Source organism: Chitinophagales bacterium, assembly GCA_040877935.1.
Lineage (GTDB): Bacteria > Bacteroidota > Bacteroidia > Chitinophagales > CAIOSU01 > JBBDNB01.
Map to the genome: position 1 here is coordinate 1 of JBBDNB010000060.1, position 48,050 is coordinate 48,050.

The 48,050-nt window shown below is 38.6% G+C and carries 40 protein-coding genes; 20 read left to right on the forward strand and 20 right to left on the reverse strand.

The annotated features are described in order from the left end of the window. Window positions 1-116 precede the first annotated feature (116 nt). The gene (locus WD048_16725) at window positions 117-482 is read left to right on the forward strand and encodes a Rieske 2Fe-2S domain-containing protein (GenBank protein MEX0813865.1); all 366 of its coding nucleotides are present in this window, start codon (window positions 117-119) and stop codon (window positions 480-482) included. Further along, window positions 479-2,998, forward strand: a complete 2,520-nt coding sequence (locus tag WD048_16730; GenBank protein MEX0813866.1) for a bifunctional UDP-N-acetylmuramoyl-tripeptide:D-alanyl-D-alanine ligase/alanine racemase — start codon at window positions 479-481, stop codon at window positions 2,996-2,998. The genes WD048_16725 and WD048_16730 overlap by 4 nt, the downstream gene beginning before the upstream one ends. 49 nt (window positions 2,999-3,047) lie before the next feature. Here WD048_16730 and WD048_16735 read toward each other — a convergent pair whose 3' ends face one another. Together WD048_16735 and WD048_16740 are read right to left on the reverse strand one after the other, a co-directional pair. Beyond that, window positions 3,048-3,449, reverse strand: a complete 402-nt coding sequence (locus tag WD048_16735) for a group 1 truncated hemoglobin (protein ID MEX0813867.1) — start codon at window positions 3,447-3,449, stop codon at window positions 3,048-3,050. A 121-nt stretch (window positions 3,450-3,570) separates the two neighbouring features. Continuing rightward, window positions 3,571-4,689, reverse strand: a complete 1,119-nt coding sequence (locus tag WD048_16740; GenBank protein ID MEX0813868.1) for a nickel-binding protein — start codon at window positions 4,687-4,689, stop codon at window positions 3,571-3,573. Window positions 4,690-4,908: 219 nt separating this feature from the next. On the opposite strand from WD048_16740, the gene WD048_16745 reads away from it, so the two are divergent. Then, window positions 4,909-5,979: a PA0069 family radical SAM protein gene (locus tag WD048_16745; protein ID MEX0813869.1), complete on the forward strand. Its 1,071-nt coding sequence runs from the start codon at window positions 4,909-4,911 to the stop codon at window positions 5,977-5,979. Between the two features lie 28 nt (window positions 5,980-6,007). Here the strand turns inward: WD048_16745 and WD048_16750 are convergent, their stop codons facing one another. After that, a complete protein-coding gene (locus tag WD048_16750; GenBank protein MEX0813870.1) occupies window positions 6,008-6,229 on the reverse strand; it encodes a hypothetical protein in 222 nt (73 codons plus the stop codon). A gap of 184 nt (window positions 6,230-6,413) precedes the next feature. On the opposite strand from WD048_16750, the gene WD048_16755 reads away from it, so the two are divergent. Continuing rightward, the gene (locus WD048_16755; protein MEX0813871.1) at window positions 6,414-8,132 is read left to right on the forward strand and encodes an NAD(P)/FAD-dependent oxidoreductase; all 1,719 of its coding nucleotides are present in this window, start codon (window positions 6,414-6,416) and stop codon (window positions 8,130-8,132) included. A 38-nt stretch (window positions 8,133-8,170) separates the two neighbouring features. On the opposite strand, the gene WD048_16760 is transcribed toward WD048_16755, so the two are convergent. The 6 genes from WD048_16760 to WD048_16785 form a co-directional block, all read right to left on the reverse strand. Next, on the reverse strand, window positions 8,171-8,404 hold the full coding sequence (locus WD048_16760; protein MEX0813872.1) for a hypothetical protein: 234 nt from the start codon (window positions 8,402-8,404) through the stop codon (window positions 8,171-8,173). A 120-nt stretch (window positions 8,405-8,524) separates the two neighbouring features. Then, window positions 8,525-11,539, reverse strand: coding sequence for an AAA family ATPase (locus tag WD048_16765; protein MEX0813873.1), 3,015 nt, complete (start codon window positions 11,537-11,539; stop codon window positions 8,525-8,527). Next, complete coding sequence (gene sbcD, locus WD048_16770; GenBank protein MEX0813874.1) at window positions 11,536-12,753, reverse strand: exonuclease subunit SbcD; 1,218 nt, start codon at window positions 12,751-12,753, stop codon at window positions 11,536-11,538. Before sbcD ends, WD048_16765 begins: the two co-directional genes overlap by 4 nt. A 267-nt stretch (window positions 12,754-13,020) precedes the next feature. Continuing rightward, window positions 13,021-13,326: a HigA family addiction module antitoxin gene (locus tag WD048_16775; GenBank protein ID MEX0813875.1), complete on the reverse strand. Its 306-nt coding sequence runs from the start codon at window positions 13,324-13,326 to the stop codon at window positions 13,021-13,023. A gap of 11 nt (window positions 13,327-13,337) precedes the next feature. Continuing rightward, window positions 13,338-13,580: a type II toxin-antitoxin system RelE/ParE family toxin gene (locus tag WD048_16780; protein MEX0813876.1), complete on the reverse strand. Its 243-nt coding sequence runs from the start codon at window positions 13,578-13,580 to the stop codon at window positions 13,338-13,340. Window positions 13,581-13,713: 133 nt separating this feature from the next. Then, on the reverse strand, window positions 13,714-15,255 hold the full coding sequence (locus tag WD048_16785) for a glycine--tRNA ligase (protein MEX0813877.1): 1,542 nt from the start codon (window positions 15,253-15,255) through the stop codon (window positions 13,714-13,716). A 295-nt stretch (window positions 15,256-15,550) separates the two neighbouring features. On the opposite strand from WD048_16785, the gene WD048_16790 reads away from it, so the two are divergent. The 3 genes from WD048_16790 to WD048_16800 all read left to right on the forward strand — a co-directional run bounded on the left by WD048_16790 (window position 15,551) and on the right by WD048_16800 (window position 16,707). After that, window positions 15,551-16,039 carry a PH domain-containing protein gene (locus WD048_16790; protein MEX0813878.1) on the forward strand — a complete coding sequence of 163 codons (489 nt, stop codon included), beginning with the start codon at window positions 15,551-15,553 and terminating at the stop codon, window positions 16,037-16,039. A 58-nt stretch (window positions 16,040-16,097) separates the two neighbouring features. Beyond that, window positions 16,098-16,403 carry a nucleotidyltransferase domain-containing protein gene (locus tag WD048_16795; GenBank protein MEX0813879.1) on the forward strand — a complete coding sequence of 102 codons (306 nt, stop codon included), beginning with the start codon at window positions 16,098-16,100 and terminating at the stop codon, window positions 16,401-16,403. 61 nt (window positions 16,404-16,464) lie between these two features. Then, window positions 16,465-16,707 carry a hypothetical protein gene (locus tag WD048_16800; protein ID MEX0813880.1) on the forward strand — a complete coding sequence of 81 codons (243 nt, stop codon included), beginning with the start codon at window positions 16,465-16,467 and terminating at the stop codon, window positions 16,705-16,707. Window positions 16,708-16,755: 48 nt separating this feature from the next. Here the strand turns inward: WD048_16800 and WD048_16805 are convergent, their stop codons facing one another. From WD048_16805 to rlmD, 3 genes are all read right to left on the reverse strand, one after another. Further along, the gene (locus WD048_16805) at window positions 16,756-17,364 is read right to left on the reverse strand and encodes a hypothetical protein (protein MEX0813881.1); all 609 of its coding nucleotides are present in this window, start codon (window positions 17,362-17,364) and stop codon (window positions 16,756-16,758) included. Beyond that, window positions 17,351-17,539 carry a hypothetical protein gene (locus tag WD048_16810; GenBank protein ID MEX0813882.1) on the reverse strand — a complete coding sequence of 63 codons (189 nt, stop codon included), beginning with the start codon at window positions 17,537-17,539 and terminating at the stop codon, window positions 17,351-17,353. Before WD048_16810 ends, WD048_16805 begins: the two co-directional genes overlap by 14 nt. 89 nt (window positions 17,540-17,628) lie before the next feature. Then, window positions 17,629-19,026 (reverse strand): 23S rRNA (uracil(1939)-C(5))-methyltransferase RlmD, encoded by a 1,398-nt coding sequence (rlmD, locus tag WD048_16815; GenBank protein MEX0813883.1) that lies wholly within the window; start codon window positions 19,024-19,026, stop codon window positions 17,629-17,631. A 119-nt stretch (window positions 19,027-19,145) separates the two neighbouring features. On the opposite strand from rlmD, the gene WD048_16820 reads away from it, so the two are divergent. The 11 genes from WD048_16820 to WD048_16870 all read left to right on the forward strand — a co-directional run bounded on the left by WD048_16820 (window position 19,146) and on the right by WD048_16870 (window position 34,437). After that, on the forward strand, window positions 19,146-21,185 hold the full coding sequence (locus WD048_16820; protein ID MEX0813884.1) for a PP2C family protein-serine/threonine phosphatase: 2,040 nt from the start codon (window positions 19,146-19,148) through the stop codon (window positions 21,183-21,185). 38 nt (window positions 21,186-21,223) lie between these two features. Then, window positions 21,224-21,565 (forward strand): STAS domain-containing protein, encoded by a 342-nt coding sequence (locus tag WD048_16825; protein MEX0813885.1) that lies wholly within the window; start codon window positions 21,224-21,226, stop codon window positions 21,563-21,565. After that, complete coding sequence (locus WD048_16830) at window positions 21,555-21,980, forward strand: ATP-binding protein (GenBank protein ID MEX0813886.1); 426 nt, start codon at window positions 21,555-21,557, stop codon at window positions 21,978-21,980. Before WD048_16825 ends, WD048_16830 begins: the two co-directional genes overlap by 11 nt. A gap of 216 nt (window positions 21,981-22,196) precedes the next feature. Then, window positions 22,197-25,031: a TonB-dependent receptor gene (locus WD048_16835; protein MEX0813887.1), complete on the forward strand. Its 2,835-nt coding sequence runs from the start codon at window positions 22,197-22,199 to the stop codon at window positions 25,029-25,031. 97 nt (window positions 25,032-25,128) lie between these two features. Then, a complete protein-coding gene (locus WD048_16840; protein MEX0813888.1) occupies window positions 25,129-26,607 on the forward strand; it encodes a T9SS type A sorting domain-containing protein in 1,479 nt (492 codons plus the stop codon). 175 nt (window positions 26,608-26,782) lie between these two features. After that, window positions 26,783-28,753, forward strand: coding sequence for a peptidylprolyl isomerase (locus WD048_16845; GenBank protein MEX0813889.1), 1,971 nt, complete (start codon window positions 26,783-26,785; stop codon window positions 28,751-28,753). 35 nt (window positions 28,754-28,788) lie between these two features. Next, window positions 28,789-29,730 (forward strand): hypothetical protein, encoded by a 942-nt coding sequence (locus tag WD048_16850; protein ID MEX0813890.1) that lies wholly within the window; start codon window positions 28,789-28,791, stop codon window positions 29,728-29,730. Window positions 29,731-29,818: 88 nt separating this feature from the next. Then, complete coding sequence (locus WD048_16855; GenBank protein ID MEX0813891.1) at window positions 29,819-31,099, forward strand: peptidylprolyl isomerase; 1,281 nt, start codon at window positions 29,819-29,821, stop codon at window positions 31,097-31,099. Further along, on the forward strand, window positions 31,092-32,060 hold the full coding sequence (locus tag WD048_16860) for a MoxR family ATPase (protein ID MEX0813892.1): 969 nt from the start codon (window positions 31,092-31,094) through the stop codon (window positions 32,058-32,060). The genes WD048_16855 and WD048_16860 overlap by 8 nt, the downstream gene beginning before the upstream one ends. An 81-nt stretch (window positions 32,061-32,141) precedes the next feature. Next, on the forward strand, window positions 32,142-34,040 hold the full coding sequence (locus tag WD048_16865; GenBank protein ID MEX0813893.1) for an amidophosphoribosyltransferase: 1,899 nt from the start codon (window positions 32,142-32,144) through the stop codon (window positions 34,038-34,040). Between the two features lie 58 nt (window positions 34,041-34,098). Next, window positions 34,099-34,437: a hypothetical protein gene (locus tag WD048_16870; protein ID MEX0813894.1), complete on the forward strand. Its 339-nt coding sequence runs from the start codon at window positions 34,099-34,101 to the stop codon at window positions 34,435-34,437. A gap of 222 nt (window positions 34,438-34,659) precedes the next feature. Here WD048_16870 and WD048_16875 read toward each other — a convergent pair whose 3' ends face one another. Genes WD048_16875 through WD048_16885 form a run of 3 tightly spaced genes read right to left on the reverse strand, consistent with a single transcriptional unit; the run spans window position 34,660 to window position 37,330 of the window. Continuing rightward, window positions 34,660-36,075, reverse strand: coding sequence for an HD domain-containing protein (locus WD048_16875; protein MEX0813895.1), 1,416 nt, complete (start codon window positions 36,073-36,075; stop codon window positions 34,660-34,662). A 20-nt stretch (window positions 36,076-36,095) separates the two neighbouring features. Then, window positions 36,096-36,461, reverse strand: coding sequence for a hypothetical protein (locus WD048_16880; GenBank protein ID MEX0813896.1), 366 nt, complete (start codon window positions 36,459-36,461; stop codon window positions 36,096-36,098). A gap of 50 nt (window positions 36,462-36,511) precedes the next feature. Continuing rightward, a complete protein-coding gene (locus WD048_16885; protein MEX0813897.1) occupies window positions 36,512-37,330 on the reverse strand; it encodes a 2,3,4,5-tetrahydropyridine-2,6-dicarboxylate N-succinyltransferase in 819 nt (272 codons plus the stop codon). 163 nt (window positions 37,331-37,493) lie between these two features. Here WD048_16885 and WD048_16890 point away from each other — a divergent pair, with 163 nt between their 5' ends. After that, entirely contained in the window at window positions 37,494-38,249 is a 756-nt protein-coding gene (locus WD048_16890; GenBank protein ID MEX0813898.1) for a toxin-antitoxin system YwqK family antitoxin, read from the forward strand. A 23-nt stretch (window positions 38,250-38,272) separates the two neighbouring features. Here the strand turns inward: WD048_16890 and WD048_16895 are convergent, their stop codons facing one another. Together WD048_16895 and WD048_16900 are read right to left on the reverse strand one after the other, a co-directional pair. Continuing rightward, on the reverse strand, window positions 38,273-39,892 hold the full coding sequence (locus WD048_16895) for an ATP-binding cassette domain-containing protein (GenBank protein MEX0813899.1): 1,620 nt from the start codon (window positions 39,890-39,892) through the stop codon (window positions 38,273-38,275). Window positions 39,893-40,007: 115 nt separating this feature from the next. Next, entirely contained in the window at window positions 40,008-42,272 is a 2,265-nt protein-coding gene (locus tag WD048_16900; protein MEX0813900.1) for a T9SS type A sorting domain-containing protein, read from the reverse strand. A gap of 118 nt (window positions 42,273-42,390) precedes the next feature. Here WD048_16900 and WD048_16905 point away from each other — a divergent pair, with 118 nt between their 5' ends. After that, window positions 42,391-44,322: a Na+/H+ antiporter NhaC family protein gene (locus tag WD048_16905; protein MEX0813901.1), complete on the forward strand. Its 1,932-nt coding sequence runs from the start codon at window positions 42,391-42,393 to the stop codon at window positions 44,320-44,322. Between the two features lie 175 nt (window positions 44,323-44,497). On the opposite strand, the gene WD048_16910 is transcribed toward WD048_16905, so the two are convergent. From WD048_16910 to WD048_16920, 3 genes are read right to left on the reverse strand one after another with little or no spacing between them, the layout of a single operon-like run. Then, on the reverse strand, window positions 44,498-44,920 hold the full coding sequence (locus tag WD048_16910; GenBank protein MEX0813902.1) for a response regulator: 423 nt from the start codon (window positions 44,918-44,920) through the stop codon (window positions 44,498-44,500). Further along, window positions 44,917-46,002 carry a hybrid sensor histidine kinase/response regulator gene (locus WD048_16915; protein MEX0813903.1) on the reverse strand — a complete coding sequence of 362 codons (1,086 nt, stop codon included), beginning with the start codon at window positions 46,000-46,002 and terminating at the stop codon, window positions 44,917-44,919. The genes WD048_16910 and WD048_16915 overlap by 4 nt, the downstream gene beginning before the upstream one ends. 28 nt (window positions 46,003-46,030) lie before the next feature. Beyond that, complete coding sequence (locus WD048_16920) at window positions 46,031-47,971, reverse strand: 7TM diverse intracellular signaling domain-containing protein (protein MEX0813904.1); 1,941 nt, start codon at window positions 47,969-47,971, stop codon at window positions 46,031-46,033. Window positions 47,972-48,050: the final 79 nt, after the last annotated feature.

The window sequence follows — 48,050 nt, forward strand, 5'->3', positions numbered from 1 at the left end:
GAATCTCACTATTTTCTGGCATTCTGAGCAATAAATAATTTCCGAACTCAGGTTTTTAATAATTATTTTGGTTTTTAGGCCATGACGGGTAAATATTGTTGTTAAATTAACAGCCTATGAGTGAAAATGATTTGAAATGGGAAAAACTCCATTTGCCGGAACTGATGTCGCCCGCAGAAATAGAAAACGGACAACTGGTTCAGGCAGAATGTGAAAGTAAGAAATATTGCCTGAGCAAGGTCAATGACAATTGGTATGCCATTCGCGATACCTGTCCACATGCAAGTGCCTCTCTCAGCAAGGGTTTTATGGTAAAAGGTCAGGTAGTGGTTTGTCCTTTGCACCGCGCTAAATTTGATATTTGCAGCGGTAAAAATATCAGTGGCGAAGGTTATGGCATGCGTTCATATCCTGTGAAGCAGGAAGACGATCAGCTTTACCTTGGCCTCACTGATAAAAATTGGTACGAATTCTGGAAATGAGTCAAAAGAACTATACCCTTCAGGAAATTGCCCGTACTGTTGAAGCAACTTTCTTATGCTGCGCTGATGAGAATGAAAGCATTTCCCATATTTTGTTGGACAGTAGGCAGGTGCATACAGGCAGTGGGACTTTGTTTTTTGCCATTGAAGGAATTCAGCATGACGGCCACGATTTTATTCCCACATTGATTGAAAGTGGCATTCGCAATTTCGTGGTTTCTAAAAATCTGAAAATCAATAAAAATCTTGGCTCAGTACTCAATGTCCTAAAGGTAGATGATAGTATAAAAGCTCTCCAAAAACTTGCTGCTTTTCATCGCAGTCAATTTACATTTCCGCTAATCGGCATTACGGGCTCCAATGGAAAAACCATTGTGAAAGAGTGGCTTTTTCAATTGCTCGACAAGCGCTATAATATTGTCAGAAGTCCGAAAAGCTACAATTCGCAAATAGGGGTTCCGCTATCTGTATGGCAAATAAAAGCCGAACACAGCCTGGGGATTATTGAAGCAGGTATTTCAAAGCCCGGGGAAATGGAGCGGCTCGAAAAAGTGATTCGTCCCGATATCGGGATATTGACCAATATTGGCTATGCCCATGCCGAAGGGTTTCAAAATTCTAAACAAAAACTTAGGGAAAAACTCCACTTGTTTGCAAATTCAGAAGTTTTGATTTGTCCTGCTGATGATCCCTTGATTCAGGATGTTGTTGAGGAATTCAAACAGGAACGGAAAAAGTCCTTGAAAAAACCACTGTTAATTTTCAACTGGGGAAAATCCGCAAAGGCAAGCGTTAAAATTGAGCAGATAAAAACAGAAAATACCCGAACAGCAATTGCACTGAAACACAATGGGAATAACTATCAATTCAATATTCCCTTTAGCGATAAAGCATCTATAGAAAATGCCATTAGCTGTGCTACTTGTGGCATTTATTTGCAAGCAGCAGATGAGGTTTTTCTCAAATCATTTGAACAATTGAGCACTGTGGCCATGCGCCTGGAGCTAAAAGATGCGGTGAACCAATGTTCGTTGATCAATGACAGTTACAACTCTGATTTGGGCTCATTAAAAATCGCCCTGGATTTTTTAAAACAACAACAGCAACACAGCAAAAGAACACTCATTCTTTCAGATATTTTGCAAAGTGGGATGTCTGACAAAACACTGCTCAATGAAGTAGTGCGTTTGGTGAAAGACAGCGATTTGCAAAAGTTTATAGGAATTGGCCCGGTGCTTTATAAAAACCGCGATTTGTTTAAAGAGTTAAAAGCAGCGCAGTTTTTTTACAAAGACACTGAAGCTTTTTTAAATGCCATTCAGCAGCTCAGTTTTTACGATGAAAGTATTTTGTTGAAAGGGGCGCGCAATTTTCATTTTGAAAAGATCAGCCGTCTGCTGGAACGGAAATTTCACGAAACTGTATTTGAGATCAACCTGAATGCGGTGAGCCATAACCTGGCGGCCGTACGCAATCACCTGGGCGATAAAACTAAAATCATGGCTATGGTGAAAGCATTTTCCTATGGCAGCGGTGCTTTCGAAATTGCCAGTATGCTGCAATTCCAGCATGTGGATTATTTGTCGGTAGCTTTTGTAGATGAAGGTATTGCACTGCGAAATGCGGGAATAACACTACCTGTGATGGTAATGAATCCTGAAGAAAACAGTTTTGAAAGTTTATTGCACTATAAGCTGGAACCCGAGATTTATAGCTTCAGGCTTTTAAGAAAGTTTTCTGCATTACTGGATGAAAAACTGCCTGCACAAAAACTGCCCATTCATATAAAGATAGACACCGGGATGCACCGGCTTGGATTTTTGCCGCATGAAATCGATGTGCTTGCCCGGGAAATTAAAAATCAAAAAAGCTGGAAGGTGGCCAGTGTTTTTTCACATCTCAGCTCCAGTGAAGATCCAAAAGACGATGCCTTTACTGAACAGCAAATAGAAAAATTCAAAAATGCTGCTGGTCAATTAGAATCCCTTTTGGGGTATTCCACACTGAAACATTTGCTCAATTCTGCCGGAACTCTGCGTTTTCCCCAGGGGAAATTTGATATGGTTAGAGTGGGTTTGGTGCTTTATGGGATTGATATTACAGGAGTTTTGGCCAATCAACTGGAACCGGTGGGGCAACTCAAAACAAGTATTTCGCAGATAAAAACACTGGAAAAAGGGGCGAGCATTGGGTACAACAGAAAAGCCAGGGCGGATAAAAAACTCCGCGTAGCCACTATTGCAATTGGCTATGCCGATGGTTACAGGCGCGCTTTTGGAAACAAAAAAGCCTATGTGCTTGTCAGGGATAAAAAGGCAGCAGTAATCGGAAATGTGTGCATGGATATGTGTATGATAGACGTGACAAATATACCGGAAGCAAGTGAAGGCGATGAGGTCTTGCTTTTTGGTAAGTCACTTCCGGTAGAACATCTGGCCAAATGGGCAGAAACTATACCCTATGAAATTTTAACGGGTATTGGCGAAAGGGTAAAAAGGGTTTATTTTAAGGAGTAGAGTGGCTCCAAAGTGGAGATGACTTTGGTTCCACTCAAACTCAAACAGCCTATTTAGCCATTATCATTCCCTTCAATGACCAAAGAATTGCCAATACCTCATTCCTGGAATTTTCATCAATATTGTGCTTTTCCAAAACCGACATTATATCATCAATGGCAGCCATATACTCTTCAGCATTGATGTTCATGCCCCTGTGCGCATCTGGCATCTCCTTTCCGTGGTATTCAACCTGGGCACCGCTTCCTGCGCTGAAAAATTGAACCAGGTGTTCTTTGATCTTTTTTAGGTTTTCAGGATCTTCTTTGTAGGGCAGAAACCGCACTTTTATCACTGGGTTGTTCATGTGCGCTTCTACTGCATCTTTTACAATTTCGGAAACTCCACTATGACCTCCAAGGCGCTCAAAAAGTGTTGTTTTTTCTTTGATTGTTTCTTGTGCATTTGTCATAACATGGTTTTTAATTAGTGAATAAATAAGCTTTTAGCCTTTTGCTAATGATGCAAAAATATAGCTCATCAAATAGAGATTTTAGCATATTTGGTTCTAAGAAAAGCACATTTGGTTCAAATTATACTGTTGCACTTGTCAGTGCGGATTGATAGTGGGAGGGGAGAAGGCCAAATCGTTTCTGAAAACATTTGGAAAAATAAGAAGGACTGTTAAAACCGGTATTATAAGCGATTTCAGAAATAGTATTTTTCTTTGTGTTTATTGATGTCAAAGCATGGTTTAAGCGATATTCTCTTAAAAATTCATTGGGGGATTTGCCTGTGAGTTCCGTTAATTTCCGATAGGTATTTGATTTGCTCATGCCCAGGTTTTTATTAAAATCTTCAACTTTTAAATCCGGGTTTGTCCAATTTTTTTCAATGAAATCCATCAATTCTATGAGCAATGCCTCTTCAGAGGGATTTAAGACAAGTATTGTTTTGTTGTCAAATGAAGCATTTATGTTTTCCCGCTCATACAGATTTTTGACTTCCGTTGTACTTATAATTTCTGATTTTTCAATGGTACACAGATAATTTACCAGTTTTATACTGCTTTCAAAAAGTGTTTTTTTCTCTGTTACCGGTGAACCTGTGCACATGCCCAATATTAAGCCAATGTCTGAAATATGCTCTCCCCTGGAAAATTCACTGAATAGTGCCTGTGCTTCTTTGGCGAAGTTCACAGCATTGCTTACGGATTTAAATGAGAGCAGAAAACTTTGTTCACCTTGTTTTACAGTGCCGGCTTCAAAGCGCTTGAACAATTTGGCAACAGCATTTATGTACTTGTTGAAAAAAGATGCCAATGCTTTTGGCGTCTGTTTTTCCAATGAAAGTATTCGCAAATTGCCCTGCATTATTGTTCTGAAGGCTGGTTCATTGATGATATTTAATGCGTTGTTTTCAGAACTTACGGGATCTTCCATTCTTCCCAGAAATGATTCCACTAATTGTGGATCCACTTCAATGATTTCATTGGGCACTTCTCCGTGAGCTCGATTGTGCATTTTTTGAATGCTTTCTTTATCAGGTGCTTCAATCAAGCAAAAAGCAGTATTTCTATCTCCATCAAACCAATAAGTCAACCCCCGGCAATTGAATTTGTGCTGAATTTTCAAATCCTGTTGATGCAATTCGGCAACATTTTCAGCAGTTACAGAAGCTGATACATCGTGGCGGTCCATATATAGTGGCATACTTCTTCGTTTTATAAAAAATTACTTGTTTGCACGTAGTATGCGAAAACCCAACTATTTGCTGGGTTTTTCTCAATATAACAAGAATAGAAAACTTTGCCAATAAGCATAAGAAATGTAAAGTATGTACTATTTCATTTTAATTCGTGAATTCTTTCGCTTTACTGACTAAAGCTGTTTAAATTTATTAGAGCGGAAAAATTAAAATCAATAGGAATTTTGAACAAAGACAACTACATAAAAGGCCGTGGGGCACAATTCAATCCGCACAACCGATTTGAGCAATTGGAGCTGTGCAGGGAGCATGAAGAAGGTATAGACCTCGACCCTGAATATGATACCTATGCTACCCAGGTTTATGTAGAGCATCCCAAAAAAATAGTAAACAAAGTCCCGTCAAAGGATATCTCCCTGGATTATTCCATGAATCCCTACCAGGGCTGTGAACACGGTTGCATTTATTGTTATGCAAGAAACACCCATGAATACTGGGGCTTTAGCGCAGGAAAGGATTTTGAATCAAAAATAATTGTAAAGGAAAATGCGGTTGAACTGTTGAGAAAATTCCTGTCCAGAAAAAAACACATCCCCAAACCCATTATGCTTTCAGGAAATACGGATTGCTACCAGCCCTTAGAGAAAAAGTACAAACTTACCCGCGGCTTGCTCCAATGCCTGGATGAATTCAGGCATCCGGTTGGCATCATTACCAAAAATGCTTTGGTGCGCAGGGATATTGATGTGCTACAATCACTGGCAAAAGACGATCTTGTAAAAGTGAATATATCACTGACCACATTGAGCAATGAACTGCACAACAAGCTTGAACCCAGAACAGCATCGCCTACATTGCGCTTGAAAACCATAAAAGAACTGAGCAATGCAGGAATTCCGGTAGGAATTATGTGTGCCCCGGTTATTCCCGGCCTGAATGACAACGAAATACCAAAAATCCTGGAAGCTGCTGCTGCCAATGGAGCTGAAAGCGCAGGATACACCATGCTCCGCTTGAATGGTGCTGTTGCCGGGCTGTTCAGCGACTGGATCAAAAAGAACTATCCCAACAAAGCAGATAAAGTATTAAACGCTACTGCAGCAGCACATGGAGGGAAAGTAAGTGACAGTAGAACAGGTAAAAGAATGCGTGGAGAAGGTCAACTGGCTGAAATGATCCGGCATTTGTTTTATACTCAAAGTCAGAAGTATTTTGCCGGAAAAAATAGCCGTGTACTGAACACCTCAGTTTTTAAAGTGCCTTCAAAAAACGGCCAGTTGAGCTTGTTTGATTGAAAGTAAATTGGATTAAAAGTTCGTAGGCTTAGTCACTTTTTTTAACGGAATCATGGCTGATTAATTGATCGGGATTTAAGCTCTCCTCATAGGATAATAATAAGTCCTTCTTTTCTTCACTGCTTAATGTATTCCATAAATTTCCTGCTTGATTTTTATTAAGGCTCTGTATTAGCTTAAAATAAGAAAGCAGAACCTCTTCATCATTTATATTGTCAATCAACTTGTGAAAATCCTCTTTAACTTTCATTTTTTTAAAATTTTAGTTTTCAATTTAATATTATTTGCTTCAGTAATAAAATCTCTATCCGACTTGTCGAATTTTAAAGCTTTTGCCCGAATTTGATATGTAATGAAAACCAAAAGAATAATCTATTATCAAGGGTTATCCAATCCTATTCTTATTTTTATAAAATAATTTTCAAAGCAGGGGTGTGAATTCAGAAAATACAGCTCAAAATAAAACTGCCGAGCAGTTTGATGCAGTAGTAATAGGTGCCGGAATCGGTGGGCTGACGGCTGCTGCCATGCTGTGCAAGGCAGGGCTGAAAGTTTGTGTGCTGGAAATGGATGTGCGCCCCGGTGGTTATCTTGCTGGGTTTAAGCGCAAAGATTTCAGGTTCGACAGTGCCATTCACTGGCTGAATCAATGTGGCCCTAAAGGCAGTGTAACACGCGCTTTTGAATTGCTGGGAAATGATTTTCCCAAAGCAAAGGCACAGCAGCGCATCAAGCGCTATAAGGGGAATGCCTATGATTACCTGCTGACCAATAAGCCCGATGAATGGAAGAAAGAGTTGATTCGCGATTTCCCTCATGAAGAAAAGGGATTGCACAAATTTTTTGCAGCGGCTAAAAAAATCGGAAAGTCTTTTGACAATGCCAATGATTTCTTCCGTAGCCCGGAGTCGATGACTATATTTGGCAAAGCCCTAACCAGTTTGCGTAAGTTGAAATTTGCGCTGCCTTTTATGCGCTACATCCGCTATTCCGGTCCCGGTGGCCTGACAAAGGGATTGAATACTTTTTTTAAAGACCCGAAACTTCATGCTGTTTTTTGCTCTGAGCCCGATCTTCTATCCTGCCTTGTGCCTATTGGCTGGGCTTATTACAATGATTATCAATTTCCCCCTGTGGGTGGCAGTCAGGTATTTCCCGAATGGTTGAGTTATGTGATTCAACAGACCGGTGGCGAAATTCGCTTCAGAAGCAAGGTTATAGGGGTTGACGTGAAAAATGGCCGTTGCAAAGGGCTTACAGTACAACATCGCAACCGCGAATATTACATTGCTTCGGATATTATTTTAGCGGCCTGTGACATGGATACGCTTTACAATAAAATGTTGCCCCAGGATGCTGTTTCCGGAAAAATGAAAGCAGCACTTGAAAAGGCCGAACTATACAGTTCATCGGTTACCCTATCTATTGCGCTGGATTGCCCGGTTGAAGATTTAGGATTTACCGAGGAAATGATCTTTTTATGTGATGAAACATTATCGCGCGATAAATACAGCAATGGAGACCCTAAGACCAGTGGTATCAGTATTTTGCCACCATCTTTGCGCGATCCTTCATTGGTTCCGAAAGGCAAGGGCACTTTGACCATTTATGTACCGGCATTTTTTGATCACAATGAACATTGGAAAACCGAACAAAGGGCTGATGGTTCGCTTATGCGAGGAGAAGCCTATAAAGCCTTTAAAAAAGAATTTGCAGAGGTATTGATCAAAAGGGTAGAAGACAGCCTTGCTCCAGAATTGAGTAAACACATTGAATATTTCGATGTGGCAACCCCAATTACCCACTGGCGCTATACGGGCAATAAAAACGGCACCATTATGGGTGCACGTCCCGGCAAGGAAAATATGATGGCGGGTGTGGCGCATTACCGTACCCCTGTGAAAGGACTCTATATGAGCGGACACTGGGCCGAATTGGGCGGTGGCGTACCTATTGCTGTAAAAGGAGGTGTCAACTCTGCTATTATTGCTTTAAAGGATGCGGGCCATAGGGCTTACAAAGTTTATGCTGATTATTTTGACGGAAAAATAAAGAAAGATGCGGCCTGGAGTTCTCCGGTTTTAAAACAATATGACAATTCATGGAAGCAAAACCTGACACCCGCAGAAAAGAAGGCGGAGGTGGGAGTGTAGTTGTGCTGGATTTATCAAAAAGCGGTACTGAGGAAACATTATAATTCATTTAAAAGCTCTTTTGCCGGACGGGCTTTTAATTTACCTTCTTCAATCAATTTAAGCTCCTTGACTGCTTCTTTGAGCTCTTCTAAAACTCGCTCTTTTGAAGGCTCTTTATCTTCAAGTTTTTCTAAATCGAGGTATTGTTTTTTTAAAGCTTTCCATTCGCTAATGGGTATAAAAACACCTGTGGTTTTTCCTTTACCGTCAGAAATATATTGTAAACTCATAATTTATGTGCTTTAATTTAAAATAATCATGGACACCTAAAGTGATTCAAAAAAGGTTCAAATTTCGGAATGGATAAAATCATCCATATCTGGAGCTTATTTACTGCAATGCCAATTTACCTAAGCCCCCACCAATGCAAGCTTACTGTAACCCTGTCCACTTGGTATCAGTTGAATTTGGGTGTTGATGCGCTCTTTCAGTGCTTCTACATGCGAAATAATACCTATCATCCTATTGTCGTTGGCTTGTAGTTTTTCCAATACATCAAGCGTAAGATCCAGTGTTTCCGGATCGAGTGTTCCGAAACCCTCGTCAATGAACATACTTTCAATTTGGATGTTCTGCGATGCAAGATCAGACAAGGCCAAGGCCAGCGCTAGACTGATCAGAAAAGTTTCCCCGCCACTCAAAGTTTTTACCGATCTTTCCTGATCGCCCATATCACGATCTACGGCTACCAAATCGCCCTGATCTACGGGCATCGCCAACAGATAGCGTTTCGACAGACCTTCTAAGCGTTTATTGGCCAGCAATATCAATTGTTCAAGAGTAAGCTGCTGTGCAAAAGTGCTGAATTTATTTCCAGTGGCATCCCCAATCTGTTGTTCCAGCAATAGCCATTTTTCACCATCTCCAATTATTTTTGCTTTTTCAGTTTTTTTCCGGTCAATAAACTCCAAGTTCTTTTTTTGCCTATTTAAATCTGCATATAGGTTTTTGCTTTTCTCATCCAATTGTTCAATTTCACTAGAAACACTATCTAGGCTTGCTTTTAGCGCTTCTTTTGTGTCTTCAATATCTTGCGCTTTCTTATTCTTGAATTGCTCTTTAAAATGGTTTAGGTCATTTTTGGTTTTAGCAAGTGCATCCCTTAATCTTTGGGATTTTTCATTCAAATGTTTTTCGGTAGCGTAGGGCAAAAGCTCTTTGATTGCATCTTCTATCTGCTCGTAATTCAACTTTTGCAGTTCTGGTTTTAAGCTTTTTTCCAGTTGTATTTGCAGGTTATTGAATTGCTTTTTCTCATTTTCCCTTTGTTCCTTTTCGTGTTCTAATTTGGCTAAAGATGTACGGACTTCCTCCCAATCATGGGTAATCGATTCCATTAAATTATGAAGAGGTTCAGAGCCACTGTAGAGTTTTTCTAGTTCTTCTTTTTTGCTTTTCCCTTTCTCTAAAATTTCTTGAAGATCTTCTGCTTCGGGCAACATTTTATCCGCTTCAGTTATAAATTTTTGAATTTGCTCGGCATTCTGTTGCATTTGTTTGAAGGAGTCCCGCTGCTGTTCTATTTTTTCAGGGCTTTCCTTCTGTAGTGAAGGAGGCAGTTTTTCTCTTGCAGATATATTTTGTTTTTCAAATGCTGTAAAATCCTTTTTCAATTGGTTTTGCTCATTTTCCAAATCGCTTAATAGTTGCTCTAGGTTGTCCTTTTGCGTTTTCAATTTTGCAAGCTTTTCTTTTGAATTTTCCCAGGCACTTTCTTTATCCCTAAGTTTTTGATTGTCAAATTCCGGAGCCTCTACATTTTCAGCCCAAGGGTGATGTTCAGATCCACAAAGCGGACAGGGCTCGCCATTTACTAAGTTTTGGCGATGTTCTTCCAAGCTTGCGCGCAAATGTTTTAGCTCTTTTTCCGTTCTCAATTGTTGAACTTCAGCTTCTAATTTTTCACTGATGAGTTTGGTTTCTTTTAATGAATCTGGAATGGTTTTCAATTCATCCTGAAATCGTTTTTGTTTGTTTTTATTACTGTCAATTGCACTTTTTAAATGGTCAATTTTTAGCTCGGCATTTCTAATTTGTGACAAAATACCCCCTATTTCTACGAGCAGTTTTTCTTGCTGATAAAAAGGATGGGCACTTAAATTTTTATTGGCAATTTCTATTTCTCCCTGCTTTTTTTCCTTGAATGAAATTAGCTCTTTAATAAATTCTGCGGGTTCATTTACATTGCTTTTCAATTGTTCCTTTAGCTCATATTTCGACAATGATTTTTTTATTTGTGAAAATTGATTGGCCAATTCTTCTCTATCGCGAGCCAATTCGGAATATTCTTCATACAGGTTTTTCAGGGTTTTTATAGCATTTTCAGCATTGCATTTCTTGCCCGTTAGTTTATCAATTTTATCGAGCAATTGCGCTTGCCCATCTTTCGATTTTTGCTGTTCGGTTTCGATTAGATCTATTCTTTGCTTTGCTTTTTGTTTTTGCTCAATACTGTCTTTCCATTTGTTCAACTTCTCTGCGAATGGCGCAAGTTTTTGATGTTTTTCAAGCGCCAAACCTTCATTGTTTTTAAATTCCTCCAGTGCATTTTTATTGTTCGTCAATTCAAGTTCGGCCTTATTTTTTTTGCTGTTCAACTGTTCCAATTCCTCTTTTAGGTCAATGGATTTTTGCAGCTTTTTTTCTTTGGTTTTCTGTTTTTCCAACTCCGACTTTGCTAATTCATATCCTTTTTCTTTTTCTTCAAATGCTTCATCAGAAAGCAATTGTTCTTCGGTTCCCTTTATTTGTTGATCTATTTCCTCTGTTTTTTTACGCAGGGTTTTTGCTTTGTCATAAGCCAATTGTCCCAGCTTTCGGTATATAAAAGTGCCGGTGATTTTTTCCAGCAATTTGGCGCGTTCTTTTTCCCCGCTTTTTAAAAACTGTGCAAAATCTCCCTGTGCAAGCAATATGGAGCGGACAAACTGCTCGTATTCCAGCCCGACCAAAGCAGCGTTTTTAGCTGGTATTTCACTTTTCTTAAGTCCCAATGATTGCCCATTGGCATTGAAAATATTCATTTCATAATCGCGCAAATTATTGTTTCGATTATAGCTGATGGTCCATTCACTGGTAAATTTTCCTTCCTTGCATTCGTAGGTAATCGAAGCAGCCGCATGGTCTGTATTGCGCGTGATTACAGAACCGCTTGATTCTATCGTGCTTTTTGAAATTTTGCCCATTCGGGGAATTTCATTGTACAGGGCCAAGCTGATCACATCCAAAATGGTGGTTTTACCGCTGCCCGTTGGTCCCGTGATGGCGAATAGCCCGGCATCGCATAGCGGGGACTGATCAAAATTGATTTCGTGTTTGCCCTTTAGGGAATTGATGTTTTCAAATTTGATCTGAAGTATTTTCACGCCTCTTCATTTTGGTAATATTCCTGTAATATTTCGTCAAAAGCTTCGTGCAAAAGCTTTTTCGTGCGCTGATCTACTTTCGCTTCTTCTACCCATTTGCTAAATACTTCTCCGGGTTTTAATGCTTCAATTTGTTGCTGCTTAAAAAGTTGCGAGCCCGATTTTTGCTGTCCACTGATGGATATAAAATACTTTACAATCGATGCGTTTGTTTCTGATTTATTGAAATCTTCCACAAGTTTTTCCAGTGCTATAATTTCAGAAGGATTTCTGGTTTTTTCTTGCATTTCCACTTCAATGAAAGCTGGCAGTTGAGTGCTGTTTTTAAAATTTGCAAGAGCCGATTTAATTTTTTCCAGACTGCCTGAAAAGCGTATTAATTGCCGCCATTGCGGAACTGGAATGGATTCGATCTTTGAGTTTTCATTTTCAATTACAATGCTTAAAATGCGCTTTTGATCCGCTTTTTCACTAAAAGACAAGGGAATGGGCGAACCGGAGTAGAGAATATGTTCTGCTCCTGCACTTTGCGGCTTGTGAATATGTCCCAGGGCGATGTATTGAAAATCGCTTGGAAATGCCGAAGCTTCAAAACCTGCCAAATTACCCACCTGTATATCTCGCTCGCTATCGCTGGTAGATGCGCCATGTGCAAATAAATGCCCCATCGCTATTGGCACTGCATTGGGAAATTGAGCTTTTAGCGATGCCAAAGATTCTTTGAAAATTTCCTGAATGCCTTCGCGTACGGCCTTTTCACGCTCTTCATAAGACTGACCGGGGGCAAGTCTGCGGAGTTCATTGTCGCGAATGAAAGGAATGGCAGCTACGGCAACTTGGGGCTTGGTTTCAGAACCTAAGGGGACAATTAATTCAGAGTAATTTTCAGGCAATTCCCCCACGACAGTAATGTTCAATGCCTGCAGTAATTCACGCGGAGCATTTAGCATGGCGGGTGAATCGTGATTGCCGCCCGTAAGTACTATTTGTGCGCCAGTGGCAGAAATTTTTTTTAAAGCATTGTAGTAAAGTTTTCTCGCCTCGGAAGAGGGGTTTGCCAGATCAAAAATATCTCCCGAAACCAATACTACATCTGTGTTTTCCGCTTTGATGGTATCTACCAGCCAATTGAAAAAAAGATGGTGGTCTTCCTGAAGTTCTTTTTGATAAAGCCGCTTGCCCAGGTGCCAATCGGAGGTGTGGAGGATTTTCAAGTGTTTGAAATTTTTTCGTTTGAAAAAAGATGCGAAAAAATTTTCGCACCCTTGTAACCGCTATGCTCTCACATGAAAAATTTTAATCATTCTCATGTGTGAATAAATGATTAAAATTTATTCATGTTCGTTTCATTTTTCTGCTTTATATGAGAGCTAAACTAATGGTTTTTCCGAAAGGAAATTTGTAGATAGTTTTTTAATGTGTTGAGGTGTAATTGAAGTCATCAATTTAATTGTCCAGACACTGTCTGGACATTACTGCACTCAAGGTAAAAACTGCGCATGTTGAAAAGGTTTGATTCCTTTCAATTCTTTGCTTTTTAACTGACTTTGCTCTTCCAGATCATAATCATTTTGAAGGCCCAACCAGAACCTGGCACTTGTTCCAAAATATTTTGACAACCTCAATGCTGTGTCGGCTGTAATTCGCCTTTTGCCTTTGACTATTTCACTGATTCGTGTTTGCGGAATAAAAGTGTCTTTGGACAAACGATAGGCAGAAATTTCCATGGGCAATAGAAATTCTTCTTGTAAAATTTCACCGGGATGTATGTTTTTTAGCATGTTCATGGTCTTTTGTTTTAGTGATAATCTACAATTTGAATTTTATAAGCATTTTCTGTTTTCCATTCAAACATTATCCTCCATTGTTGATTTACTCGAATGCTGTAATATCCTGAATAATTTCCTGATAATTTTTCAAGCCTATTTGCTGGCGGAACTCTTAAATCATTTATGTTAGCAGAGCTATTAATCATCCTGAGCTTTCTCCTTGCAGTATTTTGTATTTGAGGAGGAAGTTTTTTGACATTATTCCATGCCAAATCTTTTCGGTTTCTCTGTTACCAAATGATTTAATCAAAAGAGTTACGTTTAGCGATACTAACGCCAAAGGTTGGTAAATAATTTCTAAAATCAAAAACTAATTGAAGAAAAGTAGTTAATGCGTATTTACAGTTACTCCGCCAAATCCTTCCAACTCACTTTTTCGGCAACAATTCCGTGTAGTTTCTCAATAGAAATGCGTTCCTGGTTCATGCTGTCTCTATCGCGAATTGTTACAGTATTGTCCTCCAGCGTTTGGTGATCCACCGTTACACAAAAAGGCGTGCCAATGGCATCCTGTCTGCGGTAGCGTTTGCCAATAGAGTCTTTTTCCTCGTAGTAACATTGGGAATCGTATTTGAGACTGTCCATTACTTCACGGGCTTTTTCCGGCAATCCGTCCTTTTTCAGCAATGGCAAAATAGCCACTTTGATGGGTGCCAAAACCGGAGGGATTCTCAAAACCGTTCGTGTATTGTTTTTGTCGCCCTCAATTTCTTCTTCCTCAAAGGCATTGCAAAGCACAGCTAGCATCAAGCGGTTGAGACCAATGGAAGTTTCTACCACGTATGGTACATAGCTTTTGTTCAGTTCTGGATCGAAATATTGCAGCTTTTTGCCAGAGAGGTTCTGGTGCTGTGTCAAATCAAAATCGGTGCGGGAATGAATGCCTTCCACTTCCTTAAATCCAAAGGGGAAATCAAACTCAATATCCACAGCCGCATTGGCATAGTGCGCGGTTTTCAAATGATCGTGAAAGCGCAATACCTGAGGTCCCAAACCAAGACTTCTGTGCCATTTCATACGCGCTTCCTTCCAGTGTTCGTACCATTCCTTTTCCTCGCCCGGACGTACGAAAAATTGCATTTCCATTTGCTCAAATTCGCGGGTGCGGAATATAAACTGCCGCGCCACAATCTCATTTCTAAACGCTTTACCAATTTGCGCGATACCAAAAGGCAGTTTTTGGCGGGTGGTATTCTGTACGTTCAGGTAATTCACAAAAATACCCTGAGCTGTTTCTGGTCTTAGGTAAATGGTATCTGAATCATCTGCCAGAGAACCCATTTGTGTGGCAAACATCAGGTTGAACTGTCGCACTTCCGTCCAGTTTTTGCTGCCGCTCACCGGACAGGCAATACCCAGATCATCTATCAAAGCTTTAAGAGCCACTAGGTCATTGGCTTCTAAAGCCGCTTTCATTCTGCCTTCTATCTCATCGATTTTTTGCTGATTGCGCTGTACGTTTGGATTGGTAGCCAAAAACTGCTCTTCGTCAAAATCATCACCAAAGCGCTTTTTGCCCTTGGCTACATCTTTCTCGATTTTTTGCCTGTATTTTTCTACCTGATCTTCAATCAGTACGTCCGCACGGTAGCGTTTTTTAGAGTCTTTATTGTCGATCAAAGGATCGTTGAATGCGTCCACATGGCCGGAAGCTTTCCAGGTTTTGGGGTGCATAAAGATGGCGGCATCAATGCCCACAATGTTTTCGTTGAGCTGCACCATGCTTTTCCACCAATATTGCTGAAGATTGTTTTTCAGCTCTATGCCGTTTGGCCCATAATCGTAAACAGCCCCTAGGCCATCGTATATTTCAGAGGATTGAAAAATAAACCCGTACTCTTTGCAGTGGGAAATGATTTTTTTGAAAATATCTTCTTGTTGACTCATAAGGCGCAAAAATAGAACTTCTGCGCTTGTCGGGCAATGAAATGCTTGTTTTTGCTAAGTGGATTGTATAATTAGTTGCACTGCAAGCATGCAACCTGTCTGTAGCACCCATCCTAAGGTGCCGTATAAAATGTTGTTATTGAATTCGTAGCAAGGGTGCTACGAATAGTTGGTTTCCCTCATGACCAAAAGCCACCAATAAAAATTGGCATTATCTGCTTTTCAGTAGTTTTACTTAACTTTAAAATTATAAAAGACAGTGAAATATTCATTGTTATAAACAGCAATAAGAACAATGTATTTTGAAGCTTCATTAGATACCTTTTCTATACTACTCACTTCCGTATTGACAGGGATTATACTTATAATAGTAATTAGAAATATAATCGCAGGTTTGAATGACCTTGTGATTGTTTTTTTCACCCTCTTAATGGTGATTTTATTGTTATTACCCCTTTTGTATAAAATCAATGGTTATGAAATCGATTCAGGCAAACTGATCATTGACAGGGTAGCCTATAAAATAGAAATCGATATTGAGGATGTTAAAAAAGTAGAACTGCTCAACCCTGATGATATGGAGCATAGTAGTAGAACATTTGCAAATGGTGGTCTATTTGGCTACTATGGGAAATATAAAAATCCTAAAATCGGGGCTTTTAAAATGTACGCTACACAAAGATCAAACAGGGTGCTGGTGGTTTTAGAAAATGAAGATAAAATTGTTATCACACCTGATAATTTGGAATTATATCATGTTTTAAGAAAAATGGTCGCAATATGAAACGGGAAAGAAAGATCACATTTCAGATAATTTAATTTAATTATAAGTTCCAAACATTATGGAACAAAAAGATGCTTTAAAATCAGTCAATAAATTTGCAGAAGCTGTTAAATCAAAATATGATTTTGTAAAGGTCTTTCTGTTTGGCTCCTATGCAAAAGGAAATTTCAATGATGACAGCGATATAGACATTGCGGTAATCTTGAAGGACTACAAAAACTTAATGGAAATACAATTGGATTTAATGCGATTGAGAAGGAAAATCGATAGCAGGATAGAGCCGCATCCATTTAGGGAAGCTGAGTTTAACTTGACCAATCCAATGGTCAGCGAGATTTTGAAACATGGCCGGGAAATTGATTAGTTGGCATTAGAAATGAATAATCTAGGTAAAATCTGTAAATTTATTTGACAAACAATTAATCATGGCTTCAATTAACACTTTACGGAATCAACTGATAGACAAAATCCTTTCCATACAAAATGCTGACTTTTTAAAAGCCTTAGATGTATTAGTTGATAGTAAAACCGACCCTAATCAAAAAGTTAAACTCAGCAAATCTCAAATTGAAATGCTCAAGTTGAGTGAAGCAGACATTAAAGCCGGCAGATTAATTGATCAGGATTTAATGGACAAAGCCGATTTAGAATGGCTAAGCGAAAGGTAGTCTGGACACATACTTTTTTGGATAGTGTCCATTTTGGATGTTTATTCTTTAATTTTTAACCAGTTTTTCTACCTCATCAATAACCTTAGCTGCCAGTTCAAAAGCCTGATTGATGTCCTTTTTGGTATAGTAATTTTCAACTTTTGTTAATCCTGCCAAGTGAATTTTATTTCTTTTATCTCGTAGCTCATTGACTTCCTCTATTAGCTCATCACTGAAAAGCTTCCCTCTTTTATAAGCATCACAGATCGTTTTGAACTGGGTGTTCTTCTTGTATTTTTCATAACCAACAATCTTTTTTACACCAAGTATTTCTTCTTTTGAGTTGATCTTATAAAGTCTTTTTCTTTCCCTGAAAACTTCCGCTTTGGGCATGATTTTCTCCTCAATAACTAATCCTTCTTTTATTGCAACTTCAAGTCCATAATGCATTACGCCTTCTACAATAGAAGATGTATATTGAATGATATTTTTGTAAATGGAATACTCAATAGCACCAGTAATATTGAAATCTGCTTCTACTTTCAAAATAAAAACCACATACTGAAGCGCTATGGATAGATTAGTTCGGAGAGTATTGTTTTCAATAAAATGAAATCGTTTTTCGAACTTTTCGATTTCAGGAATCTCAATGATATGTGACTTACTTTTTGCCACCTTTAAGAAGTTCTGTCAGAGAACTATACCCCTTGTTTTTGAGGTAGGTTTCCAGATGCATATCTGATCTTACGCCATAATCTTTGCCATATTTTTTTTCAATGGTTCCAATATGCGTGTCCTTTCTCTTTTTGGATATTTTACCGTTTTTGGTTTTTGCTCTTGTTTTCGACATGGTAAAAATTGATGTTCATTAATCTAACTACAGACAAGCTAATTTCATTCACATAAATATACCAATATTATTTATTCCCCTGCACACCATCACATCACCCCCAACAACACAATATTCTCAATATGATGGGTCTGCGGGAACATGTCCACAGGCTGTACTTTTTCAATGCGGTAATTTTCGCAAAGGATTTCCAAATCCCTTGCCTGCGTATTGGGGTTACAACTGATATACAATAATTTTGGTGCAGCAGCTTCCGAAAGTGCCTTTACCACATCCTTGTGCATCCCCGCCCTTGGTGGGTCGGTAATGATGATATCGGGCTTTCCATATTTTCCTATCAATTCAGTATTGAAAAGATCGCGCACATCGCCCGTATAGAAATGTGCATTTTCCATTTTATTGAGCTGCGCATTTTCCTTGGCATCTTTTATGGCATCTTCCACCTGTTCAATGCCCACTACCTTTTCGCAATGTGCCGCCACACTCAGCGCAATACTGCCAATGCCAGTATAAAGGTCGTAAATCGTTTCGCTGCCTTTCAGTTCCAACATTTCAATGGCCGTGCTGTAGAGTATTTCCGCCTGTCGGGTATTGGTCTGAAAAAATGATTTTGGGCCAATTTTGAATTGTACCCCGTTCAATTGTTCTGTAATAAATTTTTCGCCTGCATAATTGACTACCTTGTGCGGATAAATGGCATCATTGGGGGTATTGTTGACAATATAATTTAGCGATTTAATGGCGGGAAATTTCTCCAGCAAATGATCATAAAGTGGAAACAGCCCATCCTTGAATGCATTGGCAACAGAAAAAAGCAAAAGGTAATCTCCCTTGGTATTTTTGCGAACAATCACTCCGCGCAAAAGGCCTTTTCCGGCCCTTAAATCGTAATAATCCAAATGCTGCGCAATGGTAAATGCCCTGATTTCATTCCGAATGGCATCGGACAATTCACTTTGCAGATAACAGGTTTCAATATCCAGCACTTTGTCAAAAGCCCCGGCCACGTGAAAGCCCAGTGCATGATTGACATCAAAGGTTTTGCCGCTGTCTATTTCCTCCTTTGTGAGCCACCTTCGATTGGAAAAACTGTACTCCATTTTATTGCGGTATAGGCGATCTTCTTCACAAGCAATAATTGGCTCAATTTCAGGAAAATCCAATTTTCCGATGTGTTCAAAAGCTTCTTTTACAAACCCCGCTTTATATTCCAATTGTTTGGTGTATGGAATGTTTTGCCATTTGCAACCTCCACAATTTCCAAAATTAGGACAAAAGGCCTCAATTCTATAGGGCGCAAATTGATTGTATTTTAAAACCCTGCCCTCAGCATATTGCTTCTTGTTTTTCACAATTTTAATATCCACATTATCACCGGGATGTGTAGCGGGAACAAACACTACCTTTCCATCCACCTTAAATAAGCCTTTTCCCTGATGTTCAATCCCGCTGATCTGGGCATTTTCAATTATTTTTTTTCTTCTCATTTGCGGTGCTTCATTTTCAAATCTGCAAAGTTCGCATAATTCATTTGCTTTTGTGGAAAAGCTATCCCTTTATTATTCAGGCGATAAGTGCTATATTTCAAGTCTAATGCATCAAACTTGTGGCCATAAGTATTAAAAATATTGATACCAGAACCATAGTTTCCTTCCTTACTCTTTGGGCAGGAGTTAACCTGGTACTGGTAAATCGTTTTTTGTTTGAAAATATTATTCAGGATTTCCCGGGTTTTTTGATCTTAAACCTGGGGATAGGTCTTTTTTTTACCGGAACATTTTTACTTTTTAAAAGATGGACGTATAGGAACAGAAGCCTAAGCGTTTTTGGCAATTTTAAAACTATACTGGCACCAATGTCAATTAGCATTATGGTGTTGATTCCATCTATTTTCAGCTACTTCAACCTGTATATAATACCTGAATATTGGTCACCTTTCTATTATTTTTTCTACTCCTTCACTATTTCTGCTTATTTAATAAACATATACTACATATATTGTAATTTAATTAAAAATGAAGGCAAAAGTATGCCGATAAGGCTGCTTAAAGCATTTAGCTGGTTTTTTGCCTTTGGGTTGTTGTTTATGTTTATCCCAAAACAGTATGAGAGCAGCCTGTTTTTTCCGTATATTACTATTGGTATAATCGCAATTCTTTATATAGCTACCCGCTTATCCTGGATAGGGCGAATTCTCCCACATAATAAATGGCGCCTGGTCGGTTTGCTTACTGTAATTAATTTAGTCAATTTTATTGCCTTTGTACACTACAGCCTGAATATTGACAATTATTTTTTTGAAACGACCTATTATCCATTTGCGCCCTTTTTTCTTTTACTACTATTTGTAAGCGTACTAAGTTTTACCAGCCTGCTTTCCCTGCTTTTTTATATACCTATATCCGCTACGGTGGAGCGTAAAACCAATGAAATTGACCGCTTGATAAAAATTGGTAATCTTGGAAGAAATCAATCACAGGATGTAGAGCTCTATCAATATTTGCTAAAAGCAGCGGTAGAAGATACCAAGGCTATGTCGGGGTGGTTTAATTTTAAAAGTGATGAAGAGGCATTGGTTCAGGCAAAAAATATCTCTATTGATGCCATAGAAAAAATAGAAAGCAGATTATACCACAGATTGGATCCTGCTTTTTGGAAACTGAAATATTTTGAGATCAATGCAGCAACACATCCTTATATTTTTGATAAAGAACTTTCAGGAGCAGATAAGATCATATCATTTAACTATAATATAGACTATAAGGATGTTGGCCGCCTTTATTTGATTAAGGGTTTGCACAAAAATTTTACTGATGATCAAAAGCATTTTGTGCGGTCCTACCTTAAACAAGCCCGTTTGTCGTATCAAAGTAAGCTTTTGGTTGACAAACAAGTAGAGTCCAAAAGAGTAGATGAGGAGTTCAGGCAGGCCAGGATCATTCAGCAGAAATTATTGCCACAGTACAATGTAATGGATGATGCTATTGATTTTGATGCGTTTCTCCATCCATGCCTTGAACTTGGGGGTGATTTTTATGACCTATTTAAAATTGACAATGACAGGATTCTTTTTATAATGGGAGATGTGGCAGGAAAGGGTTTGAGTGCTTCTTTGTATATGGCAGAACTCAAAGGGATTTTTCAAACCTTATCAACTTTTGATCTTGATCCCAAAGAATTTATTTATAAGATCAATGAAGTGGTAATGTCTTGTTTTGAAGACAAGGTGTTTGTTACGCTTACTTATCTTATGATCAATAAAAGCGAAAAGACTTTTACCTATTCCAGGGCAGGGCAATCGCCACTACTTTATTATTGCGCTAAAAACAATGAGGTGAAATACTTTGAGGACGAAGGTATGGGGATTGGAATTATCAGAAATAACAGATTTAAAGAAAAGATTAAAATTTATAAGCACAATTACGAAAAGGGAGATGTTATACTTTTGTTTTCTGATGGTATTAGCGAGGCAAGTAATGATGCAGAACAAATGTTTGGACTTAATGGAATAAAAAAGGCCGTTGAGCAGGCTCCCAAAGATAATGCACAAGCAATCAATAAATTTATCAATCGAAAAATTAAAGCGCATACTTTGAAAAACCCGTATCAGGATGACCTGACATCATTGGTGATTCAATTTAAATAAAACCTTTTAAATGCATAACCGTATAAACCCCATGAAAGATGGAAATAATTGAAAAGCCGGAAGAGCTGGCTGCAGAGCTGAAAGTGATAGGAGATCTGGATGCAAAATCATCGATTCAATTAGATGAATATTTGCAAAAGGCATTTAAGCAGGAACAGTTCAACTTCTATATTGACTGTGCAGAGCTCAGGTATATTTCATCCGCAGGTTTGGGGGTGTTTATTTCTCATCTGGATTTTTTAAATCAGCATAAAGGCAAGTTTGTATTTTTTAATATGAACGATCAGGTTTTTGAAATCTTCAAAATTCTGGGTCTGCTCGAAGTAATGCAAATTGCTGAAAACAAAATAAATGCCAGGCGGTTGATGAATGAAAGCTAATATCAGGACCATATGTTCTCAGAAAGCGTTAAGTACTATCAGGGATTTCTTAAATGATTTTCTCCAGAGCTTAGACATTAGCACTTCTGAAATAAATCAGATTGTTCTGGCCATGGACGAGGCTGTATCCAATGCTATTATTCATGGCAATAATTCAGATGAAAGCAAAATTCTTGAAGTTGATATTAATGTTGTCGACAATAAAATTAAAATAGTGCTCTCGGATATCGGCTTTCTTGATCTGGCTAAAAGAGATGCAAAAGTTGAAAAAGCACTGGCAGATATTATCAAAGAAAAACAAAAAGGCGGTCTCGGTCTAAAGCTCATTCATTCAATAATGGACATCGTTACCTTCTACACAAAAGATGGCCGCAGCTTCCTGATGATGCAGAAGTTTTTAAAAGAACCTGATTAAGAATAAACATTACAGCTTTTCAGTCAATTCTACTTTTCTGAAAATGCCCAAGCGGCATTATAATTAAAATGGTATCAGACCAAAACTGAAGCCCCTATTTCCATTCTCTTTAAATTCCAATTGCATAGCTCAGCAACTAATTAAAGATTTCTTTTTTTAAGATTTCTTTTTTTTCTTTGGAAGCTGCATAAATTAATTTTATATCAATCTGGAAGAATGGGGATAATATCTCTGCGAGGCTTAACAATAACTATTTTAGTATTTACAGGCTACTTTACAGTCATTGCACAACAGGTAAATGGGGTAGTAACAGACAAAGAAACAGGTGAACCACTATTTGGAGCTTCTGTAATTATCAAAGGCACTACCACAGGAATGCAAACAGATTTCGAGGGCGAGTTTGATTTTGATGCCGGACAAGAACCGCCATTTACACTGGAAATCTCATATTTGGGCTATGAGAAAAAAGAGATAGGACTGAATGCTGATAATATCAAGCGCAAAATAAAAATACAACTTCAAAGCTCGAGTATAAATGTAGAAGGTGTAGAAGTAGTAGATACCCGACTCACCCAAAAGCTACAAGAGTCCCCGCTTACTGTTGAGTCAATGGGACTGGCGGCTATCAAACAAACCGCTTCTGCCGATTTCTATTCCGGGCTTGGCGCACTCAAAGGAGTGGATTTAACTACCGCCAGCATGGGCTTCACCATTATCAATACAAGGGGCTTTAACAGCACCAGGCCGGTTCGTTCCTTACAATTGGTTGATGGTGCCGACAACCAGGCGCCCGGACTTAATTTTTCCCTGGGCAATTTTGCCGGTTCCTCAGAACTGGATATTCAAAAAGTTGACCTGATTGTTGGGGCAAGTTCGGCACTTTACGGCCCCGGTGCCTTTAATGGCGTGATCAACATGACCACCAAAAATCCTTTTTACCATCCAGGATTATCGGTGATGGTCAAAGGTGCTGAAAGAAGTTTGTTTGAAAGTGCCGTACGCTATGCACGCGTAATTAAAAACAAACACGATGTAGATAAATTTGCCTTTAAAATCAACTTCCATTACATGAGGGCCAATGACTGGGAGGCAACAAACATGCAGCCAGCTACAGATTCCCAGGTAGGGAGAAATAATCCCGGGGGATATGATGCGGTAAACAGATATGGCGATGAAAATCAAAATGAGGAAACCAATAATTTTGAATCTCCCTACGGACTAAGAATCTACCCTGGCTTGGATATTTTTCACCGTACAGGTTATGAGGAAAAAGCCCTTGTTGATTATAATGTGCGAAACCTGAAAGCTGGAGCCTCTCTACATTATAAAGTCAACCGTGATATAGAACTGGTTGCAGCATATAATTTTGGTACCGGTACAACGGTCTATCAAGGAGATAACCGTTACAGCTTGAAAGGACTGAAATTTCACCAGCTAAGGCTTGAACTGAGTCAACCCGATAAATTTTTCATACGTGCATACACCACTATGGAAAACGCAGGGGATACCTATGATGCTGTTTTTACCGCTTTTAAGCTCCAGGATCAGGTGAAAAGCAACGGGGATTGGAGTAAAGATTACACCACTTACTGGATAAGTAATATTCGCAATAAGGTAAAGAATCTTCCCGGGTTTCCTCCAGAAAGTCGATTGTGGTTTGGTGAAACACGAGATTCCATTTATAACCAGGCAGAAATGGTTTTGAATGAGTACCAGGACTCACTGGTAGCATGGCACCAACAAGCACGTGAATATGCTGATGGTATAGGAAACCCAAATGCCGGTAATGAAGCAAGATTAGAGCCAGGTACAGAAGAATTCCAAAAAGAATTCGATAGAATTACACAAAATACCTATCTGACAGATAGTGCGACTGGCGAAGTGACAAGGGGCACCTTATTTTATGATAAATCCAAACTGTTCCATGTACAGGGGGAGTATAAATTTGAACCCGAATTTATGGATATTATTCTGGGCGCTAACTACAGGATGTATTTACCCAATTCTAACGGCACCATTTTCAGCGATACCGCAGGAACCACTATACGCAATTGGGAATATGGGCTCTATGGAAGTCTGGAAAAAAAGGTCTTTTATGACAGATTGATTCTTACACTTTCAGGGCGGATGGACAAAAACCAAAATTTTAAATATTTGTTCTCCCCCGCAGCTTCTGTTGTTTACTCCCAAAACAACCAAACCGTCAGATTGTCTTTTTCTTCAGCATTAAGAAACCCCACATTACAGGATCAATACCTTTATTATGATTTGGGAAGGGCCATCCTAATTGGAAACATTAATGGTGTTGATTCATTGGTAACCGTTGAATCCCTGGAAAATTATATTGCATCCAGTTTTAATTATGACACACTCGATTTTTTTAATGTGCCCCCGGTAAGGCCTGAAAGAGTTCAGTCAATTGAAGTTGGAATTCGCAATACCTTATTTAAAAAATTATATTTGGATGCCAGCTTCTACTACAGTTGGTACAAGGATTTTCTGGGCTACAAGATAGGTGTAACCCCACCAAGCCGTGATCCCAGTCTGCCAAGCAATTTACAGGCATACCGGATTTCAGCGAATTCACCCGACAGGGTAGAAACCTACGGTTTTTCAATAGGTCTCAATTATTACTTCTATAAAACCCTGATGTTTGCCGGAAATTATTCCTGGAATGTACTGGACAGAAAAGGTTCTGACGATCCAATTATCCCTGCGTTCAACACACCGGAGCATAAATTTAACATCGGGGTCAGTGGCAAGGATATAGTCTGGAAAATGGGCTCTAAGCGCATTAAGAATATAGGATTCAATATCAACTACAAATGGGTGGAGGGTTTTGAATTTGAAGGATCACCGCAATTTACCGGACATGTCCCCACCTATAGCTTATTAGACGCACAACTTAGCTATACCCATAAAAAAATCTATACCACCTTTAAACTTGGCTCATCAAACGTGTTGAACAACAAGCAATACCAGACCTATGGCGGCCCTTTTATCGGCAGAATGATTTATTTCAGTGTCACTTTAGATATGAGCCACTTATAAGTTTTGAAAAATCCGCAAGCTTTCTTAGAAAATCAGAGAATTCATTATATATTTATGCGAGTTGGAACATTTTAATTTAATTCAAAAACCAAAAATCATGAAAAATTTTAAATCAATAACCCTTATTTTATTTCTATTATTTTCATTCGGAAGTATGTCAGCTCAGGTCACACTATATGTTGACAGTTTAAAAATGGATGTATATACTCCTGATGGAGACACTTCTACTAACAGACCTTTAATTCTTTTGAGCCATGCCGGTAGTTATTTACCTCCATCTTTAACTAATGCTCCATTTGGCACAAAAAGTGATAGTTTTTTGGTAGAAATGTGTACTCAATTTGCTAAAAGAGGTTTTGTAGCCGTTGCATTTACATACCGTCTTGGTTGGAATCCACAGGCTCCCGATCAGGAAACCCGGGCAAGCACCATTATACAGGCAGTATATAAAGCTTCGCATGATTCAAAAGCCCTGATCCGATACTTTAGAAAAAATGCCGCTACATATAATGTGGATACAGATAAAATAATTTTGGGCGGTTCCAACTCTGGCGCTTACCATGCACTCTTGGCAGCGAACCTTAATCGTCCTGAAGAACTAAGTGTATTTAAATTTCTGGACAGTAATGGAGACCCTTATATTGACACTACCTTGTGGGGGAATTTTGATGGTGAAAATGGAGCTCTGTCCTATTATAACCACCCAGGATACAGTTCAGAATTTGATATTGTATTGAGTCTTGGAGGTGATGTAGGAGACACCAGTTGGGTTGATCCCGGAGAAACACCGGTTATCGCATTTCACGGTGTTAATGATGCATCTCCATATGAAACAGCTGTTGTAACTACAGGAGCTAATCAAATTGCAATAATTGAAGTAAGTGGTCCTGGCGATTTTATGCCATATGTAAATCAATACGGAAACAATGATGTTTTTTCTGGAGGAGGCTTTTGCCCAGGGCCTCAAAGTACCGATGGAGTTGTTTATGAAGGCAACTACCCCTTTTATGGTGCAAACGCAGGATTTGAGCCCTACAATTGGTATGCTACCAATCCCCCAAACAACCCAACAGCAAGTAAGTCAAGGGCCTTGGCCTATATTGATACAATTATGGATTACTCAATCCCTAGGATTTACAAGGCTTTTTTCGACAATAATTATATGGATGCCTGTCCCCAAACAGGAGGAGTGTTGACTGAAGATTTCAATAATGTTAATGTACAAAGAAATGTTACATATGCCTGGAATTGGTCAATATTTCCAACAGCTGAAGATACATCAGGAACAGTAGTTGGAGCTAACGGAATTAACGACCCTATTAATGATCAGACAATCAGTATGAACATTTACCCCAACCCAGCTCATTCCACTATAAGAGTCGAGTTAAATGACAATATTCACACTATACAATCAGTAGAATTGTATGATGTTGCAGGCAAACTGCTAAGACAGGAGAATGTTGGCAATCTCAGTCAATATACCTTAAACAGAAATGGCGAAAGTACAGGTATCTATTTCTTGAGTGTTACCCTTTCAAATGGAAAATCCGGATTTAAACGGGTGGTTTTTGAATAGCACTATCTAAACATACTCTTTAAAGCCCGGCCATAGCACTATGTCCGGGCTTTTTGGGTTTGAAATGAATATCCTACTACTGCTTGATATTTTTTAGTCTGTAACAGTATTTCCCCATCCATTTTTAAATCCCTAATTTTGCTTTTTATTTTTATAAAGGCAAAACACAAACCTGATGAAGCTCAAGGGATTTTATTTCAGTCTAATATGCTCTTTCTTATGTATCAATGCGACAGCACAGGAAACTAAAAAAGACTATGACCCGGTACTTTTTACGGTAGAAGACCAAACTGTAAGGCTTTCTGAGTTTGAATATGTTTATAATAAAAACAACCAGAATGATAAGGACAGTTATACTCAAGAATCACTTGAAACCTATCTGAACCTTTATGTCAATTTCAGATTGAAGGTAAAACAAGCAGAGGAAATGGGGCTTGATACACTTCAGAACCTAAAAAAAGAACTGGAAGGTTACAGAAAACAATTGTCTAAATCTTATTTATACGATAGAGAAGTTACCGATAAGTTGATTAAAGAAGCTTATGAAAGAAAAAAACAGGAAGTCCGCGCCAGCCATATTCTAATAAATATTGCAAACGATGCAGTTCCTTCTGATACATTGAAAGCTTATAAAGAAGCTCTGAGAATAAAAAAAGAACTTGACAGGGGTAAGGATTTTGAAACCCTTGCTAAAAAATATTCAAGCGACCCCTCTGTTTCTGAAAATGGGGGAGATATAGGATATTTCACTGTTTTTGAAACAGTTTATGCTTTTGAGTCTGCTGCATATAATACGCCTGTTGGTGAAATCAGCGATCCTGTTCGTACTCGTTTTGGTTACCATATTCTCAAAGTCACGGATAAAAGGCCTGCACAGGGAAAAATTAAAGTGGCACATATTCTTATTAAAGTGCCCGAAAACCCCAGTGAGCAACAAAAAGCATTTAGTAAATCCAGAATTGAAGAAGTCTATAAGCATCTTGAAGCCGGAGCAGATTTTAAACAAATGGTAAAGGTTTATTCTGAAGATCGTTTTTCTAAGAAAACAAATGGGGAAATCCCGGTTTTTGGCACCGGAAAAATGGTAGAAGCATTTGAAACTGCTGCTTTTTCTTTAAAAGAAGATGGGGATTATTCCAAACCCATAAAAACAGATTATGGCTGGCATATTATACAGCGCATTTCAAAAGATACTATTCCACCTTTTAATGAAATAAAAGACCAGTTAAGAAAAAGAGTGGAAAGAGATACACGCTCACAAATTGCAAAGAACACTTTAGTCGAACGCATAAAAGAAGAGTACAACTTTAAGACTTACCCTAAGAATAAGGAAGAAATTTTCGAACGAATTGGAGGTACAATTCTGATGGGTCCTTATAAAATGGAAAACAAAGAAAACCTCGATAAACCTTTGTTTTCATTGGCAGGTACAAACTTTACACAAAAAGACTTTGTAGAATTTTTAGAGTCCAGGCAAAAACGCAAGAGAAGAGAAAGGGCTGAAAAATTGCTTCAGGAATATTACAATCAATTCGAGCAAGAGTCCTGCTTTAACTATGAAGAAGCACAGCTCGACCGCAAATATGTGGATTTTAGAAATTTAATGAAAGAATACCGCGATGGTATTTTACTCTTTGAATTGACAGATAAAAAAGTTTGGAGCAAGGCCGTGAAAGATACTGTCGGGCTTAAGAATTTCCATGAAGCAAATAAGAACAATTACATGTGGAGCGAAAGAGTTCATGCAAGTACCTTTATAAGCAAAGATGAGAAAACTGCTAAAAAAGCACATAAACTGGCTGCTAAAGGAAAAAAATCAGTTCAGGAAATAGTAAAAAAACTCAATAAAAAAGAAACTCTGCTTGAAGTAGAAAGCGATATTTACCAGAGAGGTGATGATAGCAGAGTAGATGCAATGGAATGGACCGAAGGAGTAAACGAACTCAAAAGCAATGAAAACGGGCAATTTTATTTTATCAAAATTAATGAGGTCATTCCAGCTCAGCCCAAAACGCTTAATGAAGCCAGGGGATACATTATTTCCGATTACCAGGAGCACCTTGAAAAAGAATGGATCAAAGATTTGCGCGAAAAATATACCGTTGAAATTAATCGCGAAGTTATAAAGCCACTCATAAAACAGTGATCTTAAAATGCTACCTTATTAGTACTTGGAGTAAATTGACTGTCAGCTTAAGTCAGCTTGATATCGCATTTCAAAAACAATTAGACTTTTCACGTGTAACTGTAATTAATGATTTCACAAATCAAGGAAAACCAATTTTTGCGCTTTGTTTTGTATTGTTGATGTTGACAGGCTGCAAATTTTTTAATAGCACTGAAATAGATGAAAACCGTATTGCCCTTGCAAGAAGTGGAGAAAAAGTACTATACCACGATCAGGTAGTAGGAATAATAAAGGAAGGCAGCTCGAAAAAAGACAGCCTTGATAAATTACAGACAATTACCCGTAACTGGATAAAAAAGCAACTTATTTTAGAAAAAGTAGCACTATACCTTCCGGAAGAAAAACAAACTATAGAAAAACAAGTACAAGATTATCGGGAATCATTGCTTACAGCGCTGTATGAAGAAGAGCTAGTCAGGCAAAAATTGGATACTTTGGTTACTAATGAAGAACTCAGCGCCTTTTATGAAGTAAATCGCTCTAACTTTTTGTTGCGATACCCAGCTTATCAAATTTATTATATCATTGTGGCACAAGAAGCACCTAAGCTTGATTCTTTGCGGTTTTGGGTCACAAATATAGAACAGCACAAAGAAAAACTCAGTGCTTATTGCTATACCTTTGCTGAAGATTTTTCGCTGAAAGACAGTATATGGATAGAAAATCAGTTGCTACTAAGCAAATTTCCACTTGAAAATGAAATAATTCAACGGCTTAGACGTACAAAACAGACAGAAGAATTGGCAGATTCTGATTACTTTTATTATTTAAAGGTAAATGATTGGAAAGATCAGGGGGAATTGGCTCCGATAGAATTGGTTAAGAACGATATAAAAAAATTAATTCTCAACAAAAGAAAGCTGAAACTGATTGAACAAGCACACGATCAAATTTATCAGGAAGCTATAAAAAAAGGAAAATTTGAAATATATTAAACATAGTAAATTTTTACTGCTTTTTTTATTGTTGGTTGCAAGCACAAACATATTTGCTCAAAACGACAAAAAATTAATAGATAAAATTTTGGCAATAGTTGGCGATGGAATTATCTTACTTTCTGATGTAGAATTGCAATACCAGCAAATTAAGCTCGAAAATGAAAATGTCACAGAAGACATGAAGTGCAATTTGTTGGAAGACCTGATGACTCAAAAAATGTACCTACAGCAGGCTAAACTCGATAGTCTTGTCATTAGTGAAGATGAAGTAGAAAATGAATTGAATAAAAGGATTCAGTATTTTATCAGTATGATTGGCTCGCAGGAAAGACTCGAAGAATACTATGGCAAATCAATTACTTCTATAAAAGATGAATTTAGAAAAGACATTAGAGATCAGCTCCTTTCAAGACGAATGCGCGATAAAATATTTGAAGGTGTGAAAGTAACGCCCTCTGAAGTAAAAACTTTTTTCAATAAAATACACAAAGACAGTTTGCCTTATTTTAATGCAGAAGTAGAAATAGGCCAAATTGTTTTTAAGCCAAAAGTATCTCCCATGCAGCGACAGTTGGCTATAGATAAAATTGAAGGATTGAAAGAGCGCATCGAAAAAGGAGAAGATTTCGGTATGCTTGCACTGATCTACTCGGAAGATCCCGGTTCGGCTCAAAATAATGGAGACTTGGGTTTTGTAAGCCGCGGGGAAATGGTAAAGGAATTCGAAGCAGCAGCTTTCAGACTTGAACCTGGTGAGGTTTCAGATATTGTAGAAACAAAATTTGGTTACCACCTTATCAAAATGACTGAAATGAAAGGGCAACGTGCAAGACTCAGCCATATTCTCGTATCACCCAAGATCACTTCTTTTGATTTAAAAGATACACGTAAAAGGGCAGATAGTGTGAAAACATTGCTCGATGAAGGAAAGATCGGTTTTCAGGAGGCAGTAAAACTTTATTCAGAAGACGAAGGAACAAAACACAGTGGCGGAATGCTTGTCAATCAAAACACAGGAAGCAATTCATTTGAAATTTCGCAACTCGATAAGTCTGTTTACTTTGGAATTGATAAGCTCAAACCCGGTGAATTTTCAAAACCCATGCTATTTCAAGATGAAAGAAGCCAGGAACAAGCTTATAGGGTATTGTATCTAAAATCACAAACAGAGCCGCATGAGGCCAATTTAAAAGATGATTACGACCGAATTAAAAAAGCCGCATTGCAGCAGAAAGAAGATCAGGTATTGCGAAAGTGGCTTAGCATGCGAATAAAAGAAACCTATATTAGAGTAGATAATTTCTACAATTGTGAGAATATTAAGAAATGGGAAAAACCCGATGTAATTACCAAAAGCTATGAATGATACTTTTAAGAATGATGTAGAGGCAGTAGATGCCTTGGCAGTGAATTATAAAAAATTAAAAAAAGAAATTGGCAAAGTTATAATTGGCCAGGATGCTGTAGTAGAAAGCGTTTTGATTTCAATTTTGAGCAATGGCCACAGCCTTTTGGTAGGCGTGCCTGGTCTTGCAAAAACTTTGTTGGTCAATACACTGGCAGATGTGCTGGACCTCTCCTACAAAAGAATTCAATTCACTCCTGATTTAATGCCCTCTGATATTACAGGTTCTGAAACCTACGAGCAAAACAGTGGCTTTAAATTTAATAAGGGACCAGTTTTTGCCAATATCATTCTGGCCGATGAAATTAACCGAACGCCTCCAAAGACCCAGGCAGCACTTTTGGAAGCCATGCAGGAAAGAACAGTTACTGCAGCTGGGCAAATGTACAGATTGGAAGAACCCTTTTTTGTGCTTGCAACGCAAAATCCTATTGAACAAGAAGGTACTTATCCTTTGCCCGAAGCTCAGCTCGATCGTTTTATGTTTAATATTGTATTGGATTATCCCAGTTTCAATGAAGAGCTCGACATTGTAAAGAGCACTACCGGAGGTGTGAAAGCCACAGTAAATAAATGCTTGAGTGGAGAGGAAATCATAGCATTTCAACAGTTGATTAAAAAAGTGCCGGTTCCCGATAATGTGTTAGAATATGCAGTAAGGCTTGTGGGCAAAACACGCCCAGACAGTGAAGCGGCAGCAGAAATTGTAAAAGAATACCTCGATTGGGGTGCAGGGCCCAGGGCATCTCAATTTTTGGTTATTGGTGCCAAATGCCATGCCGCATTAAAAGGAAAATATTCACCTGATATTGAAGATGTGAAGGCTGTAGCATTGCCAATTTTGCGCCATAGAATTGTAAAGAACTACAAAGCTGAAGCGGAAAACATCTCAAATGATGATATTATTAGAAAAATTCTTTGAGACATCACCGGATCGCGCATATAGAATCCCTTATTTAATGGCAGATTATGCCTAACTTTGCAACTCAATCAAAAGCCGGGAATGAGCGACCAAATTAAGCATGAATGCGGTATCGCATTAATCCGATTGTTAAAACCCTTAGATTATTACCAGGAAAAATATGGCTCAGCACTCTACGGCCTAAAAAAACTCTACCTCCTGATGGAAAAGCAGCACAACCGCGGTCAGGATGGAGTTGGTGTTGCAACCATTAAACTTGACCCTAAGCCTGGCAGTCGCTACATAAGCAGGCGCAGATCCAATGCCGCCAATCCCATTCAGGAAGTTTTTAAAGGTATATTCCACGAGTTTAAAAATCTGGAAGAAACAGCACCACACCGCCTGAAAGACCCGCAATGGCTTAAGCACAATATGAAATATCTGGGCGAAGTAATGCTGGGACATTTGCGCTACGGAACACATGGGGGAAACAGTATTGAAGCCTGTCATCCCTTTTTGCGTCAAAACAACTGGATGGCCAGAAACCTGGTGCTGGCGGGGAACTTTAATATGACCAATGTTGCTGAACTCTTCAACCAATTGATAGAATTGGGGCAGCATCCAAAAGAGCTTTCCGATACGGTTACTGTTTTGGAAAAGATCGGGCATTTTCTGGACATGGAGAACCAACGTATCTTTGATGAATACAAAAAGCAAGGCTATGAAAATGAGCAAATCTCTCATATAATAGCTGAAAAATTAGACCTGCAAAGAATATTGAGCAAATCGGTGAAAGACTTTGACGGAGGTTATGTAATGGCCGGATTGATAGGGCACGGAGATGCATTTGTGGTGCGGGATCCCAATGGCATTCGACCGGCTTTCTACTATGTAGATGAAGAAGTGGCTGTGGTGGCCAGTGAACGCCCTGCCATTCAGACTGTATTTAATACTCCGCTTGAGAATGTAAAAGAATTAAAACCAGGGCATGCACTTGTTATTAAGAAAAATGGAAAATTAAATGAAGTACAGTGCCGCGTACCCGAAGAAAAAACTGCTTGCAGTTTTGAGCGCATCTACTTTTCCAGAGGTACTGATAAGGACATTTACCAGGAACGAAAAGCATTGGGGCGTTTATTGACTGAAAAGGTGGTGAAATCAATCAATTATGATTTTGAAAACACGGTTTTCTCTTTTATTCCCAACACAGCTGAAATTTCATTTTACGGGATGATGGAAGGGCTCAATGAGCATTTAAACCTGCACAAAAAGAAATTGATACTCGAAAAAGGGATTTCAGATCCAGGGGAGATTGACCGCATTATTCATATGCAAGCAAGAGTAGAAAAGCTGGCTATAAAAGATGCCAAGCTGCGCACTTTTATTACGGAAGATGCATCTCGCGATGAACTGGTATCGCATGTATATGATGTGACCTATGGCCTGGTGCGCAAAAATGTTGATACGGTGGTTGCCATTGACGACTCAATTGTAAGAGGCACTACTTTGCAAAAAAGCATTCTTTCTATTTTAGACCGGCTGGAGCCCAAAAAGATTGTGATTGTTTCTTCTGCACCGCAAATTCGCTTTCCTGACTGTTATGGCATCGATATGTCAAAAATGAAAGATTTTGTGGCATTTAGAGCAGCAATTGAGCTTTTAAAAGACCGCAAGCAGGAAAGTTTGCTACGCCAGATTTATGAGAAGTGTATAGAGGAGAATAAGAAACCGCTGGAAGAAATTGAAAACAAAGTACAGGAGCTCTATGAGCAATTTAGCGATGATGAGATTTCGGCTAAAATATCTCAAATTCTCAAACCAAAACATATTTTCTCTGATGTAGAGATCATATACCAAAGTATTGAAAATTTGCACGAGGCCTGTCCCAACCATAAAGGCGACTGGTATTTTTCGGGCAATTTCCCGACTAATGGAGGCAACAAAGTAGTCAACAAGGCTTTTATCAATTACATAGAGGGCAGTTCTGAAAGGGCTTATTGATCTGTATCAAATTATACTTCAAAAGCCTTAGTTTCGTTTTTGGATAAAACCTCAACTCATGTTGCTTGTCAAAAAACAATCACTACTTTTTCTAATCTGCTTGTTTCCCTTTATTTCTGTGTTTTCGCAAGATGGTGAATTGGATTATGACAACTGTACTTTTGATGGCATTTCGCTTTATGGCAAAGTGCAAATTGTTGAGAGTTTTCCAGATATCCGTGTAGAAATAGTAGATGCCTTCCCAGACTTAAGTGTGCAGAAGGTAAATGCTTTCCCCGATGAATGTGGTGAGTGGATGTTTGTAGATGCTTTTCCTGATTTCCGCATTCAAATTGTAAAGAACTTTCCTGATGTGCGTATTCAGTATGTCAATGCTTTTCCGGGGATGGAGGAATGATAAATTATATTCCCAGTCATTTTAAATTAAAACCATAGCGGTCAGACGGTTTTCTTAAACTGTAAACCAAGCTCTACCATATCGATAACTTTAATAAATGAACCGTCAGACCGCTTTTCGACTCAAAGTTTTGATGAGGGGGCGGAAGGAACAAGGTTTGAAATTGAGGTATCGTCCCATTATCGCTTGTTCCTTCACTCTACTTTACCGACTCTGCGAGAACTATTTTTTAGCCTTCAAGCCCAGCTCCTCTCCTTTTTTCAGCATATAACCCCAAGCTTCATCGCGTTGATTTTTGATCTCTCCGTCAAGTATTGCTTCTTTGATGCTGTTTTTTATAATCCCTACCGAGCGACCTGGTTTGATATTAAAACACTTCATAACCTCTTCTCCTGAAATAGGCGGTTGAAAATTCCTGACCTGATCCTTTTCTTCAATTTCTTTGAGCTTGCGTTTTACGATATCGAAATTTTTGCGGAAGCGCACTCTTTTTTCCCTGTTTTTAGTCGTGATATCTGCTTCGCAGAGAAGCATTAAGTCTTCCACATCATCTCCGGCTTCAAAAAGCAGCCTGCGAATAGCCGAGTCGGAAGTAATGCTTTTGTTCAGTCCAATGGGACGCAAATGCAAAGCCACCATTTTCTGAACATACTTCATTTTTTCATTCATCGGAAGTTTGAGTCTGCGAAAAATTTTGGGCACCATTTTAGCGCCAATGGCATCGTGTCCGTAAAATGTCCAGCCAGTTTTAGGGTCAAAACGCTTGCAGACAGGTTTTGCAATGTCGTGAAGTATAGCCGCCCATCTCAACCATAAATCATCACTCTTTTCAGAAAGATTGTCCAGCACCTGAAGGGTATGATAAAAATTGTCTTTGTGGCTTTTTCCATCAATGGTTTCCACTCCGTGTAAAGCCTGCATTTCGGGGAAAACTAATTTTAATAATCCAGTTTTAAAAAGGGGTTTAATACCTTTTGATGGCTTGGGACTTTCAACAATTTTATTGAGCTCAGTTGTAATTCTTTCCTGAGAAACAATGCTTATTCTTTCAGCATTGCGTTCTATGGCTTTCATAGTAATAGGATCAATATTAAAGCCAAGTTGAGCTGAAAAACGCAATGCCCGCATCATACGCAGCGGGTCGTCAGAAAAAGTGATATCCGGGTCGAGGGGTGTTCTGATAATGCGCAGGTCAAGGTCCCTGATACCGTCAAATGGATCTATCAGCTCTCCGTAGTTTTCTTTATCTAGGCTTATAGCCAGCGCATTGATAGTGAAATCCCTGCGGTTCTGATCGTCTTCGAGACTGCCATCTTCTACAATTGGTTTGCGTGAATTGCGGGTATAGGATTCTTTGCGTGCGCCCACAAATTCGAGTTCCAGATCGCCAACTTTAAACATAGCTGTCCCAAAACTCTTAAATACGCTTACTTTAGAAGTTTTTGGAAAAAGTGCCGCACTGGCTTTGGCCAATTTTATTCCGCTTCCAATACAAACAATATCAATATCCTTAGTTGGTCTTTTTAAAATTTTATCGCGCACAAAACCACCTACTGCATAGGCGGGCATTCCCAACGATTGGGCAGCCTCAGCAATTTTAAAGAGTACCTGCTCCTCATCGGGGCGAATTTGCAACATGTTTTTGGGTTTAATCTGGCTCACTCTATAAACAAAATATCATCATCCGGAATATCGATACTGGCAATGTGGTTTTCTTTGATGCGGCAAAGCAGCTTAATGTGCTTGTCAATATCGCATAGATCATCATCCATTTCACAACAGATAATTTTGATGGTCTTATAAGTATCGAAAAAATTCTTCAATTGTCCTATGCTTCTAATATAAATAGAAGTGTTCTGCGGGTCTTGGTTCAGCTTAATATCAAGGTTGCCAACCAGTTCTGTATAAATATGTGAATCTACAATGAGTTTGATCAACTGGCACTTGAAAGGCAAAACCAAGCGGTTGCCAATATAAAAGGCATCGGATTTTTTTTCTAAAGCTTCCTTAATTGTAAGTGCCATATCAATTGATTTTATCTGTTTGAAAAATTAGTAGAATTACTAAGATAAACTTAAACGGCAACTTCAAAACCTCTCAAACATTCATTCAGGGAGGTTTTTTTATCTGTAGAAGCTTTTCTCTTGCCGATAATCAATGCGCAGGGCACCTGGTAGTTTCCGGCAGGGAATTTTTTTGTATAACTGCCGGGAATTACAACAGATCGCTCTGGAATCTCAGCTTTGTATTCTACTGTTTCAGCACCGCTAACATCCAGTATCTTTGTAGATTGTGTCAATACAACATTGGCACCGAGCACTGCTTCTTTTTTCACGCGCACCCCTTCTACTACTATACAACGCGAACCGATAAAGCAATTGTCTTCAATAATAACGGGAGCTGCCTGTACAGGTTCTAAAACACCTCCGATACCCACACCTCCGCTCAGATGTACATTTTTGCCGATTTGCGCACAGGAACCAACCGTTGCCCAAGTATCTACCATTGTCCCACTGTCTACATATGCTCCTATATTCACATAAGAAGGCATCATTACTACACCACTGGCAATATATGCACCATATCTGGAAATAGCATGTGGAACAACCCTTATGCCCAGTTTTTGATAATCTTTTTTCAAGGCCATTTTATCGTGAAACTCAAAAGGACCGACTTCTATCTTTTCCATTTTCCGGATAGGGAAATACAGAATCACTGCTTTTTTCACCCAATCGTTGACTTTCCAGCCATCACCAGAAGGCTCTGCCACGCGTAACTTTCCTTTGTCAAGGGCTTCTATTACTTCATTGATTGCCTTTTGAGTGGCACTGTCTTCTAAAAGGCTGCGTTCTTCCCATGCCCTCTCAATAATATTTTTTAATTCTTCGCTCATAAAATTTCCTTAAATTTCTACTCGTTTTCTGTGTTGCAAATATACCGATACAGAACAGCTTTGCGAAATTTGCAAAGCGTTCCTTTGATGGATGGCTTTATTTAAAAGCTTTTTTCGCTTTATAATGACAGACTGATTTAACAGAATTGAAAAATAATAACCTATGTACAATTTAAGAATTGCTTATTTCCTGATTTTTTCAATGTTGATTTTTATATCTGCCTGTAAAGAACAGGATCCAGTAAAAGTTGAAAATTGGTACGATGAAGATCAAACCCGGCTCAAAGAAACGTATTTTATAAAAGGCGAAGATGAACAAGTTAGAATTGGTGCCTACAAGTCCTATTATTCCGATGGGCAATTAAAAGAAGAAAAAAACTACAAAGATGGAGACCTTAGTGGAGTTGCCAAGTATTTTGATGAAAATGGTACTTTGATAGAAAAATGCGAATACTCCAAAGGGGAACTGCACGGCAAAAGAGTTTTGTACAAGGAGGGTAAAAAAGAGATAGAAGAAACCTACAAGCGGGGCAATTATCATGGTCCATACGCCTCTTATTATCCCAATGGCAAGCTGCGCGAAAAAGGACAGTTCATCGAAAACAGTATGGAAGGGGAGTGGGAGTTTTTTTATGAAAGTGGTAAACTGAGAGAGTCTGTTCAGTTTGAAGGCAATAAAGAGCACGGCCCCTACAAACGCTATTATGAAAATGGCGAATTGGAATCGACAGGGCAGTTTGAAAATGAAAAAGAGACCGGATACTGGGAATATTATTATGAAAGTGGCGCTTTAAAAGAGCAGGTGAACTTCAAAGAAGGCTGGGAACAGGGAGTTGTAACTGTCTTTACAGAAGAAGGCGATACCAGTAAAAGAATTATATACGAAGCTGGCAGAGTAACGGATTACAAAGAGTATTGACTCCAGTAAATCTATGAAAGAGGCTATACTACAGCCATTAATGCTTCGCGTTGCTCTTTTACGGCTTCGCTATTGATGTACTCATCGTAGTTCATCAGTTTGTCAAGGGCGCCATTTGGTGTGAGCTCAATTACCCGGGTTGCTACTGAATTGTTCAATTCGTGGTCATGTGAGGTAAACAGAATAGTGCCTGCAAAATCTTTCATGGCATTGTTCAGAGCCACGATGGTTTCCATATCAAGGTGATTGGTTGGTTCGTCCATAAGCAGCACATTGCCTTCTTTCAACATCAGTCGTGACAACATACAGCGCACCTTTTCCCCTCCGGATAATACATTGGATTTTTTGAGGGTTTCTTCCCCGCTAAAAAGCATTTTCCCTAAAAATCCGCGAATATAGGTTTCATCTTTATTTTCAGAATATTGACGCAGCCAATCTATCAAATTCATTGATGCGTCAAAATATTCGTCATTGTTAGAGGGTAAATAGGCAGTGGTAATGGTAACGCCCCATTTTACCTCGCCCGTCTCGGCTTTTGCTTTTCCTGCAAGGATTTCAAAAAAGCGGGAAATCGCAAGGCTGTTGCTACCGGTAATAGCGATTTTATCGCCTTTGTTGACCGTGAAACTGATATTTGAAAATAATTTTTCGCCTTCATGGGATGCACTCAGGTCACTGACTTCCAAAATGTCATTCCCCGCTTCGCGCTCTTGTTTAAAGATAACACCGGGATAGCGCCTGGTGGAAGGTCTTATTTCATCAATCTTTAATTTTTCCAGGGCTTTTTTCCTTGAAGTAGCTTGTCTGGATTTAGAAGCATTGGCCGAAAACCGTTGAATAAAATCCATCAACTCTTTGCGTTTGTCCTCTGTTTTCTTGTTTTTATCAGAGCGCTGTCTTGCGGCCAATTGACTGGATTCATACCAGAAAGAGTAATTTCCTGTGTACAATTGTATTTTGCTAAAATCAATATCGGCAATATGTGTACAAACCATATCGAGGAAGTGCCTGTCGTGCGATACAACAATCACAGTATTTTTAAAATCTGCAAGAAAATCCTCCAGCCAGCTAATGGTTTCTACATCCAGATCATTTGTAGGCTCATCCAGCAGCAAGAGGTCGGGATTGCCGAAAAGCGCCTGAGCCAGCAATACACGTACTTTTTCTTTACCGGTAAGTTCGTGCATCATTTTGGTATGCAACTCTTCTTTTATTCCCAGGTTACTCAGCAATTCAGCGGCATCAGATTCTGCATTCCAACCTTCCATATTGGCAAATTCCTCTTCTAATTCTCCAGCTTTAATGCCATCAGCATCACTGAAATCGGGTTTGGCATATATGGCATTGCGCTCTTCCATAATATCCCACAGTTTGCTGTGGCCGCGCAATACTGTTTCCAGTACCTGGTATTTGTCAAAAGCATTGTGATCTTGTTTAAGCACAGCCATACGCTCACCCGGAGTGATGTCAACCTGTCCTGAGGTGGGATCAATTTCTCCTGAGAGTATTTTAAGAAATGTAGATTTCCCCGCACCATTGGCTCCAATTACTCCATAGCAATTGCCTTTGGTGAATTTGATATTCACATCATCAAATAAAATGCGTTTTCCGTATTGGAGGCTGAGGTCGTTTACAGTGATCATATTCCGCTAAATATTTTTGGACTGCAAAAGTATTGAATTTTTTAGTCAAAGCTTGCAGTTGGGTTTGCTTATCAACAAGTATTTGTGACGATGCGGTTTTTTCCGTAAAAAAACCTTAAAACTTTAAGAGCTTCTCGGTGATGCGTTTATTTCCTGTAGAGACCCGAATCAGGTAGAGACCTGAAGGATATGGACTAATGTCAATTTGATGGCGGCCATTTGAATCAACAATAGAAATACTGCTGTTGTATATTGCCTTTCCCTGGCTGTCGAAAATTTGCAATTGAGCATTGCTGCCTATTTCTTTATCAGGCAAATTCCATTCTACATTCACAAGGTTGTTTGCCGGGTTTGGAAACAGCTTAAGAGAGCCCTTGAGATCGTCTTTTAAGGGTTGGATTGAATTGATAATTGAGTCGGGAACTTGGATGCTATCAGTTTGCGAATAAAAGCTAAGTCCACCTCTGTAATTGCCCGTTACCATTTCAAACATCCCGTCATTATCAAGGTCTGCAATAGTGATATTACTGTTTTCACCTTCTTTAATGCCGGAAAATTCTTCATAGACTAATGAGAATTTTCCTGATAAAAGACTGTCGGGATTAAAAGCATATACTTTTATTACACCTTGCTGTGAGCCTGAAAGCAGAAAATAATTATTCGTAGAGTCCAGCCTGGAAAATGTAGGGGAGGAGTATCCTCTATAAAAATTGGGTAAACGTACATCTATTTCGCCTAAAAAGGAATTGTCAGGAATGCTATTGAAAGAAGGACTAGTCGCTGTCCCTTTATTTTCCAGATAATTCAGATTGCCATCTTTTTCACCTATGATAAGGTCTAAGAGCCCATTGCCATTCGCATCGAAAAGATGAGGAGTACTATATTCGCCCACATCAATAGCAAAATAACGGCCTTGAACGGGGCCCAATTGCATAGGGTTGCCGGGTCCGGCAGTGTTTTCAAAGTAATGAATAAAACCTGATTTATCCCCTGCAATGAGGTCTAAGTCCCCATCGCCATCCAAATCTCCTACAGTAGGGTGAATTGCTGTAAGTCTATCTTGAGACAAGTTGCCAAAATCCGAATCAACAAGGCGAAAGGCAAAACTGCTGTCGGTACCAATATTTTCCAGATAGGCCAATGATGTAAAATAGCTCACCGTACTTTCATAATAACCGTAATTGCCCACAAGTATATCCAGCTTTCCATCCTGATTTACATCCACAAAAAGAGGACTTGCGCCTTCTCCAAAATCGAGCATTTCATTGGTCAGAAAACTGTCCGTTACAAATTCAAACACATAATTATTAGAATCTCCTACATTTTTATAATACCAGGAAGAGGCTATATTTTCAGATTTTTTAGGCTCATTAGGTGCCCCGATCAGGTCTTTTAATCCATCATTATTGACATCGGCAAGAAATGTGATGCCGAAATTATTGCAATCAAAAGATATATCGTAACTAGGAAACAAAGTGTCTTGAGCTACTACAAAAGCTGTATCACTATTACCTCCATTTTCCGCAAAAGTCAAATTCGGATATGAAATATTTCCGCTAAGAATATCAATTGCTTGATCCCCATGTTGGTCAAAAGCAAGCAATGTAGAACCGGAATGTCTGGGGCCTGTTTTGTTAATAGTGCCGCAACTGGTATCAATATCAAATTCTCGTTTATTGCCTGTTTCCTTTAAATCTGCCCAGCAATCATCTACTTGCTCAAAAATGAAATTTTCCTGACACTGCCCAAATGTTTCCATTGATAAATTTTCAAAATAGCTTATAGTGGTACCACCCTGGTTAAAGGTTAGAATATCGAGATCCCCATCAAAATTAACATCTATAATAGTAGGAATATCCAGTCCGGATATAAAAATATTCACTGAGCCTGGATTGTAGCGCAGATAATTCCTGTGTTTAAAAGTCAGCATATCATTCTGGTATATACCCTGATAATAATGTATTCGGCCGGGTTGGGTGCCTGCCAGGGCATCTTCAATACCATCGCAATCCATGTCTTTAAGCAAGAGCCAGTTGTCCAGAGCCAGACTATCTGGGCCAATATCGTAAAACCCTGCCTGGTAAGCTGGATCATATACATAATCTATTTCTCCAGGTGTTCCCTGATTGATAAAAGTGAGTATTTTGTCACCTTTTACTACATAGCTTCTATTATAAACCACCAAATCCAATATGCCATTGTTGTTCAAGTCAGCTTCTGAAAATTGCGGATTGTTCAATCCACCAGCCCAGGGATATTTTAACTCATGATTATTCTTAACTACAGGTATATTATCAAAGCGATTGAAAATAAACTGTGCGGAGAGTCCAAGGCTATATAGAATAAAAAACAATAAGGATATGCGTTGATATATATTCATGGTAAATCAGTATTTGTGCAAAACAATTAGCAGGAGCAAAAAGTTGCCTGATCTATTTATCCTCCACCTATTTATTGCACAATTTATAATAGTTTTACGGAACTTTCCAACTTAAGAAATGAATGTGTTTTCTAAAAGTATAGTCCAAGATTTGTTGTGTTTTTCATTGCTCTGTTTTTCAGCGCTTCAGTTAAGTGCATCTAATATTTCTGATTATCGCGAAATATCTGGCTTTGAATTTAATGCTGCGGAAGAAGGCGTAAATATAGAATTGAAAAATTCTTCCGGTGAATTGATTGAATTCAATGGTTCGGGAACATTTACTTATGGAAAGGAGGAAATTGATTTGTATTTCAAAGCAGGAGTAGCTCTTGTGGAAGTTAACATGCCTGAAAATTTAAACCTTTTTACACTTCACATCAAAGAAAAGATAGTTCGGGAAATATATCATATCAGTGATAAGGATGCGTATTGGCGCTACAAAAAAATTCCACTATGGTACTCAATACTTCCGCCATTATTAGCCATTGTACTTGCATTAATTTTTAAGGAGGTGATTATTTCACTGTTTTCTGCAGTTTGGCTTGGGGTGTATATCGTTAATGGACTCGATGTAGCTCATATTATTTCGAGCCTGTTGAAAGTAGTAGATACTTATGTAATTACTGTACTGCAAGACAGTGGCCATCTTTCTATAATAATTTTTTCATTGTTGATTGGTGCAATGGTGGCACTGATCACTAAAAATGGAGGGATGCAGGGCATAGTCAATAAACTTACACCTTTTGCCAAAAACAGCAAGATGGCGCAATTTATTACCTGGCTGCTTGGTGTACTGATTTTTTTTGATGATTATGCCAATACATTGGTCGTTGGGAATACGATGCGTCCATTGACCGATCGTTTTAAGATTTCCCGTGAAAAACTCGCCTATATAGTTGACAGCACAGCCGCACCTATTGCTTCTGTAGCATTCATCACTACCTGGATAGGCGCTGAGCTTGGGTATATTGAAAGCGCATTGAAAATCATGAAAATTGATGAAAGTCCTTATTCTGTTTTTCTAAACTCCTTGCAATATTCCTATTATCCTTTTTTGACTTTGTTTTTTATACTTCTGCTCATTTTTATGAAAAAGGATTTCGGCCCTATGAAAAAAGCAGAGGAAAATGCGGCAAATCCTGATACTGCTGAATACCAAATTCCAGAACAAATAGATGAGGAAATGCAGCCTAAAGAAAATGTTCGCCCGCATTGGTACAATGCCTTTTTTCCTGTATTGATGGTAGTGGGAGGTACCATTGCAGGGTTGATCATAACCGGTCATGATTCGGAAATATGGCATAGTAGCGCAGGTTTTTTAAGCAAATTATCTACTACTGTGGGAAATGCTGATTCCTATCAGGCATTGGTCTGGGCTTCATTGCTGGGCTTATTGACCGCTATGGCACTCAGTATTGGCGGGAAAATATTAAATATTCCTGAAACTGCTGATAGCATAATGATTGGTTTTAAATCTTTGTTGCAGCCTGTAGTGATTTTGGTAGCGGCCTGGTCACTTGCCATCATTACCGAGGAATTGCATACTTCTACTTTTTTAATCAGTATTACGGAAGGGAAAGTTAGCATACTGTATTTTCCCTTAATTACTTTTTTGCTGGCAGCTGTCACTGCTTTTTCTACAGGTTCGAGCTGGAGTACAATGGCTATATTATATCCGATAATTTTGCCTGCTGCATATGCGCTTGGTGTTTCCGAAGGCCTGCCAACTGAGGATATATTGCCGGTCATCTATCATTTAACAGCGGCAGTTATTGGGGGGTCTGTATTGGGCGACCATTGTTCGCCAATTTCTGATACTACTATATTGAGCTCGCTTGCATCGGGCTGTGATCACTTGAGTCATGTAAAGACACAATTGCCATATGCATTAACAGTGGGTTTTGTTTGTTTGGTTTGCGGGGGGTTGTTTTTTGCTTTGGGCTTACCCTGGTGGTTGGGTTATCCTGTGGGTATTGTAGCACTATACTCTGTAGTAAGATTGGCTTAATAACGTGAGCTCGAGGATTATTATTTAAGAGCTCAGATTAATATTCATATCCTGCCATTTTTTGCGAGAAAATTTTATGTTATTCTGAAGTACTTGTTTAAATAATTTTTATTTTGATATTTAGGTTTGTTTAGGATTTACTTTTTTAGCAATTAGGATTTCCGGTTTATCCGGCTTAAGCCACCCATTTTATTTTTTGAGCTTTCAGGGCTTCTTTCAGCACATTGGGATTCAGGGGTTTCTTCAAAATATCAAATACATGTTCATTATCTCTGGCACGATTTAGGTCAACGGGATCTATAGTGGAAGAAAGCATGATAATCTTGATGTCTTTTTTAATGTTCTGTTTAATTTTTTTGTAGTGTTCCAAAAATTGAAAGCCATTGATCTCAGGCATTTTAACATCCAGAAGAATTAGCAGCGGCAGTTTATCAGGATATTTTGCATTTTCTTCAATGTATTGCAGGGCTTCTTTTGCCGATAGAAAATCAAGGGTATTGGCTGAAATACCTGCTACATTCAGAAATTTTCTGTTGAGGAACAAATCAATTTTGCTGTCGTCAACCAGCATAACGAGTTGGTTTGTAGTAGTGCTCATTTTTGTCCGGGTATTTTTATGATAAAAGTAGTGCCCTTTCCGGCAGTGCTGTCCACTTCGATAGAACCGGAAAGTTTCTTGAGGGTATCTTTTACTATATAAAGCCCAATACCGGAACCGGAATTTGCCGATGCCGTAGTATAAAACATATTGTATATATTACGTATGTCCACAGGTTTAATGCCGATGCCGTTGTCTTCTACTTTAATTGTAGCCATATTGTGCTCAACTGATACACGGATATCAATGCGCTTATTGCTTTCTTCCGGTCGTTGGTAGCGAATGGCATTTGAAAGTAGATTGTTGACAATGAGTTTCAAGCGAGACTCATCACATTTAAATATTTCATTTTGCTTTATTTCCATGCTAATATCTATTGCAGTGGCATTTTCATAATGTTCGAGACTTTGAATTGCATTGCTTATAAGTTCTTCAAAATCGATTTCTGTACTTTGTACTTCAAGTTTCTCACTTCTATAGTAGGCAATTATGTTTTGAATAAAAATATCCAGTTTATCTATACTGGTTTCGATTTTGTCTAAATAGTCTTCAAAATCGGGGTTTTTGTTTTCCATTTTGGCCAGCCGCACAATTCCGAGTACCGATGCCAATGGTGCACGCAAATCGTGAGAGGCACTGTAAACAAATTTTTCCAGTTCGTTGTACGCTTTTTCAAGCTCAATGTTGCGTTGGCGCAGGTCATTTTTGGCCTTGTAAAATTCCAGGGCATTGTCAATGGTCAATTTTAAATCCTGTTCTTCCCAGGGTTTTGTAATGTAGCGGTAAACATTCCCTTCATTGATGGCTTTAATTACAGATTCAATATCGGAATAGCCGGTGAGCAGCATTCGCACCGGTTGAGGATAATCGTCTTTGATGGCTTCGAAAAACTCCACCCCCGACATCCCCGGCATACGTTGGTCGCTGATGATCACTTCAAAGTCTTCCTCTTTTAGCAGTTCCATAGCATCCTCTGCAGATTCCGCAGTGAAGATTTTGTAATCCCGCCTAAAGGATGCTTTAAAGCCTGTTAAGTTGTTGGGCTCATCATCAACATATAAAATGTTGGGTTTTGTGCTCATAATTATTATCTGTTGCCTTATTCTATTATTATTCTGTTTTTTTTCTCATAGAACTTTGCTTATTAAGCAAATTGCTTCTTCTTTCTTGTTTGTATGTTTCCAAGTCTTGTTTTTGTGTGTCTTGATTCTTATACCTTTGAATTTTAGGGAGGCGGATGGTAAATTCAGTGCCTTTTCCCAATTCAGTTTTCAGCTCCAAATGTGCATGGTGTTTCTCAACAATGGTATGTACAATAGACAGTCCCAAACCGGTGCCTTCACCTACATCCTTAGTAGTGAAAAAGGGCTCAAATATACGATTGCGCGTAGTTTCATCCATACCGGTACCGTTGTCTTTAATTTTAATAATTACATCCTCTGCTGCATCTTCAGTCACTAATGTAATCAATCCTTTTTCATTTTCTGCATATTCTTTCTCACCAATGGCATGTACAGCATTGTTTAATATATTCATAAATAACTGATTTATTTTACCCGGATAGCATTCTATAAGCGGTAAATCAGCAAAATGCTGTTGAATTTCTACTTTCTCTTTTAGGGCACTATTGAGCAATAAAAGTGTGGACTCCAGGCAATTATTGATATCCGCTTTCTTTAAATCAGTTTCATCCAGGCGGGAAAAAGTGCGCAGGCTTTTTACTATTTCTACGGTTCTATTTGCACCTTCATTAATTCCTTTTAAGAGTTGATCTATTTCATCCAACGTGAATTGCAAATCGAGCTCTTCTTTTAAAGCTTCTACTTCTGCCAGTTTTTCAGACAGGTTTTCTTCATCTTTAATTTCGGCATATTTTTCCAGTATCTGTAAAATATCATTGATGTCTCTTTTTAAAGGGTTGATATTGGAAACTACAAAATTGATGGGGTTGTTGATTTCATGCGCAATACCTGCTGTAAGCTGTCCCAGCGATGCCATTTTTTCAGCATCTACCAGTTGTGACTGTGCCTGCTTAAGGTCGGTTATGGCCTTGCTCAGGTATTCATTGGATTGTTGCAGGGCCTCTGTTCGCTCTTTTACTTTTGATTCGAGGATTACATTTTGTTGTTCAACTATATTCTTGTTTTCTTGAAGCACATTTAATTCGTTTTGCTGCGCATCTTCTTTTTCTTTTTTAAGAATATTAATACGGTCTGCGAGGGCGAAAGATAGAAGAACTAAGCCTATAGTAGTACCTATTTCCAGACAATATACAGTTATAAGATTATAGGGGAGTATACCGAAATCCTTTAGTATAAAAACTACAACACTCAATAAAAATATTGTCCATGCTACAAAAAAGAATTTTGCAGAACGGTAACCTTTTCGCATAATAGGGATAGAAGTAATTATTATTAAAATAGATATCATTAAAGCGGTTGATTGTAAAAGTTTATAGCTAACCTGAGGGAACCCTATAAAATATATTATAGTAGAAACTATGTACATGACTATAAATAAATTATATAGTCGATCTAGCTTTTTCACGTATAATTTTGTTCTTAGAAAGTTTCTTATGAAAAAAATTGTAGCAAAACCTATGATTGCAGGTGAAAGAGCAACACTTAATTCAGCTAGTTGTGGGGATGTTGGCCATAACAATTTATATGTATAACCGTGATGACTAACGTGTGTTAGTCCTGCTGCCAATATGTAACCAACGTAGTATATGTAGCTTCCGTCTTTAATTGCTAAATAAAGAGAGAAGTTGAACAAGACCATTATTAATATTATGCCTATGTACATACTGGAAAAAACATCTCTATTTGAAATGCTATTATATATTTGTTCTACACTCCCAATTTTTAAAGGCAACATAATTTGTTGACCATTACTGATTTTTAGAAATAATGTTCTGGTTTCATTTTTAGGAATATTAATAGAATAAATAAAATTGGGATGTTGATATTTTCTCTCAGATATCGACACATTTTCTCCCATTTTTTGAAGTTCAATATCTCCATTAGGAGAAAGTATATAAAGATCTGCCATGTCCACTATCGGGTAGGCATATTCTAATAATGCGAATCAAGGGTTAAAAAATGAGAGAAACAAAAGCTGCTGCTAATTT

Excerpts from the sequence above, each read along its gene's own strand:
- WD048_16725 (MEX0813865.1), top strand. The coding sequence starts at position 117 with ATGAGTGAAAATGATTTGAAATGGGAAAAACTCCATTTGCCGGAACTG.
- WD048_16730 (MEX0813866.1), top strand. The coding sequence starts at position 479 with ATGAGTCAAAAGAACTATACCCTTCAGGAAATTGCCCGTACTGTTGAA.
- WD048_16735 (MEX0813867.1), bottom strand. The coding sequence starts at position 3,449 with ATGACAAATGCACAAGAAACAATCAAAGAAAAAACAACACTTTTTGAG.
- WD048_16740 (MEX0813868.1), bottom strand. The coding sequence starts at position 4,689 with ATGCCACTATATATGGACCGCCACGATGTATCAGCTTCTGTAACTGCT.
- WD048_16750 (MEX0813870.1), bottom strand. The coding sequence starts at position 6,229 with ATGAAAGTTAAAGAGGATTTTCACAAGTTGATTGACAATATAAATGAT.
- WD048_16760 (MEX0813872.1), bottom strand. The coding sequence starts at position 8,404 with ATGAGTTTACAATATATTTCTGACGGTAAAGGAAAAACCACAGGTGTT.
- WD048_16775 (MEX0813875.1), bottom strand. The coding sequence starts at position 13,326 with ATGAACATGCTAAAAAACATACATCCCGGTGAAATTTTACAAGAAGAA.
- WD048_16785 (MEX0813877.1), bottom strand. The coding sequence starts at position 15,255 with ATGAGTCAACAAGAAGATATTTTCAAAAAAATCATTTCCCACTGCAAA.
- WD048_16790 (MEX0813878.1), top strand. The coding sequence starts at position 15,551 with ATGTATTTTGAAGCTTCATTAGATACCTTTTCTATACTACTCACTTCC.
- WD048_16795 (MEX0813879.1), top strand. The coding sequence starts at position 16,098 with ATGGAACAAAAAGATGCTTTAAAATCAGTCAATAAATTTGCAGAAGCT.
- WD048_16800 (MEX0813880.1), top strand. The coding sequence starts at position 16,465 with ATGGCTTCAATTAACACTTTACGGAATCAACTGATAGACAAAATCCTT.
- WD048_16810 (MEX0813882.1), bottom strand. The coding sequence starts at position 17,539 with ATGTCGAAAACAAGAGCAAAAACCAAAAACGGTAAAATATCCAAAAAG.
- rlmD (MEX0813883.1), bottom strand. The coding sequence starts at position 19,026 with ATGAGAAGAAAAAAAATAATTGAAAATGCCCAGATCAGCGGGATTGAA.
- WD048_16825 (MEX0813885.1), top strand. The coding sequence starts at position 21,224 with ATGGAAATAATTGAAAAGCCGGAAGAGCTGGCTGCAGAGCTGAAAGTG.
- WD048_16830 (MEX0813886.1), top strand. The coding sequence starts at position 21,555 with ATGAAAGCTAATATCAGGACCATATGTTCTCAGAAAGCGTTAAGTACT.
- WD048_16835 (MEX0813887.1), top strand. The coding sequence starts at position 22,197 with ATGGGGATAATATCTCTGCGAGGCTTAACAATAACTATTTTAGTATTT.
- WD048_16840 (MEX0813888.1), top strand. The coding sequence starts at position 25,129 with ATGAAAAATTTTAAATCAATAACCCTTATTTTATTTCTATTATTTTCA.
- WD048_16845 (MEX0813889.1), top strand. The coding sequence starts at position 26,783 with ATGAAGCTCAAGGGATTTTATTTCAGTCTAATATGCTCTTTCTTATGT.
- WD048_16860 (MEX0813892.1), top strand. The coding sequence starts at position 31,092 with ATGAATGATACTTTTAAGAATGATGTAGAGGCAGTAGATGCCTTGGCA.
- WD048_16865 (MEX0813893.1), top strand. The coding sequence starts at position 32,142 with ATGAGCGACCAAATTAAGCATGAATGCGGTATCGCATTAATCCGATTG.
- WD048_16870 (MEX0813894.1), top strand. The coding sequence starts at position 34,099 with ATGTTGCTTGTCAAAAAACAATCACTACTTTTTCTAATCTGCTTGTTT.
- WD048_16875 (MEX0813895.1), bottom strand. The coding sequence starts at position 36,075 with ATGTTGCAAATTCGCCCCGATGAGGAGCAGGTACTCTTTAAAATTGCT.
- WD048_16880 (MEX0813896.1), bottom strand. The coding sequence starts at position 36,461 with ATGGCACTTACAATTAAGGAAGCTTTAGAAAAAAAATCCGATGCCTTT.
- WD048_16885 (MEX0813897.1), bottom strand. The coding sequence starts at position 37,330 with ATGAGCGAAGAATTAAAAAATATTATTGAGAGGGCATGGGAAGAACGC.
- WD048_16890 (MEX0813898.1), top strand. The coding sequence starts at position 37,494 with ATGTACAATTTAAGAATTGCTTATTTCCTGATTTTTTCAATGTTGATT.
- WD048_16895 (MEX0813899.1), bottom strand. The coding sequence starts at position 39,892 with ATGATCACTGTAAACGACCTCAGCCTCCAATACGGAAAACGCATTTTA.
- WD048_16900 (MEX0813900.1), bottom strand. The coding sequence starts at position 42,272 with ATGAATATATATCAACGCATATCCTTATTGTTTTTTATTCTATATAGC.
- WD048_16905 (MEX0813901.1), top strand. The coding sequence starts at position 42,391 with ATGAATGTGTTTTCTAAAAGTATAGTCCAAGATTTGTTGTGTTTTTCA.
- WD048_16910 (MEX0813902.1), bottom strand. The coding sequence starts at position 44,920 with ATGAGCACTACTACAAACCAACTCGTTATGCTGGTTGACGACAGCAAA.
- WD048_16915 (MEX0813903.1), bottom strand. The coding sequence starts at position 46,002 with ATGAGCACAAAACCCAACATTTTATATGTTGATGATGAGCCCAACAAC.
- WD048_16920 (MEX0813904.1), bottom strand. The coding sequence starts at position 47,971 with ATGGCAGATCTTTATATACTTTCTCCTAATGGAGATATTGAACTTCAA.